This is a genomic window from Labrenzia sp. CP4, assembly GCF_001579905.1.
Lineage (GTDB): Bacteria > Pseudomonadota > Alphaproteobacteria > Rhizobiales > Stappiaceae > Roseibium > Roseibium algicola.
This window is the reverse complement of the sequence record NZ_CP011927.1, coordinates 5463686-5519006: the sequence shown is the minus strand read 5'-3', so window position 1 is coordinate 5519006 and position 55321 is coordinate 5463686. Positions and strand designations below refer to the sequence as shown.

Sequence of the window (55321 nt, the reverse complement as noted above, 5' to 3'; positions counted from 1 at the left end):
GTTCGGCGATATGCTGAACCAGCTCAGATTTGATCATGAAGTGCCCCCTCGCTTACGGATTATTGTCTGCCGCGTCAGAAGCCTGCCAAACGGATACCAGCCCGTCAAGCGTAAGCCCTCGTGGAATCAGCCCCTTAGCTTCACTAACCGGCTCCAGAAGGGCCGATCCGATGCCTTTTCCGAACTCTCGCGAGACCCGGGAGGAAAACGGCAGCTCTTCCAGATTTTCGTTGGCGCTCCAGGTGACGACTGGAAGATCTTTCGGAACGCCCTTCTCGCTTACGAGCCAGTCGATTGCGACATCTTCGCCGCCAATGGCATCGATCAGCTTTTCCGTCTGGGCATCGTGGCCCGTCAGAATGCGGCCGTCTGCAAGTTCCTTGGCCCTGGGCATGTCGAGAGATCGCCGCTCGGCGACCAGTGAAACGAACCAGTCGTAGGAATTGTCGACGAGCTTTTGCAGCATGGCGCGCGCCTCGGGGCTCGTCTGGGAATAGAAGTCGGGCTCGGCCTTCAGCGGAGCACTCTTGACCGCATCCATTTCCACGCCGACCGTTTCCATCAGTTTGCTGATATTGCCGAACTGGAACAGCACGCCGATGGAGCCGGTGATGGAATTGTATCTCGCGACGATGTGATCGGAGGCAAGGGCGATCATGTAGCCCGCGGAGGTTCCGATGGTTCGTATTTCGGCAACCACCGGCTTCTTTTCGGAAAGTTTGCGCAGCGCTTCATACAGCGCTTCGCCGCCGGTTGTGCTGCCACCGGGAGAATTGATGGAGATCACCACGCCCTTGACCGCATCGGACTTGCCGATCTTCTCGATCATTTGCAGGGTCTTGCGGCTTTCGAGGATGACGCCTTCGATCGGGATGCGCGCGATATGCGCCGTCCGCTTGGACAATTCCGAAGCCCCGGAGACGTAGATAAGCCCCCCGATCAGTGCCGCGGCGATGACGACAAAAGTCGCGATCCGCCAGAAGGTCACTTTGCGTCTGAGGCGCCGTCTGTCTACCAGCGCGTCAACATCTACCGACATGAATACGATGTCCCCGACAAGAGCTTATGAAAACCAATAACATACATAGGGTGACCGTTGTAAGAAATGCAATCGGCTTCTCTCAGTTTCACATCAGATTGCGGCGGTTTCTGGCAAGCCGGCACAGTTTCGTGTGTTCATGAGGCTCAATCGCCCAGAGGTTGAGGTCCGGTACGGCCATGGAAGGCGGTCAGGGAAGAGCGGATCCGGCGCAGGTTTTCGCTTGTGGTGGCGGCCCGGACCTGCGCGACCGTCATGGCGATGGCGTCGACAATCACCAGGTGCGCGTATCGCGAGGCGGTGGGCTTGAAGATGTCCGGGTCCTCGGGAAGATCGACCAGGATGGGGATCTTGGAAATCATCGCAAGGCGGGAGCCTTTCGGTGCGATCGCGATTGTGGTGGCTCCATATCCGCCGGCAATCTCGGCCGCGCTGACCAGTTCATCCGCTTCGCCACTGGCGGAGACACACAGCAGAACGTCGTCGGGCCCGAGCGTCGCCGCGCGCATCTGCAGAAGGTAGCTGTCGTGCAGGGCGACAGACGGGATACCGAGGCGAAAAAAGCGGCTCGCCGCTTCACCGGCCACCATCGTCGACCCACCGCCGATCCCGGCGGTGAGAAGCTGCCGGCATTTGGCGATCTTTTCGACGGCCCGCTCGATAACGGCCGGATCGACCTGCTGCCGCATGACATTGGCGGTCGCATAAAGCGCGCCCAGAACGCGGTCGATCGCCGTTTCGCTGGCAACCTGTTCGGTAGTCGATGGCGCGGAAATATACTGCAGGCTGACGGCCAGGTTCTGTGCAAGTCGCAGCTTGAATTCTCGGAAACCGTCACAGCCGAGTGTCCTGCAAAAGCGAACGACGGTCGGTGTACTGACGCCGCAGGCTTTTGCCAGTTCGGCGATCGTCATGTCCGAAATCGCGGACAGATGCTTTTGCACGTAGTCCGCAACCTTTTGTTCCCGCGCCGGAAACTGGCCGGCGTGATCGCGGAGTGCGGAAATGAGATCGATAGCGGCATGGCCGTTTGTATTGTCGCCGGTCGGGGTTCGGATCTTTGCCTGCACACATGTCTCCCTGGTTGCGGGATTTGTAATTTGATTACACAAAATCGTCAATCAGCGCCTGATCATAGCCTCATTTACGCGAGAAATGTAATTTAAAAACAAAATACGCTTGACGAAACGCAATTTCTGCTCTGAAAATGTAATTAAGGTACATTTCGGTGGAGGGATTATGCGCGAGTGGGCTGCCAGAACCAGTGCCAGGCTGAATACGGGCGTCGAGGCTGTAATAGCCTTGCTGATGGCACTGCTTGTGCTTGATGTCTGGCTCGGCGTGGTTGATCGCTACTTCTTTCATTGGCAGTTGCCCTGGCCGGAAATCCTGGCGCGCTACCTGATGATCTGGGCAGCCATGCTGGCCGTCTCGTCCGGCATCGCCAGACGGGACCATATCGGACTGACGGCTGCCATCATGCGCGTGCCGGTGTCGTTGCGCCGCATTGTGCTGATGGCGATTGATCTCTGCGTTCTGGCGCTGTTTCTCTACGTGCTGTGGTACGGGCTCGGTTTCGCGCAAAGCGGCGCCAAGCGGCAGGCCATGATCTTCGGTATCAGTCTGCAGCCGTTCTATGCGGCAATCCCGGCCGCCGCAGCCCTTGCCTCGATCCAGACCGTTCTGGCGATGATCCGGGACAACGGCACGCATCTCGACAATCCTCCGTTTGCGGAGGCCGCAGCATGATCGTAGCCGCTGTCTTCATCGGATTTGTCCTGCTCGGCATGCCTATCGGCTTTGCCATTGGCGCGGCCGGCGTCATCGGCCTCATTCATATGGGCGGTGACCAGTTCCTGGCCATCGGGCCGAGCCGTATCTTCAACGGGTTGAACATCTTCCCCTTTCTGGCGATGCCGTTCTTCATTCTGGCCGGCGAAATCATGAACCAGACGGGCATCACCGACCGGCTGGTGAAGCTGGCCCAGGTGCTGGTCGGCCATTTCCGGGGTGGGCTGGCCCACACAAATATGCTCGCCTCCGTGTTCTTTGCGGGGCTAACGGGTTCGGCAACGGCGGATGCGGCGGCCTTCGGGCGCACATTGGTGCCCGCCATGGTCAAGGAAGGCTACAAGCGCGATTACGCGTGCGCCGTAACGGCGGCCGGTTCGATCATCGGACCGACCATCCCGCCGTCCGGTCTGATGGTTGTCTACGGCTCGCTCATGGGCGTTTCCATTGGTGGGTTGTTCGCCGCAGGCATTCTGCCAGGTCTCGTCATCTGCGGTGTCTGCATGGCCGTCATTACCCTTGGTGCGGCCCGCAACAGCCTGCCCAAGGCGGAGCGCCGGGCCAATCTTAAGGAAATCTGGCAGGTCTTCGTTTCCTCAATTACCGCACTGCTGATGCCGGTGATCATCCTGGGAGGTATTCTCGGCGGTGTCGTCACGCCGACGGAAGCTGCTTCCATTGCAGTCGCCTATGCACTCTTCATCGGTGCATTCGTCTACCGTACGCTGACCTTGCCCGCACTTTACCAGATGCTCGTGCGCACCGCGCGCATCACCGGCGTGATCTTCGTCATCATCGCCTTTGCCGGCATCCTCGGCTGGTGGATGAGCTTTGAAAAAATCCCCCAGATGCTGGCCGAGACCATCCTGGGTCTGGCCGACAACCGCTATGCGGTCATCGCCATCATCATCGGACTTCTGCTGATCGTCGGCATGGTCATGGATATCACCGCCATCCTGATCATCCTGGCACCGGTTCTTGTTCCGCTCACCGCTCAGGTGGGTCTGGAGCCGATCCATGCGGGGATCATCTTCGTTCTGGCACTCAACATCTCGCTGATGACGCCGCCTGTCGGCGCGTGCCTGTTCGTTCTCTCATCGGTCACCGGTGAGAAACTGGAACGGATTGCCATCAAGCTGGGGCCGTTCCTGGTCGCAGAGGTGGCTGTGCTGTTCCTGTTCGCCTTCTGGGAAAGCGCGGCCATGATGCTGCCGCGTGCTCTCGGGTTTGCCCAATAACAAAAAAACAACCTGACAGAGGAATGGAGAAAATCATGAAGAAGTTCGCAAAGGGACTGGCGGTCGGGCTGACCGCTGCGCTTATGGCCGGCAGCGCGCTGGCAGATGGAAAGGTGTTGAAGTTCGGACACGACAACAAGACCGACCCGTTCGAAAATCCGGCTCATGCCTGCACCGCGGTGTTCTCCAACATCGTCAACGCAGACACCAACGGTGCCGTCGAAGTGGAGGTCTTCGGTTCCAACCAGCTCGGTTCGGCTGCCGAGCATGTGCAGCATGTGCGCGACGGCATCATCCAGGCAACACTGACGTCCACCGGCGCGCTGGCTAGCTACTACCCACGCATCGACGTTTTGAACCTGCCGTTCGCCTTCGCCGACAACGCCGCCACCTACGCGGTTTTCGACGGTGATTTCGGCAAGGCTCTGGCTGCCGACATCGAAGAAGCCCTTGGAGATGTTGTGGTGCTCGGTTTCCCGGACACGGGCGGGTTCTTCGCTGTTACCAATTCCAAGCACCCGATCGCGTCGCTCGACGATTTTGACGGCATCCGCATCCGCACCATGACGCTGCCGTCTCACCAGACCATCATTCAGGCGCTTGGCGCGCAGGCCTATCCGCTATCCTGGGGCGAGGTCTATTCCGGCCTGCAGACAGGCGTCATCGACGGTCAGATGAACCCGGTGCCGATCATTTCCTTCGCGAACTTCTCCGAGGTTCAGAAGTACATGACGCTGACCAACCACCTGTTCTCGCCCTACACGTTCATGGTCAACCGGGACTTCTTCGAAGGATTGAGCGAAGAGCAGCAGAAGACCCTGCGCTATGCCGCGGAAAGCTGCGTAACCGCCAGCCGTGGCCTGTCGCGCATCATCGAAGCCTCCGACAGGGGATTGGCGGGCCTGATGGACAAGATGGAAGTGACCGCTCTCACCGCCGACCAGCGCGCGTCCATGGCTGCAGCGGCCCAGCCGGCTTTCGAAACGCACGTGGCTGAAAACCTCGACCCGAAAGCCAACGAACTGCTTGGCCTGTTCAAGACCGAGGTCCAGAAAGCCAACGACAGCGTCTATATGGACTGAAGCATGGTCTGACATTTTCGCGCGCCGGCTTGCAGCGCCGGTGCGTGAAAAAAGAAGCCCCGCGGCGAACCGCGGGGCTTTTGTCTTTTCAGCGTTCAGACCTCATCAGGGAGCCGAAATCGGCTTCTGACTTTGCCACTGCCAGCTAAACCGGAACCGGTGGGCCTCAGTTGATCCCTGTCAGCTGGATCTCGAACGTCAGCACCTTGCCGGCCAACGGGTGGTTGGCGTCCAGAATGACTTCGTTTTCGGAAATCTCGATCACGGTCACGGTCATCATCTGGCCGTTCTCTGTCTGCGCCTGCAGCTGCATGCCGACTTCCAGCGGGATGTTGGCCGGAATGTTGGTCCGCGGAACAGCCTGGCGTGCGGCCGGATTGTGGGGACCGTAGGCGCTATCGGGTTCGATGCGAACCGTCTTCTCGTCGCCAACCTTCATGCCGGGAATGGCCTGGTCGAGACCCGGAATGATCTGGCCGGATCCAACGGTGAATTCCAGCGGGTCGCGTCCTTCGGAGCTGTCGAAGACGGAGCCGTCGTCCAGCGTGCCCTTATAATGAAGACGAACCGTGTCGCCGCTTTTGGCTTCGGTCATGGAGCGTTTCGCAATTCTGTCTGTTGGGTGAGTTTTGAGGCCGCGTTTCGTTGGCGGGTGCTCGTCGTGAAACCAAGCCTAAAGGACGGGCAGCAAAAGTAAAGTCTGCCGGATCGTCAGCTTCTGGATAGTTTCGCGGACAAATCATGGCTGAAATGGTGCAGCCACGACGCCGATCGTTTCAAAAGATGGCTCCGGCGCCGTGGTTCTTCTTTGTCGGATGGCGATTGCGCCGCTATTTCTTGCCGAAATTCGCACCTAGCCGCATCTGGATATAGTCATGCGCCGTCATCGGCTCATACTTGCCTTCCGGCCCTGCAAGCACCGTATCCATGTTGGCCTGGGCGAAATAGGCCATCGAGTAGCGAGGGCCGAGATATTCCTCCGGCTTGGGCATACGCACCCGGTGAAGGTTTGACAGAAGCTTGTCGTCCGACCAGCGCATCAGCATGTCGCCGATGTTGCAGGTGATAACGCCTTCCAGCGGGGGCACGTCGGTCCAGGCAATCGCCCGGCCCTGGCTGTCCTTGCCCGGGCAAAGCTGTAGCCCGCCCTGGCCTGCCTTCTGGTGCAGCAGTGTCAGGCAGTCGAAGTCGGTGTGGGCACCGGCCCGCCAGAACTTGAAGTCCTCTGGCTTGGCATCTTCCATGCCCAGATAATGGATCAGCCGGAGGGTCGACTGGTATTCCGGTGTCAGGGGATCGTGCCCGTCGGTGAAGAAGTCCGGCGGAAACTGCAGCTTGTCGGCAAAGCAGGACAGAACCTTCATCGCCAGCGCCCAGTTGTGCCGCTCGAATGCCAGCATGGTCGCCTTGAAGCCGGACAGTTCTTCGCCGGTCGGCCAGAGACCTGTCATGCGCGGCAGGGTGATCTGGTAGCTTTCCTTCTGGTCGGCAGTACCGGTTGAAGGGCGGACCTGCGCCTTGAATTCCCAGCCTGCATTGGTGCCGGGCCGAAGCGGATATTGTTCCTTCGTCTCGGCCGGCAGGTCGAAGAAGCCGGCCGACAGGCGAAAAGCCTCGTCGATCAGTTCCTGCGGGATGCCGTGGTTGCGTAGCTGAAAAAAGCCGATGTCCGTCGCCGCTGCCCACAGATCCTCGGTGATCTCTGCCTTGCGCGAAAAGAAATCCGACATGTCGATCTGGGGAATTGACCGGTCGACCGTCTCACCGACGCCGCCGAAGCCTTTTTCCTTTTCCAGTTCAACGAGACCATAAGATGCAGAGGTGCTCATATTTCCGTTCTCCTTGAGAAAGAGGTCCGGGAGCAATGACCCGTGCTCATGGGCACTGACAGCTTCTACTCCACATAAGAATGTGCCTGCCCGATGCAGGCGATTTGCCATCAGGCCTGGGCGGCGCGGCCCGTGAAAGCGCCGTCATTTCCTTTCTGCGTTCGATCAGTTGCCGGGTAACACGCCTTGCGTCCGAACCGAGCCCTGCCAGGTCCAGTCCGGGGATGGAACCGTCCTGGACGATCTGCTGCCCGCCGACAAAGCTGTGGCGCAGGCTTGCGGCACCCGTCAGCACGGGAGCAAGGGCCGGATCGTGAAGACCCATGTTGCGAGGGGCGGAAATGTCGAAAACGGCAATGTCGGCGATCATGCCGGGACGCAGCACGCCGATCTCCTCAAAGCCGAGCACCTTGGCGCCGCCTTCGGTTGCCCAGTTGAGGAGGCTTTCAGCTTGCAATGCCTGCACGCCCTTTGTCGCTCGGTGCAGCGCGAAGGCGCTGTAGAGGGCAGCGCCCATGTCGGCGGCCTCGTTCGCGCCTGCGCCATCTACCGCCAGCGAAACTCGGCCGCCGAGGTCGTGCAGGATGTCAGCTGGAGCAATGCCTGAGCCAAGCCTTGCATTTGCTTGCGGACAGTGCGCCATCCCGGTTCCGGTTTCTGCGAGCATGCGCACCTCGTCCCGGTCGCATTCCACCAGATGGGCAAACCAGACATCCGGCCCGAGCCACTGCTGCTCGGCAAGCCAATCAACCGGTCGCTTGCCGTATTTCGCCAGGGTGAAGTCCACGTAGGTCCGGTTTTCCGAAAGATGCGAATGAAGGCGCAGGCCCTTGCCGCGGGCAAAGCGGGCGATGTCGGCAAGCTCTCCCGCATCGACATTGAACGTCGGTGTGGTCGGTGCGACAGCAACCCGCCTGCTGGAACCTGGGGACGGGTCATGCCAGCGGTTTGCAGTCCGCTCGATGCTTGCCAGAAATTTGTCCAGTGGCTCGCTTGGTGACGGCGGCAGGCTCGGATCGGGAAAAGACCGGCCTTTCGTTCCACCACCCCGGGCCAGGACGAAACGGATGCCAAGCGCTTCCGCTTCTTCAAAAAGCACGTCCGCAGGATCGTAGTCATAATGGTCGGAATAGACGTAGTGATGATCGCAGACAGTTGTCGTTCCGGTGAGAAGCAGTTCTGCCAGTCCGATCCTGGCCGATACGCGAAGGGTTTCCTCGTCGATCCGCGGCCAGTAGCTGTAGGGAACGTTCATGAGCCAGTCGTCAAGTGGCGCATTCATGCCTTCCGGCACGGCCTTCAGGACAGACTGGAATAGATGGTGATGGGTGTTCACCAGACCCGGTGTCACCACGCATCCGCTCGCATCGACAATCCGTTCGCCTTCTAGGGGCTGCAGGTGGCCGATTTCCGCAATCCTGCCGTCGTGAACGCGGATTGCACCACTGAGGCGCTCTCCCTCCCTGGTTCCGGTGAGGCCGTAGTCAATGTTGTTGATCAGGAAGCTCGTCATTTCTGTCCCTTCGGCAGTGACCAGGGAAAGAAGATCCGCTGCGCGAGGCTGACAAGCTGGAACAGGACAAGAGACATCACGACGAGGATGACCAGTCCGGCCCAGGCCTGGGGCAGTTTGAACATCGACGTGGAGAACTGGATGAAGTAGCCGATGCCTTTTTCGGCGGCGACGAATTCGGAAACGACAGCGCCGATGACCGAAAGCGTGATCGAAATCTTCATGCCCGAGAAGATGTAAGGCGTCGCATAGGGCAAGCGGATCTGCGTGATCTCCCGGAAGGACGGCGCGCGCAGCGACCTGGACAATTCGATCAGCTCCGGCGGCGTGGCGGCCAGACCTGTCGTCATGGAAACGACCAGCGGAAAGAACGAGATCATGAAGGTGATGACGACGCGTGGAGCATCACCGGTGCCCAGCACCACGATGATGATGGGTGCGACGGCGACGACCGGGACGGATTGGATGACCACGAGCAAGGGATAGAATGCCCCAGAGAGCAGCCGTGATTTTGCAAGGCCGACGGCAATCGGCAGTGAAATGACAAACGAAACCGCATAGCCGATGAGGGCGACCCGAAGCGTTGCCCAGATATGCTCCATCCAGCGTCCGGCTGTAACACTTTCAAATCCGCCCAGAATGCGGGAAGGGGCGGGCAGCACGAAAGAGGGAACGGAAAACAGCCGTGTCCCGGCTTCCCAGATGACCAGGATCAGGAGAAAGGTGATCAGGGGAAGTACGACAGGCATCCGGAGCAGCTTTTCGGAAAGCGGCAACGGCCGCTCCAGACGCTCGGGCTTTGGGGTGGTCTTGGCCGCGGCGGTGTCCTGTGTTTCGCTGACAGTCATCAGGCGGCCTCCTTTCTGATCAGCAGCGAGCGGAGTTCGGCCGAGAAATCCTGCATCTCCGGCGTTCTCAGCGCGCTTTCGTCTCTCGGACGGGCGGTCGGCACCTGCAGGTCCGCGATGATGCGGCCGGGGCGCTCGCTGAGCACAAGGATCCTGTCGGCCAGCAGCGCGGCTTCCGGAATCGAGTGGGTGATGAAAAGGACTGTCTTCGGACTTGCTTGCCACAACCGAAGAAGTTCAAAGCCCATGGCATCGCGGGTCAGTGCATCAAGCGCTGAAAACGGTTCGTCCATCAGAAGAATGTCCGGATTGAGAAACAGAGCCCGGGCAATGCCGACCCGTTGCTGCATGCCGCCGGAAAGTTCCGACGGCAGCCGCTTTTCAAATCCTTTCAGGCCGACGGTCTCGATGATAGTGCGGGCCTGTTCGCGGTCCTCCGTCGTCACCCGTCCGTATTTGTGGCGAACCGGAAAGACGACGTTGTCCTCTACGTTGGCCCAGGGAAGCAATGTCGGTTTCTGGAAGACGATGCCGACATCGTCCCTCGGCATCGTCACCTCTTTGCCGAAGACACTCACCGTTCCCTTTGAAGGTTTCATCAGTCCGGCGGTCAGCCTCAGCAAGGTTGATTTTCCGCATCCGGATGGACCGAGCACTGCTACAAACTCATGCTGAGCGATGGTCACGGTGACCCCGTCCAGGGCGGTGACGGATCCCGAGCCGGTCAGAAACGTCTGACCGACCGAGGAAAAGCTGATCGCGTTGTTGGTGAGTGCCACTTGAGGGTTACTCCGCTGCCGGCAGGAACGAGCGGTTGACAGCGTCTTCAGGTTTCAGGGATGCCGGGTCCAGATCCTGCGCCGCGGCAACGCGGGTCCATGTCGCCGCCAGCCTGTCGGCATCGATTGTGCCGAGCGGGAATTTTTCAGTGACATCGTTGAAGGCGAGCTTGGACGCATCCAGCCAGGATCCCTTGACGTCTTCCGCCGAAAGTTCCGGCACCTGTGCGGAAACTGCCGCAGCCGCCTTGTCCGGGTTTGCGTAGGCAAATTCGAGGGACTTCTTGAAGGCCGCAACGAAGCGCTTGGCGACGTCCGGGCGCTCCTCCAGGAACGTGTCGCCCGCGACAAGCGATGCGGAATAAAGCTCAAGACCTGCGTCAGCCCAGGGCAGCACGACCAGTTCCTTGCCGGCCTCCGCCGCCTGGCCGGAATAGCGCGAGACATCGGTCAGCCAGGCGATGATCGCGTCCGACTGGCCGGTCATCAGCAGCGGCCCCAACGCGCCAGGGTCGGATTTGGTCAGGGTGATATCTTCTTCCGACAATCCGTTGTCGGCCAGAACCAGCGGCAGGAACACGTTGGAGGAGGTGAAAGGCGAAGTCGCGATCTTCTTGCCTTTGACATCCTTGATCGAGGCAATGCCGCTGTCCTTGGTGGTGTAGAAGGCGTGCGGTCCCATGTTGAAGATGGTCATGACCGCGGTCACCGGCACGCCTTCGGTCGCCTTGGCTGCCATCAGGGCGCCCATGCCCGCGGAACCGATGTCCGATGCCCCCGTGGCGATCTTTGTGATGGCCTCGGAAGACCCGCGCCCCGGTTCGATCTTGATCTCGAGACCGGCTTCTTCGCAGAAGCCTTCCTGAATACAGACATAGATCGGCGCCTTGTCACCGCCGGGCAACCAGTCGAGCTGATAGGTCACGAGATCGGCCGCAGCCGCCGGAAACGACCCAACCATTGCCGCCATGGCAACAACCAACGACTTACCGTCAAACATGCGCATCGGCACACCCTTTCGCTGTACTTTCTCTGGAAGGTTTTCGAGTGGCGGGAGCGTTTTGTTGTCTTCGGCCGGCATTCTCATCTCCTGGTCTTGGATGCGGGCGCGTTCGTGCCGGGCATCGTCGATCAACTGAAAGATGAGCAATGTCGGAACCGTTGGGCTCCACCGCTTCTACTCGACCTCTACGGGAAACCGGTGCGCGATTTTTGTCAAGAAAGCCTCAAGATGAAACCGCGAGAATAGTGATCAAGAGGCCAATATTTCAGCAGTTGCCTTTTAAATTGCCAGTCTTTTGATGTGTTTCTGTTCAACGTGACTGACTGTTTGCAAAGTCTTGCGGGGTGAGCGTGTTCATGCTCCCTTCAGGGGGGAAGAAATCAAAGGAGCCTTGCGTGACCGATACTCATGACGACAAAGATATCGCGCTGTTGCGCCGGGCATTCGAAATCGCGCGACAGGCGCGGGAAACGGGCGATCATCCATTTGGCTGCCTGCTGGCAGGTCCGGACGGAGAGGTTCTGATGGAGCAGGGTAACGGTTATTCCGCTGAAGGGCAGGACATGACCGCCCACGCCGAAAGGCTGCTGGCGACACGGGCAAGCAAGCGCTGGCGCCCGGATTTTCTGGAAAGATGCACCATGTACACGTCGGCAGAGCCGTGCGCCATGTGCTCCGGTGCCGTATACTGGGCGGGCATTGGTCGGGTCGTCTTCGGCCAGACCGAAAAGTCCCTGAAGGAACAGACGGGCGATCACGAGGAAAATCCGACACTCGATCTGCCCTGCAGAACGGTGTTTGCGGCGGGGCAACGCAAGGTGGAGGTTGTCGGTCCGCTTCTGGAAGAGGAAGCGGCCGGCCTGCAGGCGGATTTCTGGGCAGGGAAATAGTCACCGCTTGTTGCGGTCTTGATGCTGAACCTTCGCAGGCCAGTCAGTCTTTTTCCGCGGCCTTGGAACCGGAACGCAGTGGCGCGCGGCTGAGGTCGTTGACCGCCTCTGTTGCCTTTTGCAAGAGACGCATGAAATCGTCAGCCTCTTGGCGGTCGAGCCCGCTTAGCATCACCTGTTGCGCCTTTTCCACCGCAGGGCAAAGCCGCGACAGCGCATCGGTTCCGGCGTCCGTCATGTGAAGCACCTTCGCGCGCCTGTCCTTTTCGCTCACGGCGCGTGACAGGAAGCCCTTCTGCACCAGCCGGTCGACTACGCCGGCAATCGTGGTCCGGTCATAGGCAATCAGGCCTGCCAGCGTTATCTGATCGATGCCCGGGTTTTCCGCCACCCGGACCAGCGCTGCGAATTGCACCGGCGTCATGTCGAATCCGACGGCATCCACTTCCGTATGAAACACCGCCACTGCGATCTGCTGCAAACGGCGGATCAGGTGTCCGGGCATCTGTTCAAGGTTTCGCATCGCCGCCTCCAGGGATTTCAAAAAAGGAAGTATGCTGATTATATTTGACAGCATGCTGATAATCAGTATGCTTTCTAATTAATCCGTTGTCGATGTTTGTTTGGACATCGCGGCGGAATTGTCAAACGCGAAAGACCCGCAATGCGGCAAGAAAGTCCGGGCTTGAACACCGGCAGCTTTCGCGTGGCCCCATCATGCTGGCGCCGGCCTCTCCCAAGAAGGAGGGCCGGTTGCCAAACTGCCGGAATGTGGCGGAGGAGACGGTTTCATGCAATTTCATCTCGACGGCTTCAAGACCGGTGATCCGGTCATTCATGAACCTAATGCCGACGCCACTGCCCTGGCCAACACAGACAGCCTGCCGGAAGAAGTCGATGTCCTCATTGTCGGTTGCGGTCCCGCGGGCCTGACGCTTGCCGCTCTACTTGCGGCATTCCCGGACATCCGAACCCGTATCGTGGAGCAGAAAGCCGGCCCCCTGCAGCTTGGCCAGGCGGATGGTGTCGCCTGCCGGACAATGGAAATGTTCGAGGCGTTCGGCTTTGCCGAGCGACTGGAAAAGGAAGCTTACTGGGTCAACGAGACCACTTTCTGGAAACCGGATCCGGCGTCTCCGGACACGATCGCCCGCAGCGGCAGAGTTCAGGATGTCGAGGACGGTCTGTCCGAGTTTCCGCATGTCATTTTGAACCAGGCGCGCGTTCACGACTTTTATCTCGAGATCATGCGCAACTCGCCAAACAGGTTGGAGCCCAACTACTCCCGCCGGCTGGTCGATCTGGATATGGCGGTTGCAGCAGGGCAGGAGTGGCCGGTTACGGTTCAGCTGGAACGCATGGACCCCGGACACGAAGGTGAAACGGAAACGGTACGCGCAAGATACGTTGTCGGTTGCGACGGCGCCCGCAGTTCCGTGCGCAGGGCGCTGGGCCGCGAGTTGAAGGGCGACAGTGCCAATCAGGCCTGGGGCGTGATGGACGTTCTTGCCGTGACGGACTTCCCGGATATCCGCTTCAAGGCGTTGGTGCAGTCGGCCAGTGAAGGCAGCATCCTGATCATTCCGCGTGAAGGCGGATATCTGGTCCGCATCTATGTCGAACTTGACAAGTTGCGGCCGGACGAACGGGTCGCAAACCGGAACATTACGGTCGATCATCTGATCGCCGCAGCCGGACGCATCCTTCATCCCTATTCTCTCGACGTGAAGGAAGTCGCCTGGTGGTCGGTCTACGAAATCGGTCAGCGGCTTTGCGACAAGTTCGATGATGTTCCGGCAGAAGGTGCTCCGGGCCGCTTGCCTCACGTTTTTATTGCAGGCGATGCCTGCCACACGCACAGTCCGAAGGCAGGGCAGGGCATGAACGTCTCCATGCAGGACACGTTCAATCTTGGCTGGAAACTCGCACACGTACTGAAGGGACTGAGTGAACCGGACCTGCTTGCCAGCTATTCGGCCGAACGCCAGGCGATTGCGCAGAACCTGATCGATTTTGACCGGGAATGGGCAAAGCTTGTCAGCGCGCCGGTGAGATCGGAAAGCAATCCCGATGGCGTCGAACCGGCTGAAGTTCAGAAATACTTTGTGCAGCATGGCCGTTATACCGCCGGCACAGCCTCGCGCTATCTCCCGTCCCTGTTGACGGGTGACGGTGCGCATCAGCAATTGGCGGAAGGTTTCCAGATCGGCATGCGGTTTCATTCCGCCCCTGTCGTTCGTCTTGCCGACGCCAAGCCGGTACAGCTGGGCCATGTCGTAAAGGCGGACGGTCGCTGGCGGATCTTCGCCTTTGCCGATAAAGGCGACCCGGCAGCGGAAACGTCGGCTATCCGTCGTCTATGTAACTTTCTGAAAGACGATCAGAGCTCACCGGTTTTGCGTCATACGGCGGCAGGTGAAGATATAGACGCGGTTATCGATCTTCGCGCAGTCTTCCAGCAAAACCATCGCGATCTGGCCCTTGGGCGCATGCCGTCACTGCTGCTACCGGCAAAAGGCCGCTACGGGTTGAGGGACTATGAAAAGATGTTCTGCCCGGATCTCAAAAGCGGCAACGACATTTTCGAAATGCGCGGCATTGACCGGGATAAAGGCTGTTTGGTCATCGTCCGGCCCGATCAATACGTCGCCGAGGTATTGCCGCTGGATGCCTATGAAGCATTGTCGAGCTATTTTCAGGGCATTCTGAAAGAGCGGCGCTAAGTCTGCGTTTCCCAGCATAGGCGTAACGCGCCAGGCCGGTTTGACGTCATCCGTGTGGAACTTGGTATCAACGTGCGCCGATACGCCAGGCGACGGCCATGGACTTGAGCGCGGCGAGAACGGCGAAATAGGGCATGATGACCAGAGGCTCGGCAAACGAGCCCAGAGCGAAAGCCATCACGAGATAGAACAGGGAAACGATTGTCGCAAAGAGGCTGGCTGAAACAGCCTTGAACCCGCCGCCGCGGGCTTGGACGAACACGACCACCGCCCAGACAATGGCAATTGCGAAGGCAATGCCGACGAATATGCTGACGATCAGATTGTCTTCCAGGAAATTACGCAGGTCATACCAGTCGAACATGCTCTTGCTCCAGATGGTGGCATGACCGGAAGCTAGTGCACGTCGGAGCTGGCCGCATTCCCCATTTGGGGCGTAAGTTGGAGGGCGCGTTGCCTACACTAACCCCCTCGCAACGCAGAAACAAAAAGCCCGGCATTGCTGCCGGGCTTTTCGCTTTCAACTCTCGTGAGAGAGACGAAAATCTTAGTCTTCGGACTGCTGCTTCAGAGCTGCACCGAGGATGTCGCCGAGGGACGCACCGCTGTCGGAAGAGCCGTACTGAGCGACAGCTTCCTTCTCTTCTGCGATCTCGAGAGCCTTGATCGACACGGTGACCCGACGGGTCTTCTTGTCGAACTGGGTGATGCGGGCATCGAACTTGTCGCCAACGGAGTAACGCTCCGGACGCTGTTCCTCGCGATCGCGGGACAGGTCGGCGCGACGGATGAAGGCAGTCAGGTCGCTGTCTGCGATCTTGACGTCCAGGCCGCCGTCTTTGATTTCGATGACTTCACAGGTCACGACGGAGTTCTTGCGCAGTTCGCCAGCTGCACCCGATTCCATCGGGTCGCCGGAAAGCTGCTTGATGCCGAGGGAGATACGCTCCTTGTCGACGTCAACATCCAGAACGACGGCCTTGACCATGTCGCCCTTCTTGAACTCTTCGATAACCTGCTCGCCCGGGCGGTTCCAGTCGAGGTCGGAGAGGTGAACCATGCCGTCCACGTCGCCGTCGAGGCCGATGAACAGGCCGAATTCGGTCTTGTTCTTGACTTCGCCTTCGACTTCGGTGCCGATCGGGAACTGCTCGGCAAATGCATCCCACGGGTTCTGCAGGGTCTGCTTGAGGCCCAGGGAGATGCGGTGCTTGACCGGGTCGACTTCCAGGATCATCACTTCGACTTCCTGAGAAGTGGAAACGATCTTGCCCGGATGGACGTTCTTCTTGGTCCAGGACATTTCGGAAACGTGGATCAGGCCTTCGATGCCCGGCTCCAGTTCCACGAATGCGCCGTAGTCGGTGATGTTGGTCACGCGGCCAGTGAACTTGGCTTCGATCGGGTACTTGGCTTCGATGCCATCCCACGGATCGGTTTCAAGCTGCTTCATGCCGAGGCTGATGCGATGCGTGTCCTGGTTGACGCGGATGATCTGCACCTTGACGGTCTGGCCGATGGTGAGAACTTCCGACGGATGGTTGATGCGGCGCCACGCGATGTCGGTGACGTGCAGCAGGCCATCGATACCGCCGAGGTCGACGAACGCACCGTAATCGGTGATGTTCTTGACCACACCTTCCACGGTATGACCTTCTTCCAGGCTCTGGACCAGTTCCGAACGCTGTTCGGCGCGGGTTTCTTCCAGAACGACACGGCGAGACACGACGATGTTGCCGCGGCGCTTGTCCATCTTCAGGATCTGGAACGGCTGCGGGGTGTGCATCAGCGGGGTCACGTCGCGAACCGGACGGATATCGACCTGCGAACGCGGCAGGAAGGCTACAGCGCCATCCAGATCGACGGTGAAACCACCCTTGACCTGGTTGAAGATCTGGCCGTTGACCTTTTCGTTTGCTTCGAAAGCAACTTCCAGGCGGACCCAGCTTTCTTCGCGGCGAGCTTTTTCGCGCGACAGAACAGCTTCGCCAAGAGCGTTTTCAACGCGCTCCAGGTAAACCTCGACTTCGTCGCCGACCTTCATTTCGCCGTCACGGCCTTTTGCGCCGAATTCCTTCAGCGGCACGCGGCCTTCGACCTTCAGACCGACGTCGATGACTGCCAGGTCTTTTTCGATCGCGACGACGGTGCCCTTTACGACGGCACCTTCATACAGGTCGTTCTGAACGAAGGACTCTTCGAGAAGAGCGGAGAAATCCTCCATGGAGGGATTGTAATCAGACATATATGCTCCTGGCGCCTTCAGGCGCGCCGCCGGCGGGTTGGTGTTGCACTCCGGATCTGTCCTTCTCCCGGGATCGCGGTTTCCGCTGATCCTGCCGCTATCGAAAGCGGGCCGGCGGGGCGAGAGGCGGAAAATCCGGTCTCGTCACAGGTCGCCGGAAAAGGCGCCCTGCCGAAATTCTCTGGTCGTTCCGTAAAGAACTGATGGCCTGAGGCCACATGCGTTCCGGATGCACAAACAGGGGCGCACCGGTGGTGAACCCCTTGTCCTTATCAGGCACCCCTGGCGCGGGAGATGATATCCACAGCCGCCTGGAACGCGGTCTCTATATCCATTTCTGTCGTATCAAGCAAGACCGCATCGTCCGCCTGGCGCATTGGAGCCACGGTTCGCTTGGAATCGCGTTCGTCCCGACGCTTGAGATCCTCCAGAACGGCGGCATATTGCGCGTCCTGCCCCTTGGAGACCATCTCGTCGGTCCGACGCTTTGCGCGGGCCTCGGGAGAGGCGGTCACGAACAGCTTCACTGTTGCATCGGGGCACACCACCGTGCCGATGTCGCGACCGTCGAGAACGGCGCCGGGAGGCGTCTGGGCGAAACGCCGCTGCAGCTTCACCAATTCGTCGCGAAGGCCGCCGAGAACCGCGATGCGTGACGCCGCTTCGCCGATCTCGTGAGCCGACAGGACGGACTTGTCCATCTGGGCCAGATCGAGGTTATGGGCAATCTCGATGGCAACACCTTCGTCGCCAAGCGGCAGGCCATTGGCCAGAAGCGCGGCCGCAACCGCGCGATAGGTCAACCCGGTGTCCAGGTGCCGCAGTCCGAAATGATCTGCTAGCCGGCGGGAGAGGGTCCCCTTGCCGGAAGCCGCCGGTCCGTCGATTGCGATGATCATGCGGCCTCGCTGGTGTTTGCGGAAATCTTAGCGCCAAGGCCGTCGAAGAGACCGGTGAAGGTCGGAAAGCTGGTCGCGATCACAGCGCCGTCGTCAACCGTCACCGGCTTGTGGGCAGCCATGCCCAGCACCAGGAAGGACATGGCGATGCGGTGGTCGAGATGGGTCACCACCGTGCCGCCACCGATCGCATCGGCACCACCGGTCACGGTCAGCGTGTCGTCGGTTTCAACACAAGGGATGCCGTTGGCTTCCAGCCCGCGGGCAACAGCGGCCAGGCGGTCGGATTCCTTCACGCGCAGCTCCTCGAGCCCCGGCATGAACGTATCGCCTTCGGCAAATGCGGCAGCAATGGCCAGCACCGGATATTCGTCGATCATCGACGGCGCCCGGTCGGCCGGAACAGTGATGCCCTTCAGCTTGCTGGCCTTCACATGCAGATCGCCCACTTCCTCGCCGCCTGTCTCGCGGCGATTGACGATGGAAATATCGCCGCCCATTTCGATCAGGGTGGTGATGAGACCGGTGCGGTGCTCGTTCAGGAGAACGTTTTCGATGACGACGTCCGAACCCGGCACGATCAATGCCGCCACCAGGGGGAAGCCCGCCGAGGAAGGATCGCCAGGCACGTCAATGTCCTGCGGCTTCAGTTCAGGCTGGCCCTGCAGCTTGATCACGCGCTCGCCGGCCTCGTTCACGGTTACGGAAATGTCGGCGCCGAAACCCTTCAGCATCTTTTCCGTGTGGTCGCGTGTCGGGATCGGTTCGATGACGGTGGTTTCGCCGGCGGCATTGAGGCCGGCCAGCAGAACGGCCGATTTGACCTGCGCCGAAGGCATGGGCACCCGATAGGTGATCGGCAGTGCCTGCTCCGGGCCGCGGATGGACGCCGGCAGACGGTCGCCGTCGCGGGCAATCACGTTGGTACCCATGTCGCGCAGCGGATTGAGTACACGGCCCATCGGTCGTTTGGACAGGGAAGCGTCGCCGACAAATGTAGCGGCGATGTTGTGGCTTCCGAAGATGCCCATCGTCAGGCGCACGCCGGTGCCGGCATTGCCGAAGTCGATGACATGCTCCGGCTCAAGCAGGCTGCCGAGGCCGATCCCGTCGACGGTATAGCTGCCGTCCTCGAGCTTGGTGATGGTTGCGCCGACAGCACGCATGGCGTCAGCCGTGGCCAGCACGTCTTCCGATTCAAGCAGACCCTTCACGGTGGTACGGCCGACGGCAAGCGCGCCGAACATCAGGGATCTGTGGGAGATGGACTTGTCGCCGGGCACGCGGATCGTGCCGGTCAAGGGGCTGCCCAGGCTGGAAGTCAGAGGCTTGGGCGCAGAATCGTGTGACATTTTCAATGTCCGCAAATTGGATCGGTTGTCAAAAGGTGACACGTCCTATCATGTGGATGCGCCTGCGTCATCCGTTCAGACCACCCGAATCCGAACTTCGCAAAATTTCCCGGCATTGGCAGAACGACAAGCAGATTCAAACGTGTGCCGGTCTGCAGGGCGTGTGGGTAACGCGGTCAGGTGCTTGAAATTTGAGTCACAACGTGCAGAACAATAATCCGAAGAATGTTTTTCGATTGATTTGCCTTTGACACCGGAACGGCTTGAGGCTATGGGGCGGCCCACGAATTCAAGTCGATTGCATAACGAAGAAGGGTGAGCACAGTGGCAAAACCTGAACTTGGCACAAAGCGGCTCTGCCCGAGCTGCGGCGCCAAATACTACGATCTCAACCGGAACCCGGTCACCTGCCCGAAATGCGGCACGGTGTTCGAGGCGGTCATGACCTCCCGTGCCGCGAAGGCTGCGAAGGTCGAAGAGACGCCGGAAGACGATGAAGAAGAAGACGATGTCGCAGCTCCGGAAATCGTGACCTTGGAAGAGGCCGATGCGGAAGCGGAAGGCGGCGACGACGATGTGCCGGATCTGGAAGATACGGACGTCGATCTCGACGACGACGAAAATAGTGACGACGACGACGACGTCTTTATCGACGATGAAGATGAAGACGAAGAATCTGTCCCGGGCATCCGCGTCGAAATCGACGAAGATACGGATCGCTAAGCTATTGTCCGGACAGGCTTTTCAGTCTGTCCGGGCTTTTCCACAAGCGGCAGAAAAGATCCTGATATTTTCTGCTTGATCTTGTGTGGAGGTGTGACTATAACCCGCCTCCATCGACGCCGGCACCCAAACCGGCTCTCATATGGAACATGGGGCCATAGCTCAGTTGGGAGAGCGCTACAATGGCATTGTAGAGGTCAGGGGTTCGATTCCCCTTGGCTCCACCATTCCAGTCTTTCTTCGAAAATTTGCATTTTGAGCCTACCAGGCAGTGGGCCGTGTGCGGTTTGTCATTGCCGCGAGCGATCGCCGATTGACTGTTCTGCTGCCACCGGGAAGCTGTTCCCGAACCCTTGCATCGCGTCCCAGCGGGCGTTGGCACGGACACCTTCCACATATCCAGACCCATTGTCAGATTCGCCGATTAACGGCATTGAAACAATTCACCGCTAGTGTTTCCCGGCATGAGATAAGGTCGTTTCGGTCAGCCAGTTCGACGGAAACGGCTTCTTTGTTTTCAGGATGTGAACAGGTTTTTCCGATGCCGGCCGAGCGCAATTTCAGCATATGGATCGACCGTCTTTCCAGCGGTTGCTGACGGTGGCTTCATGAAGGACGCCGGGAGCGCATCTACCGTCGTGGAACGCGACGGCAAACAAAAGTCAGGGTCGTCTTCCTTGAACCGTTACAATGCGATCGCAAAGCGCTTCTCGGGATTTGCCCTGATCTCCGGCATAGGCTGGTGCCTGGATTTCCTGACCATGGCAACGCTCACGCAAAGTGGCCTGCCCGTGTTCTGGGCAAACTTTATCGGTGCCTTCTGCGGCGTGACCTTCGTTTTCTTCGTTGCCGGCAAGCACATCTTCGAGAAGGCCGGCAACAGGTCGACGACACTGCTCCTGGCGCTCTACTGGATCTGGCAGCTTGTCGCGGTAACCGCCGCCTCGGCTCTGACGGCCGGGTTGAGCTGGGCCTTGATGTCGTTGCTGGTCACAGTTGACGGCACTGCCTTCGTTGCCGGTCTGGGACTGAAGCCAGTGACCTTGTGCGGGGTCACGGCCAAGATACTGGTCACGCCTTTCACCCTTGTCGCGAATTTCTTTTTCATGCGGTTTCTGCTCGAACACCGCAAGTCAGATTGAGGTGGCCTTCATGACCGGCCGGGTTCTCGTTTTCATTCCCTGCTACAATTGCGAAGCGCAGATCCCGCGTGTGCTGAAGCAACTGGAGGCACCAGAGGTTCAGGCTGTTGTTGATGGTGTCCTGTGTGTCGACAACCGGTCGACGGACGGCACGCGCGAGGCGGCACAGGCGGGGTTGGCGAAACTCGGATATGCCGAAACGGCCTTGCTGCACAACGACGACAATTACGGTCTCGGCGGTTCGCACAAGGTCGCGATCAATTTCGCGATGGTGAACGGCTACGACTATCTTGTGGTGCTGCATGGTGACGATCAGGGCGCGATTGCAGATCTCGTGCCGCATATCGCGGCCGGCCGCCACGAAGATCTCGACTTTCTGATGGGCGCGCGCTTCATGAAAGGCTCCAAGCTGGAGGGCTATTCCTTGCTGCGCACGGCGGCCAACCACACCTTCAACCTGATCTTTTCGGCAATCAGTGGCCAGCGTCTCTTCGACCTCGGCTCCGGGCTGAACCTGTTCAAGGTAGAGGCCTTCAAGTCCGGCTTTCACCTGAAATATGCCGACGACCTGACGTTCAACTATTACCTGATCCTGGGTGTTGTCCGGAACCGGTTCCGGCTGGGGTTCTTTCCGCTCACGTGGCGTGAAGACGACCAGATATCCAATGCCAAGCTGAGCAAGATGGGCTTTCAGCTTCTGCGCATTGTCAGCTTCCGTCTGTTCAAGCCGGCCGCTTTCTTTGCGACCGATCACCGTCAGACACCGCGCTCCGCCTATCCCTCGACACGGATTGCCTGAGGTGGGATCTGTGCGGACATCCTCACGCTTGCGGCAGGCCAGGTTGCCGGCCGGCCTTGCCCTGCATTACGCGGTCCTGTTCCTGCCGTTCGGTCTCGCGATCTGGTGGTTGGCCGAGCAGGGGCTGGGTGAGCTTGCGGGCAAGCCGTGGCAGGCGCTCTTTGTTGCAGGTGGCATCTATCTCGGCTCGCATTGTGTGCGGGCTGTTCGTCTTGCGATCATGGCCTCGCGGCTGCTCGGCATTTCCGGGCGCTCCAGCGCACTGCTGCATCTGGTGACCAGCCCGGGTGCCCTCGTCATTCCGTTCAAGCTTGGCGAGGTCCTGAGGCTGCACCAGCTCTGGTATCTGGGCAAAAGCTTTCCCGGTGCGCTGATCATCATCCTTCTGGAGCGCTTTTTCGACGGATTGATGATCCTCGTCCTGCTCGTCGTCGTTTATGCCTACCACGGTCCGCTGGCCACCGGGCCGATGGTCCTTTTGGCCGTCACCAGCCTTGCAGTGCTGGCGGGCCTTGTCGTCTTCGTGCTTGGCCCCGGCATCCTGCGGGCCGTGCAACATTATGTGGTTCTGAACCACCGGAACCCGAATTCCCTGCGGCACCTGGGTCAGCTGGACGGATTGCGTCAGATCACGACACGTGGGGCCGATCTTTTCCGCGTACAGGGACCGGTGCTGCTGGTCATGTCCATGGTCATCTGGGGCCTGGAAGCCCTGGCGGCGACTGTGCTGGCATACACCTCCGCCAATTTTGTCGAAACCAGCGGGATCGTGCTTCTGGCCGAGCGGGTGTTCGAGGGGCCAGTTGCCAGTTTCCAGGGCGCCATCGGCGCCTGGAGCAGCCTGTGTCTTCTGTCCCTTGCGCTGGTCTGGCCGCTTGCCATGTGGATCTACCTTCCGCGAGTGCGCAACGAACCGCTACGTGCCCAGAACAGGACCGGTGCCTTATGACGAAAGCACTTTCCGTAATCCTAGACGACCGGGATCCGCCGGCAGAAAGCGTGCGGGCCGCGCTTGGCGAAGTCCGGTTCTCCGACATCATGCGCCGCCGCCAGACACTGGCGAAAGAACTGACGGCCATGTCCCTGGAGGCCGGTGCGGAAACGGTGGAACACCTGATGTCGCCTGAAAGCGGTGTCGAGCTTGCAGACCGCATCCGCGACCGGGGCGACGCGGCAATCTATCTGCGCGTGCCGCTCTGTCTGCCGCCGCTCGATCCGGAGGGCTTTTCGGTGCTGGTGCGCAAGGCCGGATACGCCTTGAAGACCATGCTCGCCAGCCCGGTCATCAATGATGAGGCCGTCGCCGTTCTGTTCCATGCCGAAGCCGCGTCGCTTCTATGCGCGGAAACGCCTGAGGCCCGCCGTCTCCTGCTGCTGTCGTTGCGTGATCGTACCGAGATCATCACGGACCACGCCCGCTTCATCGATATCCGCGAGCCGCGCAACCTGATGCTGTTTCTGTCCGGTGCGACAGAACTCCGGCATTTCAATTCCGCCCGTTCGGAAGACAACGTCTTTCACAAGCAGTCCACCGACATTGCAAAAATGCGTGCCGAGCACGGCTTCTTCCATGCCGCACCGCCTGAACTGCAACGTTTCCTGCTGCCCACGTTCGGGTTCTGGGAAGACGGCAAGAAGGCCGGCTACCAGATGGAGCATCTGGCGATCCCGGATGCGGCGTTGCAATGGGTCCATCACTCGTTCACGGAAGGTGATTTCAAGGTCCTGCTCGATCAGATCTTCAACTACCTGAACGCAAGAACGCCGGGAAAGAAAGACCGGGCACGGGCCGAAACCCAGATCCTGGAAAAACTGGACAAGCGGCTTGCGGGGTTCCTGGAGACGGAGCGCGGCAGACAGACCAACCAGATTCTGGAAAAAGCCGGCCCGCGCGGTGGTTTGCCCGACATGCTGGAGCAGGCGCGCCCCTTCATTCGAAAGGCGGTCGGCACGACGGATCAGCTGGTGTTTTCCCACGGCGATCCGTGCTTTTCCAACGTCCTGTTCGACAGGCGGATCGGGCTGATGCGGCTGATCGATCCGCGCGGAGCGTTGTCCGCGGATGATGCGATGATGCATCCGCTTTATGATGTCGCCAAGATCAGTCACTCCATTCTGGGCTGCTATGACTACGTTAACAACGGCCTGTTCCGCGTGTATCTGAACAAGGAACTGCGGTTGGAACTCGACTGGACGATCGCGCCCCCCGCGGATTGGGCCGAGCGGCATTTCTGCGACAGGCTGGAGGCGGAAGGCCTCGACATCGCCCATGTGCGTGCGGTCGAACTGTCACTGTTCCTGTCGATGCTGCCGCTTCACACCGACCACCCCGACAAACTCGTCGGCTTTGCGCTGATCGCGGCCTCGATCCTCGATCAGCTTGAACGCGGACAGAAACGGCAGAGAAAGGCCAGCTGATGAGCGGCGTAGTAGCGATTACGATGGCCGGGATGGGCAGCCGTTTCACCAAGGCGGGCTACGACCGTCCGAAGTATGAAATCGAGGCGCTCGGCCGGCCCCTGTTCGACTGGTCCATGCTCTCGATGGAGGCCTACCGCGAGGCGGGCTGGTCGTTCTGCTTTGCCGTGCGCAGCGGATTGAACGCACCCGATTTCCTGACAGCCCGCTGCAAGGCGCTCGGCATTCAGGTTGACGGCATCGTCGAGCTTGACAAACTCACCGACGGCCAGGCGACAACAGCTCTGGAACTTGTTGCCACGGCTTCGGAAAACCAGCCACTCGCCATCTTCAACATCGACACCTACGTGGCGCCGGGTGCGATGAAGCCGGCAGACCCGGCGGTTTGTGCCGGGCATGTGCCGTGTTTTCCCGGACCGGGTAACGGCTGGTCCTTCGCACGCACCGATGCGGATGGACGTGTGGTGGAGCTTCGCGAAAAGGAGCGCATTTCCGATCATGCGACCGTCGGCCTCTACTGGTTCGACAGCGTCGCCCGCTACCGGGACGTCTATGCCCGCTTCTTCCGCAACAGCGGCGAGGAGAAGGGCGAGCGCTACATCGCGCCGATGTACAACCAGATCATCGCGGACGGGGCGGCTGTCTCCATCAGTCAGCTGGCGTTCGAGGATGTTGGAATGCTCGGTACGCCGGAGCAACTGGAGGCGTTCATCGCCTCTCCGCCGCCTTCCGCAGCAAAGTGGACGATTGCCAAATGATTGCCCTTTCGACTTATGCCTTTGCCATCTTGCTGTTTCCGGTGCTTGTCGCAGTCTGGTATTTGCGAAAAGACTATGCCTCCGGCTTTATCGGCTTGCTTGGCCTGTTGGCCGCCGGTGTGCTGATTGCCGTCAGCGCGACGCTGCCGCACCTGTTCTTTGATCACGAGCGTTACCTGCACGACCTTTGGACCGCCTTCGATACGGCAAACAAATCTGCCAGTGGTCAAGCCTCCAGCGTCGATTATTTCAGTCCGATCGGACCGGTCTATGACTGGGTTTTCCGGATCGCGGTCGAGCTGCGCCCGCAGGATGCGACTTCGGTTCCCCTGGCAAGTGCCATATTCGGGCTTGGAACCTTCGTTCTGGCGGTTCTCACTCTGACGCGACAGGTGAGTTTCGGCACGCTTGGCCTCGTTCTGCTGGTCGCGGTCGCGACAGTCGTGACACCGCGCGAACCGGACATGATCTTTGCCCAGACGAGCATGAGCTGGCTTGCCCCCTATAACCGTTGGGCGGCGGCCCTTGCAGCTGTCGTAACCGTGGCCTTTTGCTGTCCTCCGGGACGCAGGGGCGTGCTGGAGGCTTTTCTGCTGGGCTTTTCGATTGCCGTCGTCTTTCTGATCAAGGTCACATTCGGTGCCGCCCTCGTGGGCTTGCTGGTCGCGGCAACGGTGTTCCGGAACGTCTCGATCAAGCATGCTGTTGTGGTCTTGATCGGCCTTGCGGCGTCGCTTGCAGCCGCAGAGCTGGTGACTGGCCAGGTCAGCGCGAACCTTGCGGACATCAAGACCGTCTCCGGATTTGCCAAGGAAACCTGGCGCATCATCAAGCTGATTACCCAGCTTGGGGAGGCTGCGGTCTGGGCCATCGGCAGCGCTGTGCTTTATCTCCTGCTGTGCGAAAACAGTGCTGAACCCAAACGCTTCACACCCGTGGTCCTGATCCTGGTCGCCGCTGCCATGGCCTGCGTCATTCTCATGCAGAACCATTGGCTGTCGGAAAGCCCGGTCTATGCCATGCTTCCGATCATCGCCGCACAGTGGGCCGGTCTTTTCCGCAAGGGGGAAACAGCGGCGGTCTCCGTCGAAAGACAGTCGAAGGCCCTGACGCTGAAGATCCTGTCGGTCCTCACCATTGCGATCGCCCTCATCTATCCGGCCCGTGATGGCGGTGCCATGGTCGCGCAATTCCTGCAAAGCCGGCAGTATCCGGCAGACGAACGGCTGGCCAATACCGGGCAGGCAGGCTTCGTGCTGCATCCGCGCTGGCTCGAGCAGCCTGATGAGGAAGTAACCGTCGACTACAACAGGATGCTGGATGGTTTCAGCCTGCTGCAGGAAGTCGGGGCTGCAGATCCGGATGCCGGGCCGGTACTGGCACTCAACTTCGCCAATCCGTTTCCGGCCCTTCTCAACAAGCCTTCACCTGCCAGGGTGCCGATCTGGTTCCACAATGGCAGAACCTTTTCCAAAGAGATCCACCAGCCGGAAGAAGAGTTCTTCTCCGATGCGGAATTCGTGATCCTGGGTCATGGCGACCCGTCCGGAGAAGCGCTTTGGGAAATCTACCGGCCGTATGTGCAGGAGCACTACGAAGAAGCTGCCAGCAGCCCTTCCTGGACCGTCTACCGAAAGAAAGTTCAGGACGGTCAGAACCTGTAACACCGATAAATCGGCCGGCTAAAAGATAGACAGGCTTCGCGGTCAGCCGGCTGCGAAGCCTGTTTTGACGTCAGTTTTTCGGTGCGTTGTCGAGCAGGGTGTCGATCTCCGATTTTGACATGCGGACGAACTCGTCCGGCCGGATGGCGCGGTCGTCTACATAAAATCCTTCATGTCCGCACCAGGGCTTGCCGACGAAGATCTCGTCGTAGGGAATGTCGTGCTTTTGCAGCCACTCGATGATGATCGGCACCGTGTGCGCCGTGATCTTGCCGACATTGTTCTCATGCGTCCGCATGTTGCGTGCGGTCTGGATCACGATCTCGAAGCCCTGTTCCTTGTACTCCCGCAGCTTCTCGATGAGGGGCAGGTTCGGTGAGACGTTCCTGTAGTCGGACGTGTCTGCCAGGGTCAGGGTTCCGTCCAAATCGATAACAAGGCGCTTTATGGGTTCAACTCCCCGCTGGTCCGGCTTCTCAGAAGCCGGAAGGTCATGAAAATTGTTGTTCGGGGTGTTGCTATAGCCAAAAATCATCAAGGCCGAGTAAAGCGCCTACCGTCTGTCGTCTCGCCGTCGTGATCGGCTTTTATGATCAAGATGAAGCCAGGGTTGTCGCATAGTCCGGCACCTTAAATTCGCAACGCTGTCACATGCCCGTAATACCCGCCCGCTAGAACCCGCTTTGCACACGTGTGCAAAACATGTTTATTCTTTCCACATGGCACTTCCGGGAGGGAGGTGTCGCAACACAGACAGCAGGCGAAATACGATGAGCATTCTCGTTTCCAAACTGCGCCAGTCCACAGCGGCTGCCGTCCTGGCTCTCACCACCGCGGCTTTTGCCGGAGACGCCCTGGCAAAAGACCTCACCATCACCGTCTGGGCAGGCGGTTCCAACGACAGCGACGTCTACCGTCTCGATGCCATCGAGATGGCGGCGGACATCCTGTCCCGCGAATATGCGATTGCTGGTGAAGACCTGAACATCACTGTCGAAAAGAAGCGTGACTTTGCCGGTTGGGAGGAATTCAAGCAGGCCGTGACCCTGGCCGCTGAAGCCGGCAGCGCCCCGAATATTGTTGTGACCAGCCACCTGGATATCGCTCCCTGGAGTCAGTCCGGCCTGATCGTTCCTGTCGAGGATTATGTCGACATGGACACCTGGCCGATCAACAACATCTACGAAAACCTGCTCGATATCACGACCTACAACGGCGTCGTCTACGGTCTGCCGCAGGATGCCGAAAGCCGTCCGTTCTTCTTCTGGCGCGAAACCATGAAGAAGATCGGTTACACGGATGAAGAGATCGACGCGCTTCCGGCCAAGGTCGAAGCCGGCGAATATACGCTTCAGAACGTACTGGAAGACGCCAAGAAAGCCGTCGACATGGAAATCGTCGAAGAAGGCTACGGCTTTTATCCGCGTGTTTCCAACGGTCCGGATTATGCCCAGTTCTACCAGTCCTTCGGCGGCGAACTGATGGACAGCGAAACCGGTAAACTGATCCTCGACAAACAGGCGATGACCGAATTCTACCAGTTCTTCGTGGACGCAGTCGAAGCGAAGGTAACCCGCAAGAACCACATCGGCACCGAGTGGGACCAGTGGTATGCGGAAGTGGCAGCCGGCAAGGCAGCCCTGTGGCACGGCGGCACCTGGCACTATGCCCGCTATACCGGTAAGGAAGGCCTGGACGATTTCTTCGGCAACATCCAGTTCTCGCTCATTCCGGCAGGCAATGAAAACGGCCAGGCCAACACCATCACCCATCCGCTGGCCTATCTGCTCACCAAGCAGGATGACGAAGACGATATCGAGATCGCCGCACAGCTGATCAAGATCGCGTCCGAACCGCGCATCAACACGCTGCACGCGATCAAGTCTGCACACCTGGGCATTGCCCGGGAGCAGTCCAACATCGAGCTTTACGCCAACGATCGTTGGGCAGCCGAAGCGACCCGCCGCCTGCTGCCGCACGCCAATGCACAGCCGAACAACCCGAACTACGGCAAGTTCTCGGAGATCATGTTCAAGGGTCTGGAAACAGCCTGGACCGGCACGAAGTCTCCGGCTGACGCAGTTGCCGAAGTGGAAGCGGAAATGACGGCCGTGCTCGGCGACGACCTGATCGTCCGCTAAGCCATCCATCCTCCATCTGCCTTGCCGGGCGGTCCGCCGCCCGGCTCACATTTCAAGGGGACAAGATGCGACGCGCGCACCTGCTCGGGCTGGGGTTCATGGCCCCTGCGCTCTTCATCATTGTGTTTCTGTTTCTGGCGCCGGTGGCGCTGACAATGATGTTTTCCTTCACCAGCATGAGTTCCGGTACCGGCATTTCTTCCGGCGGTGCCTATGAGGTTACGGAACGCACGATCCGGATGCTCAAGGACCAGGGGTTTCCGGAAGCCACGGCAGATCGTCTGGCCGAGGACACCTACAAGATCGACGCGGCCGGTATCGCAGCCGTCGAAGCCGAATACGGCAAGGCTTTCGCGCAGGAGATCGAAGCCAGCTTGTCCGGCAAGAGTTTTGCCGGCCGGCGTGACCTGGAGCGCGAACTGAAGCGCCTGAAGGAACGCCCGCGCTCGACACGCGATCTGAAGAAAGCCGCCGATCTCTTCAAGCGCTCGATCCTCAACACACGCTTCGAAACGGAAGAAGCCTTCATGACGGGCATTGGCGAGCTGGGGCTCGGCCTTCCGGAAAGCAAAACCGACCAGCTTGCCAGGACCGCCTACACCGGCTGGGTCTGGACGACGGAGAACTACAGCCTGATCGCCTCGCTGCCGTCTTCGCTCCGGGCGGCCGGCAACACGCTGATCTACGTATCGCTGACGCTGTCCTTCAACATCGGATTCGGTCTCTTTCTGGCTGTGACGACCTTCTATCTGCCGGCTGCGGCCGCAACCACATTCCGGACGATCTGGTTCCTGCCGCGCATCCTGCCGCCCGTCATCTACGTGATGATGTGGAAGTGGATGGCCTGGGACACCGGTTTCCTGTCCAGCTTTCTGGCCAATTTCGGCGTACCGCCGCGAAACTGGATGCTGCATTCGGACATCAATGCCTGGGTGGTTGTTATCCTCATCAACGGTTTCGTCGGGGCGTCGCTCGGCATGATCCTGTTTTCCAGCGCCATCAAGGCGATTCCCGAAACCATGTTGCATGCAAGCGAAGTGGATGGCGCCAATCGCCTCCAGCAGATCCGCTACATCATCCTGCCGCAGCTCAGATGGCCGATCCTGTTCACCACCGCCTACCAGACGCTCTCGCTGCTGACGTCCTTCGACTACATCTACCTGTCGACGGACGGCGGACCGGGCAAGGCAACCGAAGTGTGGGCGCTCTACACCTTCCACACCGCGCTGAACAACTATGGCGGCGTTCTGCAATACGGTCTCGGGGCTGCGCTGGCGATGGTCCTGGTGGTCATCGGCATTGCCGCATCGCTGATCTATCTGCGCCTCTTCAATTTCAACGAACTCGTGGCCAAGCCGCGTATCGAGCAATAGGGGAGAGACGGACATGAGACCCAACTTCCGAGTCTGGCCTGTCCTGGTGCTGCTCAGCATCCTGTCGCTGCCACTGGTGCTAATGTATTTTTACCTGGTGGTGGACACATTCACCGACACCACGGCAGGTTCACTCCTGCCGGACAGCTTCACCCTCGAACACTGGAAATTCCTGTTCGAAACGCCTGAAACCGGACGGGCAAGCATCTGGCCGGTCACGGCCAACACCTTCCTGTTTGCCGGTTCCACCAGCCTGATCGTGGTGATGGTGTCGCTGACGGCAGGCTACGCTCTGTCCCGATTGAACATGCCGTTCCGCAAGTTCTTCCTTGGCGGCGTCCTGACCCTGCACGCCTTCCCGACAGTAACCCTGATCATCGCCATCTTCCTGATGCTGCAGATGAGCGGCCTCTACAACACGCTGATCGGCGTGATCCTGGTGAAGACGGCTCTGGAGCTGCCGCTCGGCATCTGGATCATGAAGGGCTTTTACGACACCGTGCCATGGGAAATCGAAATGGCGGGCATCACCGACGGCGCCAGCCGCTTCACCGTGTGGTGGAAACTGGTTCTGCCTCAGGTGCAGCCCGGCATCGCTGCTCTGGCGCTGTTCTCCTTCCTGGAAGCCTGGAAGGAATTCATCCTGCCGCAGGTTCTGGCCCCCAGTGGTGCGTCGCAGGTGCTGGCGACCTATCTCCAGAACATCATCGCGGACGACCGCAAGCCGGACTTCAACCTCTTCAAGTCCATCGGGCTGTTCTACGCCCTTCCGGTCATTTTCATCTACGTGGTTTTCAACCGCAAACTCATGAACATCTACGGCGGAGGCACGAAAGGCTGATGCGTATCGCACTTGAAAACTTCACCAAGAAATTTGGTGAGACCACCGTCATCGACAACATGTCCCTGACGATCGACAGCGGCGAGATGCTGGCCCTGCTCGGGCCTTCCGGCTGCGGCAAATCCACGACGCTGTTTGCCGTGTGTGGTATTCACCGCATGGACGGTGGCCGTCTTCTGTTTGGCGAAAGGGACGTCACGACTGTTCCCTCGCAGCAACGCAACGTCGGCGTCGTATTCCAGAACTATGCGCTCTACCCGCACATGACCGTCCACGAGAACATCGCGTTTCCGTTGAAGGTGCGCCGGGAGACCAAGGTCGATATTGACCGCAAGGTCCGGGAGATCGCCAGTCTCGTCCAGATCGGAGAGTTGATGGCGCGCCGCCCCGTGCAGCTGTCCGGTGGACAGCAGCAGCGCGTGGCCCTGGCACGGGCACTGGTCCGTGAGCCCGACATTCTGTTGCTCGACGAGCCTCTGGCAAACCTCGATGCGAAACTGCGTCTGGAAATGCGCTCGGAGATCCGGCGCATTCAGCAGGAAACCGGCATTACCGCGGTGCTTGTCACACACGATCAGGTCGAAGCCATGTCCATGTGCGACCGGATCGCGATCATGAAGAAGGGCGAGATCGTTCAACTGTCCAGCCCCTCGGAAATGTATGACAACCCCTCGTCGGACTTCGTCGCAGGCTTCCTCGGCAATCCGCCAATCGCGTTTCTGGACGGGGCAACGGAAGATGGTGGTTTCCGCCTGGCAAACTCGAAGGTCAAACTGCCGATCCCGTCCGGTATTGCGGCCCCCGGTCACGGCGCGCCGATGCGTCTCGGCATTCGTCCGGAGTTCTTTCAGCCGGACCACCCGCTGAAGGTGACCGGCAAGGTCAGCTTCGTCGAGATCCAGGGCCGGGAAGAGCTTTACGACGTCACCCTGGAAAACGGTGCCGTGCTGCGGTCGATCCAGCCGCATGGCGGCAATTACAAGCTGGGTGACGAGGTCACCTGGGGCATTGCGGAAGACCGCATTCTTGCCTTTGGTCCGGACGGCGGCAGGCTCTGATGGAAACGGCATTGCAAGCTTTCAAGCCGGGCCGCGCCTGGCTCGGCGAACCGAGATCCGTTCCGCTTTCCATCGCCCACCGTGGTGCCAGCGCCTATGCCTTCGACAACACGTTGCGGGCATATGATATCGCCCATGAGCTTGGGGCGGACATGTGGGAGGTCGATGTTCGGCTGACAGCGGACAGGATCCCGGTTGCCTTTCACGATGAAGATCTCAAGGCAATCTGCGGACTTGACCTCAAGGTTGCCGACGTGACCGCCGCCCGGCTGCAGGCTCTGACCGCCGAGTCTGGCCGTGAAGCCCCCCTGTTCTCACAGATTGCCGGGCTTGCAGCCCGTCTCGGCGCGGGCATCTATCTGGATGCCAAGGAAGGCGAGGCGGCCTCGCTGGCCATCGCGGAGCTTCTGGACCACCGGATCGAGCGGGTAATCGTTGGTGCAAACACGCCCGACTATGCATCCGAATTGATCGCTGGCGGCTGTCCCTATCCCGTGTCCATCCTGGTCGGGGTGGGCACGGATCCTTTTCCGATTGCCGATCAGTGCGGCGCCGAAATCGTCCATCCCTGCTGGGAGCGCGCGGGGCAACGGCCGGACCGTTTGCTGGATGAAGCGTTCTTTGCCAGGGCAAGAGAGCGCGGCCTGCCGGTCGTGACCTGGCATGAAGAGCGTGTCGATGTGGTCGAAGCTCTGGTGAAGATGCCGATCCTCGGTATCTGTTCGGATCAGCCGGAAATGGTCGCAAGGTTCGCCCGCTCAGCTGTCACAAGCCCGGAAATTGTCTGCCATCGCGGGGCCTGCAAGGTGGCTCCGGAAAACACGCTGGCTTCGGCAAAGGCTGCCTGGGCAGCAGGCTTCGACTATGTCGAGATCGATGTCCAGGAAACGGCGGACGGACAGCTTGTTGTCCATCATGACGCCACGCTGGACCGAACCACCAGTGGCAGTGGAGCAATCACGGAAAAGACGGGTGCGGAGTTGGCATTGCTGGATGCCGGCCGCAATTTCGATCCGTTTTTCGAAGGAGAAAGCATCCCGCCCCTGTGTGCGGTTCTGGAAACGGCACTGCGAATGGGCGGCAAGCTCTATGTCGAGCTGAAACAGGCGGATCCGCATCAAACAGTGTCCAAGGTACTGCGAATGATGGCGGCCGAGGACGTGTTCTTCTGGGCCCATGATGTCGGGAGACTGCGGGCCATTCACGATGCCTTTCCGGAAGCGAAACTGATGGTGCGGGCGGAGGATTTCGAATCCCTCGACACGTGCCTCTCCACCTTCCGTTCCGGGATTGTCGAATTCAATGCGACGAATGCCGGTCCGGCAGCCTTTGAGGCGGTGAGGGCAACCGGGCGCAAGGTGATGATCGCCTACATGGGCAACGACCCTTCCGAGATCAAACGCCTATTGGCCTTGAAGCCGGATCTCTTCAACGTGAATGAGCCCTTTCTCGTCGCCCGGATGCTCGGTAAAAGCATATAAACGGAAGAAACATGCCTGACGCTCCTGGTCACAAGAAAACAGTCAATTCCTTCGACGTCGCTCGCCTGGCGGGCGTGTCACGGTCGGCTGTTTCCAGAACCTTCACCGACGGTGCCAGCGTCTCCAAGGAAACCCGGGACAAGGTGATCGCAGCCGCGCGTGAACTCGGTTATCGGGTCAACGTGCTGGCCCGCTCGCTGCACAAGCAGAAGTCCGACCTGGTGGGCGTCGTCGCGGCCGATCTCGACAATCCGTTCCGCTCGGAGCAGATAGACCTTCTGTCCAAGGGGCTGCTGGAATGCGGGTTCAGGCCGATCCTGCTGCGGGGAGAAAAATCGACGGATGTAGCCGACCTGATCGGGTCCCTGCTGCAATACAGTGTCGCCGGGGTCATCGTCACGTCCGATACTCCGCCGGAAGAGATCTGCATCGAATGTCTCGAAAACGGTGTGCCTCTGGTGGTGGTCAACAAGCGTGACCCGGGAGCACCGGTCGACCGGGTCGTGACCGCCTTCGAGGACGGTGGCCGGAAAGCGTATGAACACCTGATCGCAAGCGGGTGCCGAAAGCTGGCGGTCGTCACGCCGGAACGCTCGTCCTTCTCCATCAACGGCCGCGCGCTCGCATTCGAACAGGCGGCCAATGACGGTGGTGTTCCGGTGATACGGATCGCCTGGGGCGCACAGACCTATGACGGCGGGCTGGCGGCCGCGGAATTCGTTCACCGGGTGCGCAGCGAGGTCGACGGCGTCTTTTGTACAGCTGACTACCTGGCGCTTGGGGTACTTGATGGCCTGCGCCACATCCACGGGCTGCGCGTGCCACAGGACATTCAGGTGGTCGGCTACGACGACATTCCCCAAGCCGCGTGGAAGGCTTACGACCTGACGACCTTCTCCCAGAGCCGTCATGACCTGTGTGAAGCGACGCTCGATCTGCTGATGCAACGTCTGGAAAACCCTGACCTGCCGCAGCAGGTCAGGGTATGCGACGTACATCTCGTTCAGCGGGCAACCACTCGGGGGCCAGCCGGCGATTGAGCGAGGTGCTGGTTCAGGGGCACCAACCGAACTGCTGCTGCCCAACAGCATGTTGGATTAGCAGCGCCGGTCAGCTGTTGGACACCATATCCGGCCTTTCTCCGAAGGGCTGTCCCGTGCCAAGCTCCGGAGAAATCTGGAGCAGATGATGAAAAGCATTCTTGCAACGATCGATATTGAAACCGGGACGGAAACCGTTTTGTACGAAACGGACCGCCATCTGGAAGCGCCCAACTGGACGCCTGACGGGGCCGCACTGATTGTCAACGGTGGTGGCCGGCTCTACCGCTTCCCGCTCGACAATCCGGCGTTGATCGAGATCGGCACAGGCTTTGCCAAAGCTCTCAACAATGACCACGGCCTGTCACCGGATGGAACGATGCTGGCGGTCAGCGACGGGACAGAGGCAGGGGAAAGCTGCATCTACACGCTACCGGTAACAGGCGGCGTGCCACGGCGGATAACGTCGCAGACACCATCCTACTGGCATGGCTGGTCACCGGACGGAGCGACACTTGCCTACGTCGGCAAAAGGCCGGAAACCGGCGACACCTTCCAGGTGTTCACGATTGGCCAGAACGGTGGCGCGGAAAAACAGGTCACCCGTGACTTCGACCATTGCGACGGACCGGACTATACGCCTGACGGCAAGTGGATCTGGTTCAACGGTGAAAGATCGGGATCTGTTCAGCTCTGGCGCACCAGGCCGGACGGCAGCGACTTGCAGCAGATGACAAGCGACGAGCGGGTCAACTGGTTTCCGCATCCTTCGCCCGACGGCAGGTTTGTTGCCTATCTTGCCTATGAGGCTGGCACGGCGGGACACCCGGCCAATCGGCCGGTCGAGCTTCGCCTGATGTCTGCCGACGGTGGTACTCCGCGTATCCTGCGGTCACTCTTCGGCGGCCAGGGAACGCTCAATGTTCCCTCCTGGGCCCCGGACAGCAGGCGCTTTGCCTATGTGAAATACGAGCCGTGACGGGACAGGCGCGCGAGCGCTAGCGGGTGGTGGGCGGTACAAGCTGTGCATCGGCGGCTGTGGTCAGTCTCCGGACGCCCCACCGCAGCGTAACCGCAAGGCTGGACAGGATGATGAGCCCCAGGCCGACAAGTTGCAGTGCGCTGATCAGATGGCCGTAGGCAAGAGCATCCACCAGAACCGCACTGGCCGGATAAAGGAACAGCAGCACGGCAATGACTGGCGTCGTCAGTTTCGGCAAGGCCTTGTAGAGTACGACATAAACACCGCCTGTATGAACGAGGCCGATGATCGCCAGCCATCCCCATTGGTCTGCCGATAGGGTCAGTGGACCGGCCGGGCTGAAGGCTGCCAGCATCAAGGTACCGGAGGCAAACTGAACGGTGGCAAGTTGCGGAGCGGAAATTCCCGTCAGTCCCTTGGCGATGATTGTCACGCTTGCATAAAGAAATGCGGCCGCCAGGGTTGCGGCGAGGCCAAGGAAATAGGACCGGTCTGCCGTCAGTTCCATTCCGCTCAGCCCGGTGGCCAGTGCAAGGCCGATCAGAGCGAGACCGATCCACAGGAGAGTGGCCGCCTGTAGCCTTTCCCGAAAGACGAAGGCGCCCAGAACCACCACGAGAAACGGTTGGATGTGGAACGTGATGGTGGCAACGGCAATACCGGTTCTCTGGATACCTTCGAAGAACAACACCCAATTGCCTGCCATCAGAACGCCGCTGGCAACAGCCATGGCCAGGATGCGCGGCGATAGTCTGGCAAGCCGGGCTAGATCACCCCGATACCAGCAGTAGAGAGCCAGGGCCAGACCTCCGATCGCACATCGATAGAAGGCGACGGTAACGGGGTCCGCACCACTTTCCAGAACGCACAATCCGATTGTACCAAGCAGGGTCTGCGCCGCGATAAGGCCGATCATGCCTTCCATCTGTCTGGTCATGGGACGTGTCCTGACTGGCGGCGATTGCACACCGCAAACTGATACAACATCGACGCATTTCCGCCGCTGGACTGTAAATTGAGGCCTCTTTCATTGTTTGGTCAAACGATATAATCTGAATATACTTGTTGAAAAAATTGAAGAATAATGCAGCTCGATCACGCTCTTCTGCGAACCTTTCTCGCCTGTGTCGACGCGATGAGCTTCTCTCGCGCGGCAACGCGCGTGCACAAGTCACCTGCGACCGTGTCCATGCAGATCCAGCGGCTGGAAGACCGCATCGGCAAGCCGTTGTTTGTGCGCGATACACGCAACCTCGCGCTCACGCGCGCTGGAGAGGAGCTGGAAGGTTACGCCAGACGGATCCTGCGCCTGCATGATGAGGCGGTGGAAGCCTTTCGCAGGCCCGACATGGAAGGCTCGGTCACCATCGGTGCGCCGGACGATTACATTGCCGCCATGCTGCCGGATGTTTTGCGACGGTTCGCAAGCCTGTTTCCACGTGTGGAGCTGAATGTCGTCTGTGCCCAGTCGACGGCACTGCTGCCGCAGGTCGATGAGGGCAAGATCGACCTGGCGATCGTTACGCGTACGGGCGGCACGGAAGGGCGTCTGATCCGCCGGGAGCCGATGGTCTGGATCAGCTCCCGCGATGGTCAGGCGCTGGAGCGTGACCCGCTCCCCGTAGCCCTTTACGAGCCTGGCAGCCAGGCTCGGACAGTGACCCTGGCGGCGCTGGGCCGCAGCGGCCTGCGATACCGCTCCGCCTATTCCAGTTTCAGCCATTCAGCGCTGGTCACGCTTGTCGAGGCGGGCCTTGCCGTTGCCGCCGTCGTGCAGATGGCGGTTCCCCCAACAGTGGAACGTGTAGATCAGGACCGAGGTCTGCCGCCACTGGAGCCGCTGGACATCATCCTGGTACGCAGCAAACGGGCTGAATCCAGAGCTTGTGAAGCCCTTGCAACAGCCCTCCTGGAAGGGGAGGTGAAAACGAGATGAACGGATGTCCTGAAAGTACAGGACAGGCATCGTTCAATCGTCGTCCTTCAGCCCGTCAAAAGCCGCCAGTGCTTCAGCGCCGTAGATCATGGACGGACCTCCGCCCATATAGACCGAGACGCCGATCACTTCGAGGATCTCGTCCCTGTTCGCGCCGAGGCGTGCTGCGGCACGAGCATGATAGGCAAGGCAGCCGTCGCAGCGCGCGGTAATGCCGATGGCCAGTGCGATCAGTTCCTTGGTTTTTGCGTCGAGCGCGCCGGGAGCAGTCGCGGCTTTCGCCAGGGATCCGAAGCCTTTTGCGACCTCCGGAATGCCTTTGCGCACGGCGGCCATGCGTTCATCGGTTTGTGCAACGAATTCGTTCCAGTCGCAAACGGCCATACATCATCTCCATATTGCCGGAAATCACGTCAGGCAGCCTAGGCGCGGACCGCAATACAGGCGTTGATGTGGCTCAAGCTTTGGTTGGCAGAGGATGACTTTGTCAGCCAGACAGCAAACGCCGCCCGAAACCGGGACGAAGCGATGGGCGCGGAGCCGATGTTGGTGACCAGACGGCGCCCATCGTCAATTTCAGCTCATGCGCAGTCTCAGTGAGCCGTCATTTCATGGACGATCTCGTCTCCGTTCAATGCCGCCGGATAATAGGTCGGCCAGTTGGTCAGTTCCTTGAGGATTTCCTGCCGGTCTTCGCCCCAGTAAAGATGATAGTGATCGGACTTCGACGGTGCGATCCGGTGATCGCTGAACTGGATGAAGGCCGGGGCACTGTCATCACCTGCGGTTTTCCTGAAAATGAAGCGGACGCCGCGATTGCCTTTTTTGTAGTCCAGAATCTCGAAGCCGTCGGCAGCGTACTGCCCTTCGAAAGCGCCGGCTTCGGTCTGGAAGGTCACGCTGTCCGCGCCGATCACGATCCGGTCGACATCGGTGCGATAGCCAGTCTCGTAGTAGGCTTTGTACTCTTCAGCCGACTTGCTGCCGTGTTCGGCCTTGTGGGCCATGACAGGATCGAGCGTTCCATCCTGAAGGTATGGATAGACGGATTGCCATTCGCCTTGCCAATCGGTGAGTTGACGTGGCTGGATCTGGCTGTCCTCGAAGTAACCCTTGTAAATCTGCCGCTCGGCATCACTCGAGTGATCGTGTGAATGCTTGTGCGAATGGTCGTGTTTAGCTGTGTTGTCCTTGGTTTCCTGCGCCTGGATGGGAGCGGCCACGAGAAACGACGCTATGAGCGCACATGCGCCCGCCAGCCTGCCAAACCGTGATTGCATGGATCTGATCCTCTGCTGATTGGGGGAGGGAAAGTATCAAATTGATTCGTAATGTTATTACATTACTAAAACTGCCTAACGCAATCCACGTGGCCAGGCAATGTCAAAGTTACAATTTCCAGCCAGCCAGCCAGCCAGACACGCAGCCACGCCGCGGAGTGGGAGATAATCAGAAGGGATAAAGAGCGGGGTGTTCTTCTTGGGAAGACGCGCCTTCTGAAGGACAGCCGTCCGCAAGAGGGCCTACACGCCTGATAGCGAGTTGTTCGCTTCGTTTGAAAAGGTGCTGTAGATCGCTTCCGGGGATCAGGATCAGGATCAGGATCAGGATCCGGGCAGGGCCTTCTCGATCGCGGCGGTCACGTCCGATGAAGTCGGCGGCACAGGCGTCGGGAACCAGGCAAGGATGCTGCCGTCTGGCCCGACGAGATACTTGTGGAAGTTCCAGTAGGGGCGTGCCGTGGGGCCAAGCTCGCTTGCGGCCCATCGATAAAAAGGATGGGCCTTTTCGCCCTTCACGACCGTCTTGGCGGCAAGTGGAAATTCGGCACCGTACTTGGCTTCGCAGAACTTTGCGATGTCGCCGTCGGCACGCGGTTCCTGGCCGCCGAAATCGTTGGACGGAACCCCGAGCACAAGCAAGCCGCGGTCCGAATAGGATTCATGCAGCTTCTGCAAGCCGGCCAGTTGCCCGCTGAAGCCGCATTCCGTTGCCGTGTTGACGATCAGAATGGCCTTGCCGGCATAATCCTTGAGCGCAATCGGTTCGCCATAGGGCATTTCGAAGGTGAAGGCATGGGCCGACTGAGCTGCTTCGCTTTGGCCCTCGAGGTCCTTGGCTTGAGCAACGGCACAAAGGCACGTTGCCGCCAGACACCAGACGAAAGAAAGAAGCCGGTACATTTCAACACCCTCACGCTTTGGCAATGATACGCGCCGGGGCTGGCAACAGATCATCGCGTGTGTGCCGCAGTACCTGAATGCCGGTTGCCTTCTGTTGGCCGTTACCCGCCGCGGAACCCGGAACTCGACCGGCTGCCGAACCCGCCACGAGAAGCGACGGAAGTCCTTGTCTGGACTTTTGCCGGCTTGGGCGGTGTCTTCACCGCATCGTCATAGGTACGCCAGCTGCCGCCGCCATAACTGCCGACGTAATAGCCGCCGGATGTGTAGTAGCGTTTGCTGCCGCGTTCCGGATAGACCGGGCGCACGTTGCTCTGGATCAGTTGGTTGGTAACGGCGCCGGTCAACGCCCCTGCCAGGAAATAACCTGCCGGAAACGGCGTGTAGTAGGAAGATCCGTCGGTGGCACTGTCGTAGGCGCAAACGTTGTTGCCGTGTTGCTCGTTACACAGGTTGACGGTGTCATAGCGTGGTCCGGAGGCCTTGTGGATTGACTTGCCGGCGGTAATTGCCTCGACACAAACCTCGTCCGGGACGTAGCTGTCGGCGACACATTCCGCCTCGGTCTTGTAGACCCGGCCATCCAGCGTCGGTTCGTCCGAGCAGCCTGCAATGGTCACGGTCGTCGTTGCCATGACCACCAGCTTGATCGACTTGGAGCGTTTCATGAATTTTCTCCCGACCTTCAAACGGTCTGATGAAATGCTTTGCGTGATACGGTTCGGGGCATCAGCGCAGGGCGGCCCGTACCGCCTCGGTCAGTAGGTGATGCAGGCGGCGTTCAGCAGGCCGACCGTCAATGATATGGCAGCAAGATTGGTGCTGATCGCCATTTCACCACCCTTGATCCGGTCCGTGACCTTCGGGAAGAACCGGCGGAAGACCTGGTAGACCACAAGCTGTGCGGCACAGGCGATGATGCCCCAGATGATGAAGTCGATGATACTCACGGAATTCGCCGCGGCGCTGGCCAACGGCAATGAAAAGCCAAGGAAGGCCGCGCTGAAGACCACCGAAGCGGCAACGTTGTTTTCCTTGATCAACGCCATTTCGTCATGCGGAGTCATGACGGTATAGATTTTCATGAAAATCAGCAGCATGACGATGGCTGTAATGAAATAGGCAATAAAAGGAACGATGCCTGAAAGGGACGCCTGAAGGTCTGCCATATTGGTCTCCACTATTCAGTTCAGACAGAAAAATTGTGCCGCTCAAGCGGAAAGCCTAGCATGAACGCGACGCTGCGTTCCGCATTTTCCGGCTCTTCCATGTTGACGAGCAGCATTTCGTCCCGACCGTCCTGCAGGGGGCGGGCAAAAAGCATGGCGGTCTGGAAGATCTTGCGCCTTCCGCGGCCTTCGCGGTCGTCGCACACTTCCTCCCAGTAGGTCATCGGATCTTCCGGCGCAGTCGACGTATCGAACCAGGCCCGCTCGAAACGGTAGTCGCGATCTTCGCCCGGCAGTGAAAAGCTCGTCTGGCGGATTGCGGATTTCACCCGGTTCCACTCGGTGTCGCCGGTCGGGTACTGCACGTCATAGAAGTACCACAGCATGATCTCGTCGACCCGCTCGTCGTTCTTGCCGTCGCCGCCCTGAAACTGGATCAGGAAGCGGTCGTCGTCAGGATAGAAACGATGCATGTGCGAGTGTTCGCCAAGGTCGCAATGCCCCTGGGCGGTGATCATCAGCGTGGTGTCGGGACGTTCGATCAGACTGTCGGCAGGCAGCAGGCGAAGCGCGATCGGATCGAAGGAAATGCCTCTGCCGATGGTCAGACCGAGAACTTCCGGCGGCTGCCAGCCTTTGTCCTTCTTGTTAAACAGTGATCCGAACATCAGCTCCCCCCAGACCGGCCGTGATCTCGCCCGCCGCGAGACGTTTGTTGGCGAGATAATAGATCGAGCCGCCTGTCTTCAACGTCTTGGGGAAAGGTCTGAACAGGAAATCCGGATCGTCCGGCTGGGAAACCGCAATCAGCGTACCTTCGGCGCCTGAAAGGGCCTGTTCCAGTTTGTCGGTTTCGGTGCCGCCACCGCTTTGGACGATGGCCGAATAAATGGTCGCGCCGAGGCCCGCTGTGGAAAGGGCCATCAGGATCTGACCCGCGCCGGGGTCCTGCGCGGCGCGTACCAGTGCTTCGCAGGCGTTCGACACCACCGGTTCGATTCGCGCAAGGTTGCCTGCGCGCCGGGCGGTGTCACGGTCCTCGAAATAGGCCGCAATGTGAACGGTCTCGTTAAGTTCGCGAATGGCAAGGCAGGTGTTGAAGGTTTCTGCATCCGAGCCGGCGTAGACCAGCACTTTCTGCGCGCCTGGAATGGCCGCACGGCGCAGCGACTGCAGGGCGTCCATGCGTTCGGCCCGGATCAGCCGAACGCCCTCCGGCACTTCCACGTTCTTGGAGTCCGCAAGCAGAATGATCTTGTCGTCTCCGTCCTGGCCGGCAACCAGGTTCTCCACCATCAAGGGTGTCTTGTCCCGGTGATAGCCGACAATCACCGTGGCGTTCTGCACGCGCTCATAGTTTCCGTTGCCGTCAGCCATACGCCTCACTCCTTCCACAAGGACACCCGTCAACCGGCCCAGGACGGCCGAGAAAATCAGCAACGCACCCGGGAAGAACCAGAAGGCGGCCACCATCCGGCCTGCTTCCGTCGACGGAGACAGGTCGCCGTAACCGACCGTTGAGGCGGTTGTCGCGGCAAAATAGATGAAGGTCAGCGGATTGCCCGTCAGGCCTGTTTCACCAGCCAGGAAAAACAGGATCCACGAGATCACCATATAGGCGCATATCAGCGTCGCAAGCAGCCAGAGCTTGAGCTCGAGGACGTGTTGGTAGAGCCGAGAAATGATGAGTTGCAGGATTGGCACCGCTGAAATTTGCCCCCTGTTTCGGTCGCCGGCTACTCTGACCAGAGCCCGCCCTATTGTCAATTCGGCATAGCTTTCCGAATAATCGCTTGAAACGGCTAGACGGGGCTTCTACTTGTTCGAGGCCGGATCCCGGCACCGGATTTGAAATGGAGGGCTTTGGATGAGTACGCGGCAATCTCCCTGGACACTTGCGGAGCTGAAGGAAGCTCTGGAGCAATCGGATTCCTTCGCGGCAGGTGAAATCAGCTGCACGGTGAGTTCCGATCAGGCCGGCGTGCTGGAAGTCCAGCTTCACTCGGCCGGTGAAATCACCCTGTTCATGGTTGTCGGCGAAACCCAGATCCTGACGTCCACGGTTCTGTGGCCTTGCGATGCCCAGGAGGACCCGGCCTCCTTCGAGGCGATGATGCTGCGCAATCACAAGAAGCTGCTGCCGCTCTGCGCCCTGTCCATCGATATGATCGACGGACGCGAATATTACGAGCTCTTCGGCGCCATGTCCGTGCGCTCGACACTGGATTCGGTCGAGACGGAATTGCGCACTATCGCCAACAGCGCTCTGGAGCTGGCCGCCGACGTCGGTCCCAAGGCCGCTGCCTGATCCCGCCGCCAATTTGAAGAAGGACATTTGAAAATGAGTGTTTGGGGCAAATTGATTACGGCGTTCAAGGGCCACGCCCACAATGCCGCGGAGTCCGTTCAGGATGCCAACCTGATGACGATCCTGGAACAGGAAATCCGCGAAGCAAAACAGGCGATCGGTGCAGCCAAGGACGAAAAGGCGCGCATGGCGGCCAATCGCAAGCTGAAGGAAAAATCCGTCGCCGAACTGATGAGCGAAATCGAGCGGCGCACGGAAGCAGCCCGCAATGCCAAGGCACAGGGCGACGAGCCGCTGGCCATCGAGATCATCGAGAGCGTGCTGAAACTGCGCGACAAGGCGGAAGCCGACCAGGCTCTGTTCGATCAGTACAAGTCCACCGAAGAACGCATGGACAGCACCATTCGTCAGTCGATGAACAAGATCGAGACCCTGCAGCGCAAGATGGAAAGCGCAAAGGCCAACGAAGCGTTGATCAAGGCGCAGAAGGCGGCCTCCACCAACACCACGGCTTCCGACGGCCGGCTGGCCAGCGCGGTCGACAGCCTTGCACGCCTGGAACAGCGCCAGGCGGAACAGCAGGCGATGCTCGAAGCGGCTGAGGAAGACGCTCGCCTGGAAAGCGGCGCCGATCTGGAAGCCAAGATCAAGGCCCTGGAGAATCCGGCCCGCAACGACGTGCAGGCTCTTCTGGCGAAGCTCTGACGTCCCGCCTGCACCATGAAGCGGATCTCAGTTCCTGAAAGACCGGGGTGGAAGGAAGAAGCCGAGCGCCTCGGCTTCGGCTTTCACACCATGTACGGCGCACCGTACTGGGACGAGAGCCACGCCTATCAGTTTACTCTGCGCGAGATCGAGGACGACCTGGAGGATCCCTCGCAGGAGCTCTACGGCATGTGCCTCGATCTGGTTGATCGGGCTGTCCGTGACGACAGTCTCATGGACAAGATGGCGATCCCGGAAAAATACCGCTCCTGGATCCGCAATTCCTGGGAACAGCAGCAGCCCTCGCTTTATGGCCGCTTCGATTTCTTCTACGACGGCAGCGGGCCTGCGAAGCTCCTCGAATTCAATGCCGACACGCCAACGGCGCTTTACGAAACCGGCTTCTTTCAGTGGATCTGGCTGGAGCAGCAGATGGCGGCTGGCGTTCTGCCGAGCGACAGCGATCAGTTCAACTCCGTTCAGGATCGCCTGATCGAGCGGTTCGCTGCCATGTTCGCCCCCGGCTATCACATCCACTTCGCCTCATCGAAGGATCACGACGAAGACCGTGCAACCGTTCGCTATCTGGAAGACTGCGCGCGGCAGGCGGGGCTGATACCGCATTTTGTTGCTGTGGAAGAGATCGGGCTCGACAACGAGGGCCGGTTTGCCGACGCGGACAGTTTCGTGATCGACGCCCTGTTCAAGCTGTATCCCTACGAAGACATGCTGCGCGAGGATTACGGCCCCTATCTGCCCGATGCGCCGATACAGTTGCTTGAGCCGCCCTGGAAGGCTGTGCTGTCGAATAAAGCGATCCTGCCGCTCCTCTGGCAAATGTTTCCGGACCATCCGAACCTGCTGCCGTCCTATTTCGAGGGAGAGGCGGATGAGGCATTCTTGAAAGGCCCGCATGTGCGCAAGCCTTTCTTCAGCCGGGAGGGTGCCAACATCACGGTGCGTAGTCTCGGATCCGAAGAACTCAGCACACCCGGCGGTTATGGTGCGGAAGGCCACATCCTGCAGGCCTATGCGGAACCGCCGAAATTTGGCGACGACTACGTCATGATCGGTTCATGGATCATTGGCGGCCAGGCATCGGGCATCTGCCTGCGCGAGGACAAGGCACCGGTGACGCAAGACCTGTCGCGGTTTGTGCCGCATGTCATTCTGGAAAGCTGATTGCTGAAAACGCGCTAGTGGACGGGATATGGTTGGATGTGAAACCGACCCGGCGGCCGGGCGCGACCGTTTTTGTGGGTCGTTCTTGTTTTCGTGCGCCTCACGGCCGCCGGTCGGTTCACAGGCAGGCTGTGTCAGCCCGCCTTGAAGTGAAACTCGGTATCAGGCCCGACCGGCTGCAACCGATTTTGGCGGTGCCATGCCGTCATCCTGTTCCTGTCCGAAAAACGTTCCACCAAGCTGTCCGCCGGCGTTGGACTTGTCAGCGACCCGCTTGATCTTTTCTGCCTCCTGTTCGGCTTCCTTGCGAAGCTTCGGGCTGAGGTCGTTCATGGAAAGGTCCATCTGGTCCTCCTGTGTTAGTTATGGGTCCATGGAATAAACGGAGCGCACACAGGATGGTTCCTTCTCCAGCCTGGAGAGGGGAGCGGCGGAACGGATTTCTGGACGGACAGAAACTCTGTAAATCGCGAAAAAGCGGGCTGTCTGGACGGTTCATGTTCCAGGCAATTTTTTTGCGTAAAATTTAAGTCGCGGGATGGAGAGACGCAGCCCTCAAGAAGCTGCGTCTCTCGGCAAAAGGCCGTTTACAACGGGTGGAACGTTCCGTTCCAGTAAACCAGCGCGCCCGATGACTGGCTTTGCCGGATTGCACGCACTTTGCCGATGACAATCGAATGGGTCGCCCGGTCGATCATCTCCTCGACTTCGCAATCGAAAGCGGCCGGAGCATCTTCCAGCAGAAGAGCCCCGGTTTCCGCCGTGCGCCATGTGGCTCCGGCATAACGTTCTGCTCCCTTGACGCCGCCGAACCCCGAAAAGTTTTCGGCAACCTTGCGGTGCTCGGGCCCAAGCGAAGACCAGCCGAATTTCGGATACTTCTTCAGCAAGGGCCAACTGGAGGAAGCCTTGTTGACGCAGGCAAGCATCAGCGGCGGATCGGCGCTGAGAGACATTGCCGATGTGACGAGGAGGCCTGAAATGTCCTCTCCCTCACCGACCGTGATGACGGAACAATTGCCCACCAACGCCCGCATGGCGTTGGTGAATTCTCTGGACGGTATCGGGTCCATCACCGGATACCGGCTTCCGCAAGCAGGGGCAGAACATTGTCACGGAAATACGGGAACTCCTCGACATAGTCGACAAAGGAGAGCGTCGTTCCGGCAAAGCCTGTTTCGTGCAGTTTTAGGATGCCGTCGGCCACCTGCCGCGGAGTTCCAACCAGCGGGAACCCGCCGTGGCCCATGGCGAACAGGTTCTTGATCTGGGCCAGCAGGTCGTGCGGAAACGACTGCGCATGCGCGAACTGCAGATTGACCAGATTGTCCACCGCTTCCCAGTCAGCCAGATCGCCCATCAGTCGGTCTCGGAGGGCGGTCGCCTCTTCCTCAGTTTCCCGGCAGATGACGTGGCTGAAGGTCAGAACACCCACATCGCGCCCCTTCTCCGCCGCCTGCGCCTTCAGTTCCTTGATTTCATCGACGGACCGGTTGAGATCGATGGCCGGCGTGAACAGGTAGTCGGCATTGTCGGTGGCAAAGGTCCGTCCGGTTGCTGATCCTGCCGCGTTCAGGATCGGTGGCCGGCCATTGACGGGCTTGGGGTCGCCGGCAACGTGCTTCAGGTTGAAGTATTTGCCCTCCCAGTCGAAATACTCCTTCGAGGTCCAGAGCTTCTCGACCACATCGAACCATTCCTGGGCGTAGCCGTAACGGGTTTCGTGATCGTCGGGCAGGGTCAGGCCCAGGGCTTCGTATTCCGGCTTGTTCCAGCCCGCGACAATGTTCAGACCCGCGCGGCCATTGCCCACCTGATCCATCGTGGCAATCTGCTTGGCGACGACCACCGGATTGTTTGCAGCTGTATGCACCGTGGCGAACACAGTGATGTTTTTCGTCGAGGCGAGCAGCGCGGTTGCCCAGGTGACCGTTTCCAGCACGCTGCCGTGAAAGTCCGTCTCGCCGCCGTAACCGATCCAGCGGGCGATCGGCAGCATGAAGTCGATGCCGGCATCGTCCAGCATCTGGCCGAGTTTCAGGTTGTTTTCCCAGCTATTGACCCATCTGGACGGCGATTTGGTGACCGTCATCCCGGACGAGCAATTGGACGAAAACGTCCCGAGTTTGAAGCCGTTCTTGTCTTTCATCATGTTGGTAGGCATGGATCCCCTCCATTTAGGATAGATTTTCAATTGTATTTTTTATTTAAAACTATGTGCAAAAACGCCCTTACGTCAAACTGAATCGCAGCTATATTCGATCTGAAAAAACGAAGAGGGACCGATGACCGGCAAGTCGGACGATCAGAAACTCAACTATCACTGGCACCTTTCGGAGAACGATGCGGAGGTCGTCTGCACCGAGCTGGAATTCGCGTTGATGCGCTGTTTCGAGGCGTTCGGGCGATGGCAGACAGAATGCCTGGCGTCTGTCAGCGACGTTGGGGCGACCGGACCGGAAAACGCACTGCTGCATATCGTGCGCATGAACGACCGGGCAAAAAGCATCAAGGAACTGGCCCGGCTTACCAACCGCGACGACATTCCGAACATCCAGTATTCGATGCGAAAACTCGTGGCGGCGGGGCTGATTGAAAAGCAGGGCTCGGGCCGCACGGGTGTGACCTATCAGGCGACACCGGAAGGCAAGAAGATCACCGATGATTACGGCGCTGTGCGCAAACGGCTGCTGATTGAGCAGATCTCAAGTCTGCCCGAATTTGACAAGCGCCTGAAAGAGGCAGGGCAAAGCCTCAATATCCTGGCGGGCATCTACGAAGAGATATCCCGCATCGCCGCGACCTACCGCCGGTAACGGTGGTTCCATATCACTGACGTGTATGGCCAGGCTCGTCGCATTGTTCCAGCGAGGAGCCGTCTCGCTGCGGCTCTGCTGCGGTTGGTGAGGTAAGTTTGCGCACTGTTGCGTTACGGCTCTGGCAAGCGGGAGGAACTGTGATATGAGCGGGCCAGACGGCCTGGTCGAGACGGGCCACACCTTCAGCGCGGGTTAATTTTCAAAAATGTTGTCAGGGGTTTGTATCGGCGCCAACGATCTTTCGGCTGCCGGCCTGTTTTACGACGAAGTGCTTGCGACAATTGGCATGAAGCGGGTTTTTTCCGAACCCCGCGAGCTTGGCTATGCAGGTGCCGATGGTCGTATATCGTTGTTTGTCTTGTTGCCGTTTGACGGGCGGGTAGCCACATCGGGCAATGGTACGCAGGTCATGTTCTATGCGCCGGATGCCGAGGCCGTCAGGGCGTTTCATGCTGCCGCACTGCGGTGTGGTGGACGTGATGAAGGCGCACCCGGTCCTCGTTCCTATCACCCGGATTATTTCGGCGCTTATGTGCGTGATCTCGACGGTAACAAGCTAAATGTCTCCGTCAGCCTGGAAAACGGCACCACCGCCTGAACACGCAGTGTTGATCATCGGGCAAAGGAGTTGTCTTGATCGGGCCGGCCATTTTGGGTGCAAGAGGCGCTGGCCAGTTTCAGGAGATGCCAGCCCATGCCCAGATCAAGTCAGCCGATAATCGAGTTTGTGCGCCTGCCGGACATTCCGCTGGAAGAGCTGGTCGCGCATATGTCCGACCCGCGTGTCGGCACCCACATGCCGCTTCTGACCTTCTCATGGGATCTCGAGATGGCTGCGAAATTCGTCGCGGCCAAGGAGGCTTGCTGGCTGCGCGACGGACTTGGTCATTGGGCGTTTCTGGCAGACGGCCGCTATGTCGGCTGGGGTGGTTTTCAGAAAGAAGGCGAGGAGTGGGATTTCGGGCTGGTGCTGCACCCGGCAGCCTTTGGCCTCGGCATGCCGATCACCAGAAAGGCGCTGGCCTTTGCCAGTGAAGACCCGCGCATTCCATTCGTCACCTTCCTGCTGCCGCCGTCCCGACGGAACCTCGGTGCACTGCGGCGGATGGGGGCCCGTTTCATCGGCGAGACCGATTATGACGGCACGCGTTTTCTGAAATACCGGCTGGAAACATCAGGCCCCATAGGCGCGGTCAGCCGGACAGCTTGACCGTCTCCACATTGACGTGACTTGCCTTTCCGGCGAACCAGCCGTTGATGGCAGCGCCAAGGCCAAGCGCCACGAACAGCACCGCACTCCAGGCAAAGCTTCCCGTCCAGCTTCGGATGAGGCCGACGATCAGTGGGCCGATGGCGGCAAGCGTATAGCCGACGCATTGGGCCATGCCCGAAAGCTGTGCAGCGGAATGGGAATCCTTTGTCCGCAACACGATGACTGTAAGCGCCACCGCAATCAGTCCGCCCTGGCCGATGCCCTGCAGCACCGCCCAGATCCAGACGGTGGACAGTGGCGCGAATTGCAGGCCGAGCAGGGCTATAACCGCTATGGCGCAAAGTGCGACGTTGATCAGCCGCTGGTCCTTGCCGCGAACGGCAAGATGCGGCGCTATCAGGCAGGCGGCAGCCTGCACCATCACCGACACCGACACGATTGCGCCGGCAGTGACGCCGTCCAGCCCGCGAGCGCGGAGGATCGGTACCAGCCAGCCGAAGACGCAATAGGCAAGTGCGGATTGCAGACCCATGAACAGGGTCACGTGCCAGGCCAGCCTGTCACCCCACATGCCCTTCACCACATAAGTCGGGCCCTTGGGGCGCTTGCGCGTCGCCATGACCTGCGGAAACCACAGGACGGCCACCACAAGAGCCGGCACGGCCCAGATCGCAAGCGCGCCCTCGATAGAACCACCCAGGGCCGCTTCAAACGGAATGGTCAATCCCGCACCGGCGGCAGCGCCCGCGCAAAGTGCCATGGTGTACCACCCGGTCACCAGTGCGGCCTTGTCGGGGAAATCGCGCTTGACGAGCCCGGGCAGAAGTACGTTGCCAACCGCGATACAGGCACCTGCCAACGCCGTTCCAAGAAACAGCAACGGCACGGAGGACGTTCCTCGTGCTGCCGTTCCAATGGCCAGCAAAACCACCACTGCAAGCAATGTGCGTTCCGTGCCGATGCGGCGGGCAAGGCGTGGAGCCAGCGGCGAGAACAGGCCGAGACATACAACGGGCAGTGTCGTCAGAAGGCTTGCGCCCGTTGGCGACAGGCCAAAATTTTCGCGGATTTCCAGGAGCAGAGCCGACGCGCTGGAAAAGACCGGACGCAGGTTGAAGGCGATCAGTACCAGGCTTGCGCCCAGCAGAAACCGCACCAGTCCGCTCTGCTTCGCCGGCTGGGATTGCTCAGCGGAAACGTCAATGTCTTCGGCATCGATCAGTTCGATCGAGCCGGGATCGATTTCAGATGCCTGTGTCATGAGCCGAGCAGTCGCTCCAGGTCTCTCAGGACAGGGGCCATGAACCGGCGGACAGCGGCCTCGGCCAGTTCCGGGTCGCCTGTCTCGATGGCATCGACAATGGCCGCGTGGGCCGCCATGTCGGGTTCCTGCAGGTCTTTTCCAAGCGTGGCCTCGATGGTCTCGCCGATCAGACTGGAAAAGAATTCGTACATGTTGACCAGAACGGAGTTTTGCGAGGCCGCGACAACAGCCCGGTGAAAGGCAAGGTCGCGCTCCACGAAACCGGTCTTGTCGTGACCATCATAGTTTCCGCGCTCCGTGAGCAAGCGGCGCAGCTCCGCAATCACCTCTGGTGTCTGACGGTGGGCGGCCAGCCTGGCGGCCTCCGCATCCAGCGCCAGTCTGGCCTCGAACTGGTCGCGCAGGGTTGCGCGACGCGCCATGGTCAATGGCCCGATGGCATCGACGACCGACAGCACATAGGTGCCCGAGCCCTGCCGGGTTTCCAGGTAGCCTTGCGAAACAAGCACGCGCACGGCTTCGCGCACGGTGCCGCGGCTGATGGAAAGCTGCGCCGAGAGCTGAGCCTCATTGGGCAGCTTTTCCCCCACGGACCAGCGATTGCCCACGATTTCCGCCCGTATCGCCTCGGCTGCGCTGTCTACCAGGCTCGTTTTTGCCAGAGATTGCATTTGAAGTCACCAAATCATCAGATGACTTGATCATAAGGGTGATAATGCGGCTTGTCCATCGACGAAATCGCGTGAGGGAAAGACGCCTTTTCAGGTGTTGTCCCTGTCGAACAGCTCATGTGTCGGGTCTCGGGGCTGTCGGGGCATCAGTCGCCTCGCACAGGGCGCATCGCCTTGATCGCATCTTGCTGGCCGAGCTCCCTCAAAAGGTGTGATGCTGCGCATTGCAACAATGACAAATAATGTGACGTGGAAGACAGACGCATTCGCCGGGGACGTGGCTATTTGGCTGCACCGGCAAGCCTACGAAAGACGCCGATTACGCATACAGCTTCAGGGGCCATTGAGGGGGCCTAACCACGGGAGAGTGAATGTGGCCGAGTCTTTTTTTCTGCCTTACGAATATGTTGATTATCTCACCAAACCGGGCCTGCCGACCAGCGCCGGCCCGGTCAAGCTTTCACAATATTTGTGCAAGACCCGCTCCAATGGCGGCAACGACAGTGCGACAAGTTTTTTCAAGCAATTTCGCTGGATCAAGGACGCCGACGGCATCTCGCTGAACCAGCATCTCGGCACCAATGCAATCGATCTGGCACTCAAGGGTCAGGGAAACGACAAGACTTTCGTCAAGATCTGGAACTTCATGCTGAAGAACAAACATCTTCTGGACCAATATACGGTCGAGGTCTGCGGCCGGGCCGACAAGGACGGCAGCAAGAATGTCGAGCAGAAAGGAAAGATCAAGAAGCTTTATTTTGACAAGATGTCAGACCAGGCCGCTCTGCAGCAAATGGTGCAGGACCGGTTTTTCGGAATGGATTGCATCGGGTTCGTCGCCAATTTCCTGATCTATACCGGGGAGTGGGACAAATATTACGGAAACGTTCCCAAGAACTATCCGGAGAAAGTTGCCAAGATCAATATTGACGACATCAACGAGGTGAAACCGCTCGACTTCATGGTCTGGAACGGCCACGTGGCGTTGGTCGACTGGGTCTGGGATGTAATGGACGACAAGCGTGCCCGTATCGACATGTGCCAGAGCTCCAGCGGCGGCCCGCAGTGCAACGAATATGTGACGTTGCGCAGAACCGGAGGCAAGGGTCTCAAGGGTGGGTGCGAATTCACGATAGACGGCGGCACCCCGTACCCGCCTGTGCGTGGCCATTTCACCATCTGGCGGCGGGAAGGGTTCTGGTATTGAGCACCAAGGTCCATTGGCGCGACAGGTTCATGCTGTCACCTGCCGCGCCGTTCAGGATTGCCCGTCAGACCAGGGATGGGTTGAGCTGTGCGAAAGCCTCCTGCCTCTGATAGGGAAAATGCGGATAGGGAGCAGTTCGCGCGCTCGAAGCATCAAGACGGGCAATCTGCTCGTCCGTCAGCACCCAACCCGTTGCTCCCAGATTGTCGCGAAGTTGCGCTTCGTTGCGCGCCCCGATGATGACCGACGCGACAGTGGGGCGTTGAAGCAGCCAGTTGATCGCCACTTGCGGGACTGTCTTGCCGGTTTCTTCGGCAATCGCATCCAGGACGTCGACGACCGAATAGAGCAGATCGTTCTCCACGGGAGGTCCGAAACTTGCGGTCTCATGCAGTCGGCTGCCCTCGGGGATCGGGTTGTTCCTGCGGACCTTGCCGGTCAGCCGACCCCAGCCAAGCGGGCTCCACACCATGGCGCCCAGGCCCTGGTCTGCGCCGAGAGGCATCAGGTCCCACTCGTAGTCCCGTCCGACGAGAGAATAATAGACCTGGTTTGCGACATAGCGCGGCCAGCCGTGTTTCTCCGCAACGGCCAGCGATTTCATGATCTGCCATCCGGAGAAGTTGGAAACGCCGATATAGCGGATTTTCCCGTCGCGGACGAGCTGGTCGAGCGTGGACAGCACCTCTTTCACCGGGGTGAACGCGTCGAATGCGTGCAGTTGCAGAAGATCGATATAGTCCGTTCCAAGGCGCTTGAGTGCAGCCTCGACACCCCTGATCAGCCTGAAGCGTGAAGAACCTGCATCATTGGGGCCATCCCCCAGCGGGAGGCTCATTTTCGTGGAGAGCAGCACCGCGTCGCGGCGGCCCTTGATTGCTTCACCGAGCACTTCTTCCGAAGCGCCTTCGGAGTAGTTGTCCGCGGTATCGAACAGGTTGACGCCGGCCTCGAGGCAGATGTCGACAAGGCGGCGCGCTTCTGCGACGTCCGTTGTGCCCCAATGACTGAAGAGTGGGCCGGAGCCGCCGAATGTGCCGGCACCGAAGCTGAGAGCGGGAACCTTGAGCCCGGAGTTTCCAAGATAGCGATAGTCCATGTCGGTGATGCCCTTTCTAGCTGGCAGTCTGGTGAGTGGAGATCGGGGAGGGCGCGCTCCGCCGCTCGATCGCGAAGGAGGCAAGCGCGACCATGATTGCGAGGAGGGGGAAGCCCGCGGCGACCAGAGGCAGGTTTTCAAGTCCGGGCCCGCGGGAGATGGCCATGCCTCCGGCCCAGGCTCCAAGTGCGTTGCCGAGATTGAAGGCGGCAATGTTCAGGCTGGAGGCAAGGCTTTCTCCGGCGCCAACGGCCTTCGACAGAACCCAGGACTGAAGCGGAGGAACCGTTGCGAAACCCGCCACGCCGAGCAGTCCCGTCAGCACCACGGCCGCGGTCTGGTTTTCAAAGGCGGCAGACATGACCGCCAGCACGAGTGCCAGGGCTGCCATGCTGCCGATGAGCGCGGTCTTCAGTCTGATGTCGGCAAGTTTCCCGCCCAGGAGATTTCCGGCGACCAGTCCCCCGCCGAAGATCAGCAGGATCGGGGATACTGCCGTGTCGGCAAATCCACTGACCTGCGTCAGCAACGGGGCGATGTAGGTGAACAGGGTGAAGACGCCTGCAAACCCCAGGACCGTGGTCAGGAAGCCGAGAAGGACGGAGGCGCGCGACACGGCCTTCAGATCGGCCCGCCAGCCGGATTGTGCGGCGCGCGAACGATCCGTCGGCACGAGCAGAATGAGCACGGCCAGTGCGGCCAGGCCGATCAGCGTCACGGCCCAGAAGGTCATGCGCCAGCTGAATTGCTGGCCAAGCCAGGTTCCGGCAGGCACGCCGAGGATGTTGGCAAGCGTCAGCCCTGTGAACATGATGGCAATTGCGGACGCCTGCTTTTCCTTGCCGACCATGGAGGCGGCGAAGACCGAGCCGACACCGAAGTAGGTTCCATGAGCGAGGGCCGTGAGGATACGGGCTGCCATCAGCAGGTCGTAGCTGGGCGCAAGCGCGCAGGCGGCGTTCCCGATGATGAAGATCACCATCAGGCCGATCAGCACGCGCTTCCTGTTCCAGGTCGCGGTGAAGACGGTCAGGATGGGCGCACCGACCACGACCCCGAGGGCGTAGCCGGAGATGAGCATTCCTGCTGCGGCGACCGAGACACCAAGATCGCGGCTGACCTCTAGCAGAAGGCCCATGATGACGAATTCTGTGACGCCGATGCCGAAGGCTCCGGCCGCCAGTGCATAAAGAGCAAGGGGCATTTTGGATCCGGTCCATGAAATTTCGATGGACGGAACCTAGGCAGTGCTCATATCATGAACTATACGCCCGAAATGAATATAATAAGTGAATTGAAGTCATATGTCGCGCGCCAGCATAAACCGCAGCGGTGAGATGGAGGTCTTTGTTCAGGTTGTTGAACTAGGCGGGTTTTCCCACGCAGCCAGGCACCTGGGGATGACCCAGTCTGCAGTCAGCAAACTGATTTCCCGGCTCGAGACACGGCTTGGTGCACGGCTTTTCAACCGGTCCACCCGACGCCTGGACCTGACGGCCGAAGGATGTGTCTTTTACGAGCGTGCGCGAGAAATTCTCTCAAGCATCGATGAAGCGGAACGGCAGGCAGGGTTGGGCGAGCAGCCGGTCGGCCGCATTCGGCTGAACACCAGCGCCTCCTATGCGACCCACATTCTTGAGCCCGTCCTGCCTGTGTTCCTCGAGCAGTACCCCGACATCTCTCTCGAAATCGTTCTGACCGACGCCTTGATCGACCTTCTCGCGGAGCGGACGGATGTTGTGGTGCGGGCAGGGCCGCTCAAGGACTCCAGCCTGGTAGCACGCAAGCTCGGCGAAACGCCGATGCTGATCGTCGCCTCGCCTGACTATCTTCAGCGTGTCGGAGAACCTGCCTGCGTCGCGGATCTGGAGGGGCACAGAAAAATCGGGTTCAACTATCCGCGGGAAGTCGATA

General features: G+C 59.6%; 58 protein-coding genes and 1 tRNA gene (2 of these 59 cut by a window edge). 29 read left to right on the top strand and 30 right to left on the bottom strand.

The features are described 5' to 3' along the window. From ihfB to ACP90_RS25365, 3 genes are all read right to left on the bottom strand, one after another. A protein-coding gene (gene ihfB / locus ACP90_RS25375) for an integration host factor subunit beta (protein ID WP_006940254.1) crosses the window boundary here: on the bottom strand, positions 1 to 37 show its start. Its footprint begins 263 nt before the window's first position; the window shows 37 of its 300 coding nt (coding positions 1–37); its start codon is at positions 35 to 37; its stop codon lies beyond the left edge, outside the window. Between the two features lie 15 nt (positions 38 to 52). Beyond that, on the bottom strand, positions 53 to 1039 hold the full coding sequence (gene sppA / locus ACP90_RS25370; protein ID WP_062490767.1) for a signal peptide peptidase SppA: 987 nt from the start codon (positions 1037 to 1039) through the stop codon (positions 53 to 55). 146 nt (positions 1040 to 1185) lie between these two features. Continuing rightward, a complete protein-coding gene (locus ACP90_RS25365; RefSeq protein WP_062490766.1) occupies positions 1186 to 2109 on the bottom strand; it encodes a MurR/RpiR family transcriptional regulator in 924 nt (307 codons plus the stop codon). A gap of 169 nt (positions 2110 to 2278) precedes the next feature. On the opposite strand from ACP90_RS25365, the gene ACP90_RS25360 reads away from it, so the two are divergent. Genes ACP90_RS25360 through ACP90_RS25350 form a run of 3 tightly spaced genes read left to right on the top strand, consistent with a single transcriptional unit; the run spans position 2279 to position 5150 of the window. Further along, positions 2279 to 2788, top strand: coding sequence for a TRAP transporter small permease subunit (locus ACP90_RS25360; RefSeq protein ID WP_022998963.1), 510 nt, complete (start codon positions 2279 to 2281; stop codon positions 2786 to 2788). Further along, on the top strand, positions 2785 to 4068 hold the full coding sequence (locus ACP90_RS25355) for a TRAP transporter large permease (RefSeq protein ID WP_022998962.1): 1284 nt from the start codon (positions 2785 to 2787) through the stop codon (positions 4066 to 4068). Before ACP90_RS25360 ends, ACP90_RS25355 begins: the two co-directional genes overlap by 4 nt. Positions 4069 to 4103: 35 nt before the next feature. Next, positions 4104 to 5150: a DctP family TRAP transporter solute-binding subunit gene (locus ACP90_RS25350; RefSeq protein WP_031268661.1), complete on the top strand. Its 1047-nt coding sequence runs from the start codon at positions 4104 to 4106 to the stop codon at positions 5148 to 5150. Positions 5151 to 5316: 166 nt separating this feature from the next. Here ACP90_RS25350 and ACP90_RS25345 read toward each other — a convergent pair whose 3' ends face one another. The 6 genes from ACP90_RS25345 to ACP90_RS25320 form a co-directional block, all read right to left on the bottom strand. After that, positions 5317 to 5745 (bottom strand): peptidylprolyl isomerase, encoded by a 429-nt coding sequence (locus ACP90_RS25345; protein WP_022998960.1) that lies wholly within the window; start codon positions 5743 to 5745, stop codon positions 5317 to 5319. A 235-nt stretch (positions 5746 to 5980) separates the two neighbouring features. Continuing rightward, complete coding sequence (locus tag ACP90_RS25340) at positions 5981 to 6979, bottom strand: 2-oxoglutarate and iron-dependent oxygenase domain-containing protein (protein WP_062490765.1); 999 nt, start codon at positions 6977 to 6979, stop codon at positions 5981 to 5983. 46 nt (positions 6980 to 7025) lie between these two features. Then, positions 7026 to 8492, bottom strand: a complete 1467-nt coding sequence (locus ACP90_RS25335) for an amidohydrolase family protein (RefSeq protein WP_082809850.1) — start codon at positions 8490 to 8492, stop codon at positions 7026 to 7028. Beyond that, positions 8489 to 9241 carry an ABC transporter permease gene (locus tag ACP90_RS25330; RefSeq protein ID WP_062491994.1) on the bottom strand — a complete coding sequence of 251 codons (753 nt, stop codon included), beginning with the start codon at positions 9239 to 9241 and terminating at the stop codon, positions 8489 to 8491. The genes ACP90_RS25335 and ACP90_RS25330 overlap by 4 nt, the downstream gene beginning before the upstream one ends. A gap of 98 nt (positions 9242 to 9339) precedes the next feature. Continuing rightward, a complete protein-coding gene (locus ACP90_RS25325) occupies positions 9340 to 10119 on the bottom strand; it encodes an ABC transporter ATP-binding protein (protein ID WP_062490764.1) in 780 nt (259 codons plus the stop codon). 7 nt (positions 10120 to 10126) lie between these two features. Then, a complete protein-coding gene (locus tag ACP90_RS25320) occupies positions 10127 to 11089 on the bottom strand; it encodes an ABC transporter substrate-binding protein (RefSeq protein ID WP_286145771.1) in 963 nt (320 codons plus the stop codon). 428 nt (positions 11090 to 11517) lie between these two features. On the opposite strand from ACP90_RS25320, the gene ACP90_RS25315 reads away from it, so the two are divergent. After that, entirely contained in the window at positions 11518 to 12012 is a 495-nt protein-coding gene (locus ACP90_RS25315; RefSeq protein WP_062490761.1) for a nucleoside deaminase, read from the top strand. 43 nt (positions 12013 to 12055) lie between these two features. Here ACP90_RS25315 and ACP90_RS25310 read toward each other — a convergent pair whose 3' ends face one another. Then, positions 12056 to 12535, bottom strand: coding sequence for a MarR family transcriptional regulator (locus tag ACP90_RS25310; RefSeq protein ID WP_062490759.1), 480 nt, complete (start codon positions 12533 to 12535; stop codon positions 12056 to 12058). 268 nt (positions 12536 to 12803) lie between these two features. On the opposite strand from ACP90_RS25310, the gene ACP90_RS25305 reads away from it, so the two are divergent. Then, on the top strand, positions 12804 to 14735 hold the full coding sequence (locus ACP90_RS25305) for an FAD-binding monooxygenase (protein ID WP_062490756.1): 1932 nt from the start codon (positions 12804 to 12806) through the stop codon (positions 14733 to 14735). A gap of 67 nt (positions 14736 to 14802) precedes the next feature. Here the strand turns inward: ACP90_RS25305 and ACP90_RS25300 are convergent, their stop codons facing one another. The 4 genes from ACP90_RS25300 to aroA form a co-directional block, all read right to left on the bottom strand. Then, the gene (locus ACP90_RS25300) at positions 14803 to 15099 is read right to left on the bottom strand and encodes a hypothetical protein (protein WP_022998951.1); all 297 of its coding nucleotides are present in this window, start codon (positions 15097 to 15099) and stop codon (positions 14803 to 14805) included. Between the two features lie 183 nt (positions 15100 to 15282). Beyond that, the gene (gene rpsA, locus ACP90_RS25295) at positions 15283 to 16980 is read right to left on the bottom strand and encodes a 30S ribosomal protein S1 (RefSeq protein ID WP_062490754.1); all 1698 of its coding nucleotides are present in this window, start codon (positions 16978 to 16980) and stop codon (positions 15283 to 15285) included. Between the two features lie 272 nt (positions 16981 to 17252). Then, positions 17253 to 17879 (bottom strand): (d)CMP kinase, encoded by a 627-nt coding sequence (cmk, locus tag ACP90_RS25290; protein ID WP_022998949.1) that lies wholly within the window; start codon positions 17877 to 17879, stop codon positions 17253 to 17255. Continuing rightward, a complete protein-coding gene (gene aroA / locus ACP90_RS25285) occupies positions 17876 to 19231 on the bottom strand; it encodes a 3-phosphoshikimate 1-carboxyvinyltransferase (protein WP_173017255.1) in 1356 nt (451 codons plus the stop codon). The genes cmk and aroA overlap by 4 nt, the downstream gene beginning before the upstream one ends. Positions 19232 to 19555: 324 nt before the next feature. Between aroA and ACP90_RS25280 the strand changes: the two genes are divergently transcribed. The 8 genes from ACP90_RS25280 to ACP90_RS25245 all read left to right on the top strand — a co-directional run bounded on the left by ACP90_RS25280 (position 19556) and on the right by ACP90_RS25245 (position 26735). After that, positions 19556 to 19954 (top strand): TIGR02300 family protein, encoded by a 399-nt coding sequence (locus ACP90_RS25280; RefSeq protein WP_062490752.1) that lies wholly within the window; start codon positions 19556 to 19558, stop codon positions 19952 to 19954. Positions 19955 to 20105: 151 nt separating this feature from the next. After that, positions 20106 to 20181 (top strand) — tRNA-Ala (locus ACP90_RS25275). A gap of 381 nt (positions 20182 to 20562) precedes the next feature. Next, complete coding sequence (locus tag ACP90_RS25270) at positions 20563 to 21096, top strand: GtrA family protein (protein ID WP_062490750.1); 534 nt, start codon at positions 20563 to 20565, stop codon at positions 21094 to 21096. Between the two features lie 10 nt (positions 21097 to 21106). Beyond that, a complete protein-coding gene (locus ACP90_RS25265) occupies positions 21107 to 21895 on the top strand; it encodes a glycosyltransferase family 2 protein (protein WP_062491987.1) in 789 nt (262 codons plus the stop codon). 10 nt (positions 21896 to 21905) lie between these two features. Further along, complete coding sequence (locus ACP90_RS25260; RefSeq protein WP_158514216.1) at positions 21906 to 22844, top strand: lysylphosphatidylglycerol synthase domain-containing protein; 939 nt, start codon at positions 21906 to 21908, stop codon at positions 22842 to 22844. After that, complete coding sequence (locus ACP90_RS25255; protein ID WP_062490747.1) at positions 22841 to 24313, top strand: hypothetical protein; 1473 nt, start codon at positions 22841 to 22843, stop codon at positions 24311 to 24313. The genes ACP90_RS25260 and ACP90_RS25255 overlap by 4 nt, the downstream gene beginning before the upstream one ends. Next, entirely contained in the window at positions 24313 to 25071 is a 759-nt protein-coding gene (locus tag ACP90_RS25250; RefSeq protein WP_062490746.1) for a glycosyltransferase family 2 protein, read from the top strand. The genes ACP90_RS25255 and ACP90_RS25250 overlap by 1 nt, the downstream gene beginning before the upstream one ends. Beyond that, on the top strand, positions 25068 to 26735 hold the full coding sequence (locus ACP90_RS25245) for a hypothetical protein (RefSeq protein WP_062490745.1): 1668 nt from the start codon (positions 25068 to 25070) through the stop codon (positions 26733 to 26735). The genes ACP90_RS25250 and ACP90_RS25245 overlap by 4 nt, the downstream gene beginning before the upstream one ends. A 70-nt stretch (positions 26736 to 26805) precedes the next feature. Here the strand turns inward: ACP90_RS25245 and ACP90_RS25240 are convergent, their stop codons facing one another. Continuing rightward, positions 26806 to 27270: an HAD hydrolase family protein gene (locus ACP90_RS25240; protein ID WP_022998940.1), complete on the bottom strand. Its 465-nt coding sequence runs from the start codon at positions 27268 to 27270 to the stop codon at positions 26806 to 26808. A gap of 235 nt (positions 27271 to 27505) precedes the next feature. On the opposite strand from ACP90_RS25240, the gene ACP90_RS25235 reads away from it, so the two are divergent. The 7 genes from ACP90_RS25235 (at position 27506) to ACP90_RS25205 (ending at position 35648) form a co-directional block, all read left to right on the top strand. Beyond that, positions 27506 to 28876 carry an extracellular solute-binding protein gene (locus ACP90_RS25235; RefSeq protein ID WP_062490744.1) on the top strand — a complete coding sequence of 457 codons (1371 nt, stop codon included), beginning with the start codon at positions 27506 to 27508 and terminating at the stop codon, positions 28874 to 28876. A 65-nt stretch (positions 28877 to 28941) separates the two neighbouring features. Further along, a complete protein-coding gene (locus ACP90_RS25230; protein ID WP_062490743.1) occupies positions 28942 to 30249 on the top strand; it encodes a sugar ABC transporter permease in 1308 nt (435 codons plus the stop codon). Between the two features lie 13 nt (positions 30250 to 30262). Beyond that, positions 30263 to 31090, top strand: a complete 828-nt coding sequence (locus tag ACP90_RS25225; RefSeq protein ID WP_022998937.1) for a carbohydrate ABC transporter permease — start codon at positions 30263 to 30265, stop codon at positions 31088 to 31090. Beyond that, positions 31090 to 32148: an ABC transporter ATP-binding protein gene (locus ACP90_RS25220; protein ID WP_062490742.1), complete on the top strand. Its 1059-nt coding sequence runs from the start codon at positions 31090 to 31092 to the stop codon at positions 32146 to 32148. The genes ACP90_RS25225 and ACP90_RS25220 overlap by 1 nt, the downstream gene beginning before the upstream one ends. Beyond that, positions 32148 to 33629 carry a glycerophosphodiester phosphodiesterase family protein gene (locus tag ACP90_RS25215; RefSeq protein ID WP_062490740.1) on the top strand — a complete coding sequence of 494 codons (1482 nt, stop codon included), beginning with the start codon at positions 32148 to 32150 and terminating at the stop codon, positions 33627 to 33629. Before ACP90_RS25220 ends, ACP90_RS25215 begins: the two co-directional genes overlap by 1 nt. Positions 33630 to 33640: 11 nt before the next feature. Continuing rightward, positions 33641 to 34669, top strand: a complete 1029-nt coding sequence (locus ACP90_RS25210) for a LacI family DNA-binding transcriptional regulator (RefSeq protein ID WP_055657267.1) — start codon at positions 33641 to 33643, stop codon at positions 34667 to 34669. Between the two features lie 148 nt (positions 34670 to 34817). Next, the gene (locus ACP90_RS25205; RefSeq protein ID WP_062491985.1) at positions 34818 to 35648 is read left to right on the top strand and encodes a TolB family protein; all 831 of its coding nucleotides are present in this window, start codon (positions 34818 to 34820) and stop codon (positions 35646 to 35648) included. 19 nt (positions 35649 to 35667) lie between these two features. Here the strand turns inward: ACP90_RS25205 and ACP90_RS25200 are convergent, their stop codons facing one another. After that, positions 35668 to 36588 (bottom strand): DMT family transporter, encoded by a 921-nt coding sequence (locus ACP90_RS25200; RefSeq protein WP_062490738.1) that lies wholly within the window; start codon positions 36586 to 36588, stop codon positions 35668 to 35670. Between the two features lie 147 nt (positions 36589 to 36735). On the opposite strand from ACP90_RS25200, the gene ACP90_RS25195 reads away from it, so the two are divergent. Continuing rightward, positions 36736 to 37587: a LysR substrate-binding domain-containing protein gene (locus ACP90_RS25195; RefSeq protein ID WP_062490736.1), complete on the top strand. Its 852-nt coding sequence runs from the start codon at positions 36736 to 36738 to the stop codon at positions 37585 to 37587. 33 nt (positions 37588 to 37620) lie between these two features. Here ACP90_RS25195 and ACP90_RS25190 read toward each other — a convergent pair whose 3' ends face one another. The 7 genes from ACP90_RS25190 to ACP90_RS25160 form a co-directional block, all read right to left on the bottom strand. Then, positions 37621 to 37971 carry a carboxymuconolactone decarboxylase family protein gene (locus ACP90_RS25190; RefSeq protein ID WP_062490734.1) on the bottom strand — a complete coding sequence of 117 codons (351 nt, stop codon included), beginning with the start codon at positions 37969 to 37971 and terminating at the stop codon, positions 37621 to 37623. A gap of 209 nt (positions 37972 to 38180) precedes the next feature. Continuing rightward, positions 38181 to 38867 carry a metal-binding protein ZinT gene (locus tag ACP90_RS25185; RefSeq protein ID WP_062490732.1) on the bottom strand — a complete coding sequence of 229 codons (687 nt, stop codon included), beginning with the start codon at positions 38865 to 38867 and terminating at the stop codon, positions 38181 to 38183. A gap of 324 nt (positions 38868 to 39191) precedes the next feature. Next, a complete protein-coding gene (locus ACP90_RS25180; protein ID WP_062490730.1) occupies positions 39192 to 39770 on the bottom strand; it encodes a glutathione peroxidase in 579 nt (192 codons plus the stop codon). Between the two features lie 101 nt (positions 39771 to 39871). After that, complete coding sequence (locus tag ACP90_RS25175; RefSeq protein WP_022998927.1) at positions 39872 to 40438, bottom strand: DUF1190 domain-containing protein; 567 nt, start codon at positions 40436 to 40438, stop codon at positions 39872 to 39874. Positions 40439 to 40528: 90 nt separating this feature from the next. After that, on the bottom strand, positions 40529 to 40939 hold the full coding sequence (locus tag ACP90_RS25170; protein WP_022998926.1) for a DUF350 domain-containing protein: 411 nt from the start codon (positions 40937 to 40939) through the stop codon (positions 40529 to 40531). A 20-nt stretch (positions 40940 to 40959) separates the two neighbouring features. Beyond that, positions 40960 to 41607: a DUF2491 family protein gene (locus tag ACP90_RS25165; protein WP_062490729.1), complete on the bottom strand. Its 648-nt coding sequence runs from the start codon at positions 41605 to 41607 to the stop codon at positions 40960 to 40962. After that, the gene (locus tag ACP90_RS25160; protein WP_022998924.1) at positions 41588 to 42643 is read right to left on the bottom strand and encodes an ion channel; all 1056 of its coding nucleotides are present in this window, start codon (positions 42641 to 42643) and stop codon (positions 41588 to 41590) included. The genes ACP90_RS25165 and ACP90_RS25160 overlap by 20 nt, the downstream gene beginning before the upstream one ends. 163 nt (positions 42644 to 42806) lie before the next feature. Here ACP90_RS25160 and ACP90_RS25155 point away from each other — a divergent pair, with 163 nt between their 5' ends. Genes ACP90_RS25155 through ACP90_RS25145 form a run of 3 tightly spaced genes read left to right on the top strand, consistent with a single transcriptional unit; the run spans position 42807 to position 45134 of the window. Continuing rightward, positions 42807 to 43247, top strand: a complete 441-nt coding sequence (locus ACP90_RS25155; protein WP_022998923.1) for a DUF2170 family protein — start codon at positions 42807 to 42809, stop codon at positions 43245 to 43247. Between the two features lie 33 nt (positions 43248 to 43280). Continuing rightward, a complete protein-coding gene (locus tag ACP90_RS25150; protein WP_055657285.1) occupies positions 43281 to 43952 on the top strand; it encodes a PspA/IM30 family protein in 672 nt (223 codons plus the stop codon). Positions 43953 to 43967: 15 nt separating this feature from the next. After that, positions 43968 to 45134 carry a glutathionylspermidine synthase family protein gene (locus tag ACP90_RS25145; RefSeq protein WP_062490725.1) on the top strand — a complete coding sequence of 389 codons (1167 nt, stop codon included), beginning with the start codon at positions 43968 to 43970 and terminating at the stop codon, positions 45132 to 45134. A 162-nt stretch (positions 45135 to 45296) separates the two neighbouring features. Here the strand turns inward: ACP90_RS25145 and ACP90_RS25140 are convergent, their stop codons facing one another. The 3 genes from ACP90_RS25140 to ACP90_RS25130 form a co-directional block, all read right to left on the bottom strand. Further along, positions 45297 to 45479, bottom strand: a complete 183-nt coding sequence (locus ACP90_RS25140; RefSeq protein ID WP_062490723.1) for a hypothetical protein — start codon at positions 45477 to 45479, stop codon at positions 45297 to 45299. A 242-nt stretch (positions 45480 to 45721) separates the two neighbouring features. Further along, entirely contained in the window at positions 45722 to 46207 is a 486-nt protein-coding gene (locus ACP90_RS25135) for a flavin reductase family protein (protein WP_062490721.1), read from the bottom strand. Further along, positions 46207 to 47298 (bottom strand): LLM class flavin-dependent oxidoreductase, encoded by a 1092-nt coding sequence (locus ACP90_RS25130; protein WP_022998918.1) that lies wholly within the window; start codon positions 47296 to 47298, stop codon positions 46207 to 46209. Before ACP90_RS25130 ends, ACP90_RS25135 begins: the two co-directional genes overlap by 1 nt. A 121-nt stretch (positions 47299 to 47419) precedes the next feature. On the opposite strand from ACP90_RS25130, the gene ACP90_RS25125 reads away from it, so the two are divergent. From ACP90_RS25125 to ACP90_RS25115, 3 genes are all read left to right on the top strand, one after another. Further along, positions 47420 to 47950 carry a winged helix DNA-binding protein gene (locus tag ACP90_RS25125; RefSeq protein WP_022998917.1) on the top strand — a complete coding sequence of 177 codons (531 nt, stop codon included), beginning with the start codon at positions 47420 to 47422 and terminating at the stop codon, positions 47948 to 47950. A gap of 208 nt (positions 47951 to 48158) precedes the next feature. Continuing rightward, positions 48159 to 48551 (top strand): VOC family protein, encoded by a 393-nt coding sequence (locus tag ACP90_RS25120; protein WP_062490719.1) that lies wholly within the window; start codon positions 48159 to 48161, stop codon positions 48549 to 48551. Between the two features lie 96 nt (positions 48552 to 48647). Beyond that, positions 48648 to 49163 carry a GNAT family N-acetyltransferase gene (locus tag ACP90_RS25115; RefSeq protein ID WP_062490717.1) on the top strand — a complete coding sequence of 172 codons (516 nt, stop codon included), beginning with the start codon at positions 48648 to 48650 and terminating at the stop codon, positions 49161 to 49163. On the opposite strand, the gene ACP90_RS25110 is transcribed toward ACP90_RS25115, so the two are convergent. Together ACP90_RS25110 and ACP90_RS25105 are read right to left on the bottom strand one after the other, a co-directional pair. Continuing rightward, positions 49147 to 50427, bottom strand: a complete 1281-nt coding sequence (locus tag ACP90_RS25110; protein WP_062490715.1) for an MFS transporter — start codon at positions 50425 to 50427, stop codon at positions 49147 to 49149. The two genes, ACP90_RS25115 and ACP90_RS25110, sit on opposite strands and share 17 nt — an antisense overlap. After that, positions 50424 to 51101 carry a FadR/GntR family transcriptional regulator gene (locus ACP90_RS25105; RefSeq protein WP_062490713.1) on the bottom strand — a complete coding sequence of 226 codons (678 nt, stop codon included), beginning with the start codon at positions 51099 to 51101 and terminating at the stop codon, positions 50424 to 50426. The genes ACP90_RS25110 and ACP90_RS25105 overlap by 4 nt, the downstream gene beginning before the upstream one ends. Before the next feature lie 373 nt (positions 51102 to 51474). Between ACP90_RS25105 and ACP90_RS25100 the strand changes: the two genes are divergently transcribed. Then, positions 51475 to 52308 carry a hypothetical protein gene (locus ACP90_RS25100; protein WP_145915842.1) on the top strand — a complete coding sequence of 278 codons (834 nt, stop codon included), beginning with the start codon at positions 51475 to 51477 and terminating at the stop codon, positions 52306 to 52308. Positions 52309 to 52372: 64 nt separating this feature from the next. Here the strand turns inward: ACP90_RS25100 and ACP90_RS25095 are convergent, their stop codons facing one another. Both ACP90_RS25095 and ACP90_RS25090 read right to left on the bottom strand, forming a co-directional pair. Further along, complete coding sequence (locus ACP90_RS25095; RefSeq protein WP_062490710.1) at positions 52373 to 53407, bottom strand: aldo/keto reductase; 1035 nt, start codon at positions 53405 to 53407, stop codon at positions 52373 to 52375. A gap of 16 nt (positions 53408 to 53423) precedes the next feature. Next, a complete protein-coding gene (locus tag ACP90_RS25090; RefSeq protein WP_062490708.1) occupies positions 53424 to 54611 on the bottom strand; it encodes an MFS transporter in 1188 nt (395 codons plus the stop codon). Positions 54612 to 54711: 100 nt separating this feature from the next. Between ACP90_RS25090 and ACP90_RS25085 the strand changes: the two genes are divergently transcribed. After that, positions 54712 to 55321, top strand: the 5' portion of a protein-coding gene (locus ACP90_RS25085; RefSeq protein ID WP_062490706.1) for a LysR family transcriptional regulator. 296 nt of this gene lie beyond the right edge of the window; 610 of the gene's 906 nt are visible here — the first part of the coding sequence; its start codon is at positions 54712 to 54714; its stop codon lies off the right edge, out of view.

Bases quoted from the DNA above. Each gene is read 5' to 3' on its own strand.
- sppA (WP_062490767.1), bottom strand. From the start codon at position 1,039: ATGTCGGTAGATGTTGACGCGCTGGTAGACAGACGGCGCCTCAGACGC.
- ACP90_RS25360 (WP_022998963.1), top strand. From the start codon at position 2,279: ATGCGCGAGTGGGCTGCCAGAACCAGTGCCAGGCTGAATACGGGCGTC.
- ACP90_RS25355 (WP_022998962.1), top strand. From the start codon at position 2,785: ATGATCGTAGCCGCTGTCTTCATCGGATTTGTCCTGCTCGGCATGCCT.
- ACP90_RS25350 (WP_031268661.1), top strand. From the start codon at position 4,104: ATGAAGAAGTTCGCAAAGGGACTGGCGGTCGGGCTGACCGCTGCGCTT.
- ACP90_RS25345 (WP_022998960.1), bottom strand. From the start codon at position 5,745: ATGACCGAAGCCAAAAGCGGCGACACGGTTCGTCTTCATTATAAGGGC.
- ACP90_RS25340 (WP_062490765.1), bottom strand. From the start codon at position 6,979: ATGAGCACCTCTGCATCTTATGGTCTCGTTGAACTGGAAAAGGAAAAA.
- ACP90_RS25335 (WP_082809850.1), bottom strand. From the start codon at position 8,492: ATGACGAGCTTCCTGATCAACAACATTGACTACGGCCTCACCGGAACC.
- ACP90_RS25330 (WP_062491994.1), bottom strand. From the start codon at position 9,241: ATGCCTGTCGTACTTCCCCTGATCACCTTTCTCCTGATCCTGGTCATC.
- ACP90_RS25320 (WP_286145771.1), bottom strand. From the start codon at position 11,089: ATGGCGGCAATGGTTGGGTCGTTTCCGGCGGCTGCGGCCGATCTCGTG.
- ACP90_RS25310 (WP_062490759.1), bottom strand. From the start codon at position 12,535: ATGCGAAACCTTGAACAGATGCCCGGACACCTGATCCGCCGTTTGCAG.
- ACP90_RS25305 (WP_062490756.1), top strand. From the start codon at position 12,804: ATGCAATTTCATCTCGACGGCTTCAAGACCGGTGATCCGGTCATTCAT.
- ACP90_RS25300 (WP_022998951.1), bottom strand. From the start codon at position 15,099: ATGTTCGACTGGTATGACCTGCGTAATTTCCTGGAAGACAATCTGATC.
- rpsA (WP_062490754.1), bottom strand. From the start codon at position 16,980: ATGTCTGATTACAATCCCTCCATGGAGGATTTCTCCGCTCTTCTCGAA.
- cmk (WP_022998949.1), bottom strand. From the start codon at position 17,879: ATGATCATCGCAATCGACGGACCGGCGGCTTCCGGCAAGGGGACCCTC.
- aroA (WP_173017255.1), bottom strand. From the start codon at position 19,231: ATGTCACACGATTCTGCGCCCAAGCCTCTGACTTCCAGCCTGGGCAGC.
- ACP90_RS25270 (WP_062490750.1), top strand. From the start codon at position 20,563: ATGAAGGACGCCGGGAGCGCATCTACCGTCGTGGAACGCGACGGCAAA.
- ACP90_RS25265 (WP_062491987.1), top strand. From the start codon at position 21,107: ATGACCGGCCGGGTTCTCGTTTTCATTCCCTGCTACAATTGCGAAGCG.
- ACP90_RS25255 (WP_062490747.1), top strand. From the start codon at position 22,841: ATGACGAAAGCACTTTCCGTAATCCTAGACGACCGGGATCCGCCGGCA.
- ACP90_RS25250 (WP_062490746.1), top strand. From the start codon at position 24,313: ATGAGCGGCGTAGTAGCGATTACGATGGCCGGGATGGGCAGCCGTTTC.
- ACP90_RS25245 (WP_062490745.1), top strand. From the start codon at position 25,068: ATGATTGCCCTTTCGACTTATGCCTTTGCCATCTTGCTGTTTCCGGTG.
- ACP90_RS25240 (WP_022998940.1), bottom strand. From the start codon at position 27,270: ATGATTTTTGGCTATAGCAACACCCCGAACAACAATTTTCATGACCTT.
- ACP90_RS25235 (WP_062490744.1), top strand. From the start codon at position 27,506: ATGAGCATTCTCGTTTCCAAACTGCGCCAGTCCACAGCGGCTGCCGTC.
- ACP90_RS25230 (WP_062490743.1), top strand. From the start codon at position 28,942: ATGCGACGCGCGCACCTGCTCGGGCTGGGGTTCATGGCCCCTGCGCTC.
- ACP90_RS25225 (WP_022998937.1), top strand. From the start codon at position 30,263: ATGAGACCCAACTTCCGAGTCTGGCCTGTCCTGGTGCTGCTCAGCATC.
- ACP90_RS25220 (WP_062490742.1), top strand. From the start codon at position 31,090: ATGCGTATCGCACTTGAAAACTTCACCAAGAAATTTGGTGAGACCACC.
- ACP90_RS25215 (WP_062490740.1), top strand. From the start codon at position 32,148: ATGGAAACGGCATTGCAAGCTTTCAAGCCGGGCCGCGCCTGGCTCGGC.
- ACP90_RS25210 (WP_055657267.1), top strand. From the start codon at position 33,641: ATGCCTGACGCTCCTGGTCACAAGAAAACAGTCAATTCCTTCGACGTC.
- ACP90_RS25205 (WP_062491985.1), top strand. From the start codon at position 34,818: ATGAAAAGCATTCTTGCAACGATCGATATTGAAACCGGGACGGAAACC.
- ACP90_RS25200 (WP_062490738.1), bottom strand. From the start codon at position 36,588: ATGACCAGACAGATGGAAGGCATGATCGGCCTTATCGCGGCGCAGACC.
- ACP90_RS25195 (WP_062490736.1), top strand. From the start codon at position 36,736: ATGCAGCTCGATCACGCTCTTCTGCGAACCTTTCTCGCCTGTGTCGAC.
- ACP90_RS25190 (WP_062490734.1), bottom strand. From the start codon at position 37,971: ATGGCCGTTTGCGACTGGAACGAATTCGTTGCACAAACCGATGAACGC.
- ACP90_RS25185 (WP_062490732.1), bottom strand. From the start codon at position 38,867: ATGCAATCACGGTTTGGCAGGCTGGCGGGCGCATGTGCGCTCATAGCG.
- ACP90_RS25180 (WP_062490730.1), bottom strand. From the start codon at position 39,770: ATGTACCGGCTTCTTTCTTTCGTCTGGTGTCTGGCGGCAACGTGCCTT.
- ACP90_RS25175 (WP_022998927.1), bottom strand. From the start codon at position 40,438: ATGAAACGCTCCAAGTCGATCAAGCTGGTGGTCATGGCAACGACGACC.
- ACP90_RS25170 (WP_022998926.1), bottom strand. From the start codon at position 40,939: ATGGCAGACCTTCAGGCGTCCCTTTCAGGCATCGTTCCTTTTATTGCC.
- ACP90_RS25165 (WP_062490729.1), bottom strand. From the start codon at position 41,607: ATGTTCGGATCACTGTTTAACAAGAAGGACAAAGGCTGGCAGCCGCCG.
- ACP90_RS25155 (WP_022998923.1), top strand. From the start codon at position 42,807: ATGAGTACGCGGCAATCTCCCTGGACACTTGCGGAGCTGAAGGAAGCT.
- ACP90_RS25150 (WP_055657285.1), top strand. From the start codon at position 43,281: ATGAGTGTTTGGGGCAAATTGATTACGGCGTTCAAGGGCCACGCCCAC.
- ACP90_RS25145 (WP_062490725.1), top strand. From the start codon at position 43,968: ATGAAGCGGATCTCAGTTCCTGAAAGACCGGGGTGGAAGGAAGAAGCC.
- ACP90_RS25140 (WP_062490723.1), bottom strand. From the start codon at position 45,479: ATGGACCTTTCCATGAACGACCTCAGCCCGAAGCTTCGCAAGGAAGCC.
- ACP90_RS25135 (WP_062490721.1), bottom strand. From the start codon at position 46,207: ATGGACCCGATACCGTCCAGAGAATTCACCAACGCCATGCGGGCGTTG.
- ACP90_RS25130 (WP_022998918.1), bottom strand. From the start codon at position 47,298: ATGCCTACCAACATGATGAAAGACAAGAACGGCTTCAAACTCGGGACG.
- ACP90_RS25125 (WP_022998917.1), top strand. From the start codon at position 47,420: ATGACCGGCAAGTCGGACGATCAGAAACTCAACTATCACTGGCACCTT.
- ACP90_RS25120 (WP_062490719.1), top strand. From the start codon at position 48,159: ATGTTGTCAGGGGTTTGTATCGGCGCCAACGATCTTTCGGCTGCCGGC.
- ACP90_RS25115 (WP_062490717.1), top strand. From the start codon at position 48,648: ATGCCCAGATCAAGTCAGCCGATAATCGAGTTTGTGCGCCTGCCGGAC.
- ACP90_RS25110 (WP_062490715.1), bottom strand. From the start codon at position 50,427: ATGACACAGGCATCTGAAATCGATCCCGGCTCGATCGAACTGATCGAT.
- ACP90_RS25105 (WP_062490713.1), bottom strand. From the start codon at position 51,101: ATGCAATCTCTGGCAAAAACGAGCCTGGTAGACAGCGCAGCCGAGGCG.
- ACP90_RS25095 (WP_062490710.1), bottom strand. From the start codon at position 53,407: ATGGACTATCGCTATCTTGGAAACTCCGGGCTCAAGGTTCCCGCTCTC.
- ACP90_RS25090 (WP_062490708.1), bottom strand. From the start codon at position 54,611: ATGCCCCTTGCTCTTTATGCACTGGCGGCCGGAGCCTTCGGCATCGGC.